This window comes from uncultured Umboniibacter sp. (assembly GCF_947497555.1).
Lineage (GTDB): Bacteria > Pseudomonadota > Gammaproteobacteria > Pseudomonadales > DSM-25080 > Umboniibacter.
In genome coordinates this window covers 57672-115342 of record NZ_CANMGY010000007.1, presented here as the reverse complement: position 1 = coordinate 115342, position 57671 = coordinate 57672, and the positions used below count along the sequence as shown (strand labels likewise).

Annotated in this window: 51 protein-coding genes and 3 tRNA genes (2 of these 54 cut by a window edge); 23 read left to right on the top strand and 31 right to left on the bottom strand. The window is 48.9% G+C overall.

Going from position 1 to position 57671, the window contains the following annotated elements; translation table 11 throughout:
• From Q0698_RS09545 to Q0698_RS09530, 4 genes are all read right to left on the bottom strand, one after another.
• Positions 1–362, bottom strand: the start of a protein-coding gene (locus tag Q0698_RS09545; RefSeq protein WP_298636168.1) for an acetyl-CoA C-acyltransferase. 811 nt of this gene lie to the left of the window's left edge; the window shows 362 of its 1173 coding nt (coding positions 1–362); the start codon lies at positions 360–362; the stop codon falls past the left edge of the window.
• A gap of 220 nt (positions 363–582) precedes the next feature.
• The gene (locus Q0698_RS09540) at positions 583–2463 is read right to left on the bottom strand and encodes an ATP-binding cassette domain-containing protein (protein WP_298636165.1); all 1881 of its coding nucleotides are present in this window, start codon (positions 2461–2463) and stop codon (positions 583–585) included.
• 20 nt (positions 2464–2483) lie between these two features.
• A complete protein-coding gene (locus Q0698_RS09535; protein ID WP_298636163.1) occupies positions 2484–3149 on the bottom strand; it encodes a dienelactone hydrolase family protein in 666 nt (221 codons plus the stop codon).
• Positions 3150–3274: 125 nt separating this feature from the next.
• Positions 3275–3883 carry a riboflavin synthase subunit alpha gene (locus Q0698_RS09530; protein WP_298636162.1) on the bottom strand — a complete coding sequence of 203 codons (609 nt, stop codon included), beginning with the start codon at positions 3881–3883 and terminating at the stop codon, positions 3275–3277.
• Between the two features lie 232 nt (positions 3884–4115).
• Between Q0698_RS09530 and Q0698_RS09525 the strand changes: the two genes are divergently transcribed.
• Positions 4116–5507 carry an outer membrane protein transport protein gene (locus Q0698_RS09525; protein ID WP_298636160.1) on the top strand — a complete coding sequence of 464 codons (1392 nt, stop codon included), beginning with the start codon at positions 4116–4118 and terminating at the stop codon, positions 5505–5507.
• Between the two features lie 444 nt (positions 5508–5951).
• On the opposite strand, the gene Q0698_RS09520 is transcribed toward Q0698_RS09525, so the two are convergent.
• The 4 genes from Q0698_RS09520 to Q0698_RS09505 form a co-directional block, all read right to left on the bottom strand.
• The gene (locus Q0698_RS09520) at positions 5952–6815 is read right to left on the bottom strand and encodes a hypothetical protein (RefSeq protein ID WP_298636158.1); all 864 of its coding nucleotides are present in this window, start codon (positions 6813–6815) and stop codon (positions 5952–5954) included.
• Between the two features lie 92 nt (positions 6816–6907).
• Positions 6908–8245 carry a glutamine synthetase family protein gene (locus Q0698_RS09515; RefSeq protein ID WP_298636156.1) on the bottom strand — a complete coding sequence of 446 codons (1338 nt, stop codon included), beginning with the start codon at positions 8243–8245 and terminating at the stop codon, positions 6908–6910.
• A gap of 9 nt (positions 8246–8254) precedes the next feature.
• Complete coding sequence (locus Q0698_RS09510) at positions 8255–9013, bottom strand: gamma-glutamyl-gamma-aminobutyrate hydrolase family protein (RefSeq protein WP_298636153.1); 759 nt, start codon at positions 9011–9013, stop codon at positions 8255–8257.
• A gap of 148 nt (positions 9014–9161) precedes the next feature.
• Positions 9162–9899 (bottom strand): DUF599 domain-containing protein, encoded by a 738-nt coding sequence (locus tag Q0698_RS09505; RefSeq protein ID WP_298636152.1) that lies wholly within the window; start codon positions 9897–9899, stop codon positions 9162–9164.
• Between the two features lie 286 nt (positions 9900–10185).
• On the opposite strand from Q0698_RS09505, the gene Q0698_RS09500 reads away from it, so the two are divergent.
• The 3 genes from Q0698_RS09500 (at position 10186) to Q0698_RS09490 (ending at position 15319) form a co-directional block, all read left to right on the top strand.
• Positions 10186–11502: an aspartate aminotransferase family protein gene (locus Q0698_RS09500; protein ID WP_298636151.1), complete on the top strand. Its 1317-nt coding sequence runs from the start codon at positions 10186–10188 to the stop codon at positions 11500–11502.
• 41 nt (positions 11503–11543) lie between these two features.
• Positions 11544–13034: a CoA-acylating methylmalonate-semialdehyde dehydrogenase gene (locus Q0698_RS09495; protein WP_298636148.1), complete on the top strand. Its 1491-nt coding sequence runs from the start codon at positions 11544–11546 to the stop codon at positions 13032–13034.
• Between the two features lie 152 nt (positions 13035–13186).
• Positions 13187–15319 carry a DNA topoisomerase 3 gene (locus Q0698_RS09490; RefSeq protein ID WP_298636146.1) on the top strand — a complete coding sequence of 711 codons (2133 nt, stop codon included), beginning with the start codon at positions 13187–13189 and terminating at the stop codon, positions 15317–15319.
• Positions 15320–15462: 143 nt separating this feature from the next.
• Here Q0698_RS09490 and Q0698_RS09485 read toward each other — a convergent pair whose 3' ends face one another.
• The 4 genes from Q0698_RS09485 to Q0698_RS09470 all read right to left on the bottom strand — a co-directional run bounded on the left by Q0698_RS09485 (position 15463) and on the right by Q0698_RS09470 (position 19288).
• Positions 15463–15771, bottom strand: a complete 309-nt coding sequence (locus tag Q0698_RS09485) for a BolA/IbaG family iron-sulfur metabolism protein (RefSeq protein ID WP_298636143.1) — start codon at positions 15769–15771, stop codon at positions 15463–15465.
• Between the two features lie 153 nt (positions 15772–15924).
• Positions 15925–17226 (bottom strand): sodium ion-translocating decarboxylase subunit beta, encoded by a 1302-nt coding sequence (locus tag Q0698_RS09480; protein WP_298636141.1) that lies wholly within the window; start codon positions 17224–17226, stop codon positions 15925–15927.
• A 12-nt stretch (positions 17227–17238) separates the two neighbouring features.
• Positions 17239–19017: a sodium-extruding oxaloacetate decarboxylase subunit alpha gene (oadA, locus tag Q0698_RS09475; RefSeq protein WP_298636139.1), complete on the bottom strand. Its 1779-nt coding sequence runs from the start codon at positions 19015–19017 to the stop codon at positions 17239–17241.
• A gap of 10 nt (positions 19018–19027) precedes the next feature.
• Positions 19028–19288, bottom strand: a complete 261-nt coding sequence (locus Q0698_RS09470; protein WP_298636136.1) for an OadG family transporter subunit — start codon at positions 19286–19288, stop codon at positions 19028–19030.
• Between the two features lie 916 nt (positions 19289–20204).
• Between Q0698_RS09470 and Q0698_RS09465 the strand changes: the two genes are divergently transcribed.
• Positions 20205–20729, top strand: coding sequence for a hypothetical protein (locus Q0698_RS09465; protein WP_298636134.1), 525 nt, complete (start codon positions 20205–20207; stop codon positions 20727–20729).
• Between the two features lie 136 nt (positions 20730–20865).
• A complete protein-coding gene (locus Q0698_RS09460) occupies positions 20866–21387 on the top strand; it encodes a hypothetical protein (protein ID WP_298636132.1) in 522 nt (173 codons plus the stop codon).
• 262 nt (positions 21388–21649) lie between these two features.
• Here the strand turns inward: Q0698_RS09460 and Q0698_RS09455 are convergent, their stop codons facing one another.
• From Q0698_RS09455 to Q0698_RS09440, 4 genes are all read right to left on the bottom strand, one after another.
• Entirely contained in the window at positions 21650–24352 is a 2703-nt protein-coding gene (locus Q0698_RS09455) for a TcfC E-set like domain-containing protein (protein WP_298636131.1), read from the bottom strand.
• Positions 24353–24427: 75 nt separating this feature from the next.
• Positions 24428–25105: a fimbria/pilus periplasmic chaperone gene (locus Q0698_RS09450; RefSeq protein WP_298636128.1), complete on the bottom strand. Its 678-nt coding sequence runs from the start codon at positions 25103–25105 to the stop codon at positions 24428–24430.
• Positions 25106–25127: 22 nt separating this feature from the next.
• Positions 25128–25658, bottom strand: a complete 531-nt coding sequence (locus Q0698_RS09445) for a hypothetical protein (RefSeq protein ID WP_298636126.1) — start codon at positions 25656–25658, stop codon at positions 25128–25130.
• Between the two features lie 92 nt (positions 25659–25750).
• Positions 25751–26251, bottom strand: coding sequence for a hypothetical protein (locus tag Q0698_RS09440; RefSeq protein WP_298636123.1), 501 nt, complete (start codon positions 26249–26251; stop codon positions 25751–25753).
• A 59-nt stretch (positions 26252–26310) separates the two neighbouring features.
• On the opposite strand from Q0698_RS09440, the gene Q0698_RS09435 reads away from it, so the two are divergent.
• Entirely contained in the window at positions 26311–27300 is a 990-nt protein-coding gene (locus Q0698_RS09435) for a tRNA-dihydrouridine synthase (protein WP_298636121.1), read from the top strand.
• Between the two features lie 272 nt (positions 27301–27572).
• Here Q0698_RS09435 and Q0698_RS09430 read toward each other — a convergent pair.
• From Q0698_RS09430 to Q0698_RS09395, 8 genes are all read right to left on the bottom strand, one after another.
• Positions 27573–27649, bottom strand: a tRNA-Arg gene (locus Q0698_RS09430).
• 315 nt (positions 27650–27964) lie between these two features.
• Positions 27965–28041: transfer RNA gene (locus Q0698_RS09425), tRNA-Arg, on the bottom strand.
• Between the two features lie 29 nt (positions 28042–28070).
• Positions 28071–28160 (bottom strand) — tRNA-Ser (locus tag Q0698_RS09420).
• A 170-nt stretch (positions 28161–28330) separates the two neighbouring features.
• Entirely contained in the window at positions 28331–29557 is a 1227-nt protein-coding gene (locus Q0698_RS09415; RefSeq protein WP_298636118.1) for an aspartate kinase, read from the bottom strand.
• A 46-nt stretch (positions 29558–29603) separates the two neighbouring features.
• Entirely contained in the window at positions 29604–32204 is a 2601-nt protein-coding gene (gene alaS, locus Q0698_RS09410) for an alanine--tRNA ligase (protein WP_298636116.1), read from the bottom strand.
• A 100-nt stretch (positions 32205–32304) separates the two neighbouring features.
• Positions 32305–32646: a histidine triad nucleotide-binding protein gene (locus Q0698_RS09405; RefSeq protein WP_298636114.1), complete on the bottom strand. Its 342-nt coding sequence runs from the start codon at positions 32644–32646 to the stop codon at positions 32305–32307.
• Positions 32646–32837 (bottom strand): Trm112 family protein, encoded by a 192-nt coding sequence (locus Q0698_RS09400; protein ID WP_366140320.1) that lies wholly within the window; start codon positions 32835–32837, stop codon positions 32646–32648. The genes Q0698_RS09405 and Q0698_RS09400 overlap by 1 nt, the downstream gene beginning before the upstream one ends.
• Before the next feature lie 8 nt (positions 32838–32845).
• Positions 32846–33688: a M23 family metallopeptidase gene (locus tag Q0698_RS09395; RefSeq protein ID WP_298636112.1), complete on the bottom strand. Its 843-nt coding sequence runs from the start codon at positions 33686–33688 to the stop codon at positions 32846–32848.
• A 78-nt stretch (positions 33689–33766) separates the two neighbouring features.
• Here Q0698_RS09395 and trmL point away from each other — a divergent pair, with 78 nt between their 5' ends.
• The 7 genes from trmL to Q0698_RS09360 all read left to right on the top strand — a co-directional run bounded on the left by trmL (position 33767) and on the right by Q0698_RS09360 (position 41536).
• Positions 33767–34231: a tRNA (uridine(34)/cytosine(34)/5-carboxymethylaminomethyluridine(34)-2'-O)-methyltransferase TrmL gene (gene trmL, locus Q0698_RS09390; protein WP_298636110.1), complete on the top strand. Its 465-nt coding sequence runs from the start codon at positions 33767–33769 to the stop codon at positions 34229–34231.
• Between the two features lie 3 nt (positions 34232–34234).
• Positions 34235–34678, top strand: coding sequence for a flavodoxin domain-containing protein (locus Q0698_RS09385; RefSeq protein WP_298636108.1), 444 nt, complete (start codon positions 34235–34237; stop codon positions 34676–34678).
• The gene (fldB, locus tag Q0698_RS09380; protein ID WP_298636105.1) at positions 34668–35186 is read left to right on the top strand and encodes a flavodoxin FldB; all 519 of its coding nucleotides are present in this window, start codon (positions 34668–34670) and stop codon (positions 35184–35186) included. The genes Q0698_RS09385 and fldB (Q0698_RS09380) overlap by 11 nt, the downstream gene beginning before the upstream one ends.
• A 34-nt stretch (positions 35187–35220) precedes the next feature.
• A complete protein-coding gene (gene mnmC, locus Q0698_RS09375) occupies positions 35221–37221 on the top strand; it encodes a bifunctional tRNA (5-methylaminomethyl-2-thiouridine)(34)-methyltransferase MnmD/FAD-dependent 5-carboxymethylaminomethyl-2-thiouridine(34) oxidoreductase MnmC (protein ID WP_298636103.1) in 2001 nt (666 codons plus the stop codon).
• Entirely contained in the window at positions 37218–38006 is a 789-nt protein-coding gene (locus Q0698_RS09370; protein WP_298636101.1) for a glutaminyl-peptide cyclotransferase, read from the top strand. The genes mnmC and Q0698_RS09370 overlap by 4 nt, the downstream gene beginning before the upstream one ends.
• Positions 38003–38569, top strand: coding sequence for a tRNA-uridine aminocarboxypropyltransferase (locus Q0698_RS09365; protein WP_298636098.1), 567 nt, complete (start codon positions 38003–38005; stop codon positions 38567–38569). The genes Q0698_RS09370 and Q0698_RS09365 overlap by 4 nt, the downstream gene beginning before the upstream one ends.
• Before the next feature lie 66 nt (positions 38570–38635).
• Complete coding sequence (locus Q0698_RS09360) at positions 38636–41536, top strand: insulinase family protein (protein WP_298636096.1); 2901 nt, start codon at positions 38636–38638, stop codon at positions 41534–41536.
• A gap of 214 nt (positions 41537–41750) precedes the next feature.
• Here Q0698_RS09360 and Q0698_RS09355 read toward each other — a convergent pair whose 3' ends face one another.
• The 4 genes from Q0698_RS09355 to Q0698_RS09340 all read right to left on the bottom strand — a co-directional run bounded on the left by Q0698_RS09355 (position 41751) and on the right by Q0698_RS09340 (position 44448).
• Positions 41751–42641, bottom strand: a complete 891-nt coding sequence (locus Q0698_RS09355; RefSeq protein ID WP_298636093.1) for an alpha/beta hydrolase — start codon at positions 42639–42641, stop codon at positions 41751–41753.
• Between the two features lie 95 nt (positions 42642–42736).
• Positions 42737–43195, bottom strand: a complete 459-nt coding sequence (locus tag Q0698_RS09350; protein WP_298636090.1) for a hypothetical protein — start codon at positions 43193–43195, stop codon at positions 42737–42739.
• Positions 43196–43348: 153 nt separating this feature from the next.
• Positions 43349–43891 (bottom strand): flavodoxin FldB, encoded by a 543-nt coding sequence (fldB, locus tag Q0698_RS09345; protein WP_298636087.1) that lies wholly within the window; start codon positions 43889–43891, stop codon positions 43349–43351.
• Between the two features lie 107 nt (positions 43892–43998).
• Positions 43999–44448, bottom strand: a complete 450-nt coding sequence (locus Q0698_RS09340) for a Spy/CpxP family protein refolding chaperone (RefSeq protein WP_298636085.1) — start codon at positions 44446–44448, stop codon at positions 43999–44001.
• A 178-nt stretch (positions 44449–44626) separates the two neighbouring features.
• On the opposite strand from Q0698_RS09340, the gene Q0698_RS09335 reads away from it, so the two are divergent.
• The gene (locus Q0698_RS09335; RefSeq protein ID WP_298636083.1) at positions 44627–45346 is read left to right on the top strand and encodes a response regulator transcription factor; all 720 of its coding nucleotides are present in this window, start codon (positions 44627–44629) and stop codon (positions 45344–45346) included.
• Positions 45343–46716: a HAMP domain-containing sensor histidine kinase gene (locus Q0698_RS09330; protein WP_298636080.1), complete on the top strand. Its 1374-nt coding sequence runs from the start codon at positions 45343–45345 to the stop codon at positions 46714–46716. Before Q0698_RS09335 ends, Q0698_RS09330 begins: the two co-directional genes overlap by 4 nt.
• 20 nt (positions 46717–46736) lie before the next feature.
• Here Q0698_RS09330 and hda read toward each other — a convergent pair whose 3' ends face one another.
• Both hda and Q0698_RS09320 read right to left on the bottom strand, forming a co-directional pair.
• Positions 46737–47447 carry a DnaA regulatory inactivator Hda gene (gene hda / locus Q0698_RS09325; protein ID WP_298636078.1) on the bottom strand — a complete coding sequence of 237 codons (711 nt, stop codon included), beginning with the start codon at positions 47445–47447 and terminating at the stop codon, positions 46737–46739.
• A complete protein-coding gene (locus Q0698_RS09320) occupies positions 47437–48453 on the bottom strand; it encodes a DUF2066 domain-containing protein (RefSeq protein WP_298636075.1) in 1017 nt (338 codons plus the stop codon). Before Q0698_RS09320 ends, hda begins: the two co-directional genes overlap by 11 nt.
• A 223-nt stretch (positions 48454–48676) precedes the next feature.
• On the opposite strand from Q0698_RS09320, the gene purM reads away from it, so the two are divergent.
• The 3 genes from purM to Q0698_RS09305 are packed head-to-tail and all read left to right on the top strand — an operon-like array spanning position 48677 to position 51068.
• Positions 48677–49714 carry a phosphoribosylformylglycinamidine cyclo-ligase gene (gene purM / locus Q0698_RS09315; protein WP_298636073.1) on the top strand — a complete coding sequence of 346 codons (1038 nt, stop codon included), beginning with the start codon at positions 48677–48679 and terminating at the stop codon, positions 49712–49714.
• Positions 49714–50370, top strand: a complete 657-nt coding sequence (gene purN, locus Q0698_RS09310; protein WP_298636070.1) for a phosphoribosylglycinamide formyltransferase — start codon at positions 49714–49716, stop codon at positions 50368–50370. The genes purM and purN overlap by 1 nt, the downstream gene beginning before the upstream one ends.
• The gene (locus tag Q0698_RS09305; protein ID WP_298636067.1) at positions 50346–51068 is read left to right on the top strand and encodes a DUF3108 domain-containing protein; all 723 of its coding nucleotides are present in this window, start codon (positions 50346–50348) and stop codon (positions 51066–51068) included. Before purN ends, Q0698_RS09305 begins: the two co-directional genes overlap by 25 nt.
• A 131-nt stretch (positions 51069–51199) precedes the next feature.
• Here Q0698_RS09305 and apbC read toward each other — a convergent pair whose 3' ends face one another.
• Positions 51200–52270 carry an iron-sulfur cluster carrier protein ApbC gene (apbC, locus tag Q0698_RS09300; RefSeq protein WP_298636066.1) on the bottom strand — a complete coding sequence of 357 codons (1071 nt, stop codon included), beginning with the start codon at positions 52268–52270 and terminating at the stop codon, positions 51200–51202.
• A gap of 162 nt (positions 52271–52432) precedes the next feature.
• On the opposite strand from apbC, the gene metG reads away from it, so the two are divergent.
• From metG to rsxC, 4 genes are all read left to right on the top strand, one after another.
• The gene (metG, locus tag Q0698_RS09295) at positions 52433–54481 is read left to right on the top strand and encodes a methionine--tRNA ligase (protein ID WP_298636063.1); all 2049 of its coding nucleotides are present in this window, start codon (positions 52433–52435) and stop codon (positions 54479–54481) included.
• Positions 54482–54587: 106 nt separating this feature from the next.
• Positions 54588–55163 (top strand): electron transport complex subunit RsxA, encoded by a 576-nt coding sequence (gene rsxA, locus Q0698_RS09290; RefSeq protein ID WP_298636061.1) that lies wholly within the window; start codon positions 54588–54590, stop codon positions 55161–55163.
• A 2-nt stretch (positions 55164–55165) separates the two neighbouring features.
• Entirely contained in the window at positions 55166–55756 is a 591-nt protein-coding gene (gene rsxB, locus Q0698_RS09285; protein WP_298636059.1) for an electron transport complex subunit RsxB, read from the top strand.
• Positions 55756–57671, top strand: partial view of an electron transport complex subunit RsxC gene (gene rsxC, locus Q0698_RS09280; protein ID WP_298636057.1) — the 5' portion only. It continues 451 nt past the right edge of the window; the window shows 1916 of its 2367 coding nt (coding positions 1–1916); its start codon is at positions 55756–55758; the stop codon falls past the right edge of the window. Before rsxB ends, rsxC begins: the two co-directional genes overlap by 1 nt.

The window sequence follows — 57671 nt, the reverse complement described above, 5'->3', positions numbered from 1 at the left end:
GACATTGATTCAACACCGCCAGCGATAACGATATCTTGAGTACCGGACATAACCGCCTGAGCCGCAAAATGCAGAGCCTGCTGAGATGAGCCACATTGACGATCTACCGTAACAGCGGGAACACTCTGAGGGATTAGCTTACTGGCTAGTACGGCGTTTCGCGCTAGGTTATTCGCCTGAGCGCCAACTTGCGTGACACAGCCAAAAATCACATCATCGATGGCTTCGGCATCAAGTTTGTTGCGTTCAACTAACGCATCCAGCACATAGGCACCTAAATCAACCGGGTGGACTACTGAGAGCGAGCCATTGCGCTTTCCGCCAGGGGTACGAATAGCATCGACTATATAAGCCTTAGACATAAAAAATACCTTGTTGTTTTTATTTAAGCATATTTTAGCTTTCTAATTGCCTTTCAGTGTAATTCCTAAATGTTGTTCCGTAAAGAAGTTAGCCGCTGAAAGTTCTTTTAATACCTTCTTTACGGCTACAAAAATGCCGCTTCAGAGAGCGGCATTGTGTTAACGGCAACAGCTAACAGCGGTCAAATCGCAAACCAGCTACTAGTGACCGAACTCAACTTTAGTCGGCGTCCAATTCCATCCAGCGTTCTAGGGCTTCATCAAGCTTAGCCTGAACCACGCTGATTTTTTCGAACAGTTCTGTTTGCTCTGCGACGTCACGATCATAGAACTTAGGGTCAGCGACAACACCTTCTAATTCCGCAATCTCAGCTTCCAGCGCCTCAATAATACCCGGCAGTTGCTCTAACTCGCGTTGTACTTTGTAGCTTAGCTTCTTAGCAGGTTTTGCCTTCGGCTTGGTTTCCGCTGGTGTCTTAGTAGCAGCCGACTTGGCGGGACGTTGCTTCGCTACGCTCAAGGTACCGCCTTGACGGATCCAATCATCGTATCCACCAACGTACTCTCTAACTTTGCCACTACCATCCAACGATATCGTTGAGGTGATCACGTTGTTCATAAAGGCACGATCGTGTGAGACCAGTAACAAGGTACCTTCAAAGTTCAGTAAAATTTCCTCTAACAGTTCGAGTGTTTCTAGATCCAAGTCGTTGGTTGGCTCATCGAGGACCAGTAAGTTAGCAGGCTTTGAGAATAACTTAGCGAGGATTGCACGATTCTGTTCACCACCACTCAGTGCACCAACCGGAATGCGGAGACGTTCAGGAGAAAAAAGGAAATCCGAAAGATAGCTAATACCATGACGCTTATGTCCATTTATCTCAATAAAATCTCGACCTTCACAGACGTTTTCTACTAGGTTCTTAGTCGGATCTAAGCTCTCACGAAGCTGATCAAAGTAGGCAACCTCAATCTTCGTGCCCAATTTTACGGAGCCCGAGTTCGGCTGAATTTTGCCTAATAACAATTTAATGAGCGTTGATTTCCCCGCGCCATTAGCACCAATGATACCAATTTTGTCGCCACGCATGATGACGGTACTGAAGTTGTCGATAATGGTACGGCCATCGTACGCAAGGCTAACGCTTTCAAGCTCGCTTACAATCTTACCGGACCGATCAGCTCCTTCCACTGAGAAGGTGGCCGATCCCTGTCTTTCTCGACGTTGCATACGCTCATCGCGCATAGCCTTCAGTGCGCGAACACGACCTTCATTACGTGTACGACGGGCTTTGATGCCCTGACGAATCCAGACTTCTTCTTGCGCCAACTTCTTATCAAACAAATCATTAGCACGTTCTTCTGCCGCAAGTTCAGCTTCTTTATGGTTCAAGAACCCCTGATAACTGCCTTCCCAGGCAATCAGGCTACCGCGGTCTAATTCAATAATGTTATTGGCAATTTGCTGGAGAAACTCACGATCGTGAGTGACGAATAACATTGCCCCACGAAAATTCTGTAACTGCTCCTCAAGCCACTTGATTGCTTCGATGTCTAGATGGTTAGTCGGCTCATCAAGAATGAGAATATCTGGCTCTACAACCAGTGCCTGCCCCAAAGCCACTCGCCTACGCCAGCCACCTGACAATTCTTTCATCAAACTGTCAGCGTTCAGTTCTAGCTGCGATAACACAGTACTCACTCGATTTTCAACAGACCAACCGTCTAAACTATCGATCTGCGCCTGAACCTTTGCAAGCTCATCAAAATCAATATCATCCTGCGCGGTTAAACGATGAAACTGTGCGAGCAAGTCCCCTACCGGATGAAGTCCTTCCGCGACAACCTCATAAACGGTCTTATCGTCCGCGTCAGGTAATTCCTGAGAAAGCGTGGCAATTTTAGTTCCTGGACGAACCCAATAATCGCCCGAATCAATAGTGTTGGTACCATTGATTATCTTTAGCAAACTCGACTTACCGGCGCCGTTGCGCCCTAGGAGACCAATCTTTTGGCCGCGGAATAGCTGAAGATCAACTTGATCAAGAAGAACGTGGGTACCGTACGCAAGCGAAGCTTGGTCGAGGCGAAGTAATGGCATAGTGACCTACAAAAACGAAATTAGTTGAGGCGCGACGCAAGAAAACTCAGTGTGCGATTCCAAGAATCAGCGGCGTATTCACTATTATAGTGGTTACTCCAGCCCAGAGTGTCTTTAACGTCGAAGCCGTGTGCGGCGCCTGCATATGGGACTATGTCGATAAACTGGGCGCTCGAGTGCGCCTGTAACAGATCATAGCAAGGTTCGATGGCGGTGATTGTATCAGACTCTGCTAAGAACACGAGCAAATCACTCTGCTTCTGCCAATCGCTGCGAGCACGGTTAGGAAATTCACAAAATGGGTAATAAGCTACTACCGCTGACGGCGTGCGGTGATCAGGCCAATAGCCGGTATAGGTCTCCAATGCCGCCCACGCACCGTGAGAAAAACCGATCACCGCGAATTGACTTAGATCGGCACGCGGGTCCTCAGCAACAATATCCATCGCTGCAGCGAGGTCATTCAATCGCTCTCCCGCCCAAAGCTCACGGCCACTGCATACCTTGGACACATCTACGTCACGAGCACCAAAACTGTCTATTGCAACCGCGTAATAGCCTGCCTCGCTCAACAATATTAAACGTTCTTCGCGAAGCCAGTCCCTCTCTCCGCCACAACCGTGCATCAAGAAGACTACCGGAGCTGACACCTCATCGGGGCTCTCTACATAGATATGCGGCCGCATAGACTCTAGCCACGTAGCGGAGTCATATTTAGGCGGGAACAACGCTGAATGTAAATACGATACTGCTAGCAAGCTCGGGATAATGAGTACTAATGATAGAATGATGATAAGGCGTTTTAACATAACTAAGACAAATTCCGTGAGGCGAGCACTCGCTCAACTGTGTTGACGATAGCCTGAGTCTGGCGATCAATCTCTACATTCGTTAGCCGCCCAACCTTCAAGATCCCATGGGTAGTCTTCTTGAGGGTATCTGGAATGTACGCCACGCTGAAGCGATCTGCCTCCACGTCCACAATAGTCAAACTGCAACCATCTAGCGCAACAAAGCCCTTAACAAACAAATATTTACGAAGCGTCTCCGGCAGTGCATACCAGACTTTTACTGCATTCTGTTGCTGATCAATGCTAAGGATCTTTACTGAAGCATCGATATGTCCTGAGACAACATGGCCGCCAAGCTCTTGCCCCATCTTAAAACTACGCTCGGTATTGACACAGTCGCCAACCGAGAGTTCTCCAAGGTTCGTTAGGCGCAAGGTCTCCTCGATGGCATCGAAGACTACCCCTTGATCACTCCAAGAAACAACACTTAAACACACGCCGTTAATCGCAACGGAAGCACCTTGCTCTAATCCCGAGCGATTACTCAGCGCCACCGTATATCGGTAGATCCGATCGATTATTTCGATGTCTATAACCTTATCGTAGCCTGAGACAATTCCACTAAACACTTCTTTTCACCTAAATTGCTAACATCTTAGTGCTTAGCTTATCGTCATTTGCCATCAAATTAAATGTCATTCAGAGCAAAAAGCGCCACCTTCAGGGATTTTTAGACTAAACTGATGAATGACCAATTATGGACGTGAGGTCACAAATAAAGTTGACCGTTGACGACAAAACCTTAGACTGCGCAAGCAATTTACAGCACCACCCTAGTGGTACAAAGGGAGAATCACAAATATGAACATGAAGAAAATTTCAACTGCTATAGCACTTACTACCTTAAGCTCAGGTTCCTTAGCTGCAGGCTTCCAACTAGCCGAACACTCCGCCGCAGGCCTAGGTCGCGCCTTCGCTGGTGAAGGCGCAGTTGCAGATAGCGCGGCAGTAATTGCTCGTAACCCGGCAGCTATGTCTTTGTTCAAAACAGTTTCGTTAAGCGGCGGTATTTCCTATGTTGATCCAAACGTTAACATTGAAGGCACAAATACTTTCATCACCACATCAGGCCTGCAATCCATTGAGGCAAACGCTGATGATGTAGCGCCTGCAGCAATTATCCCTAATGCTTATATCATTGTTCCCCTCAATGACAAATGGGCGTTCGGTCTAGCCCTAAACTCGCATTTTGGTCTTAAGACTGATTACCCTACTGATTTCGAAGCATCGGAATCAGCCGGTGTTGCAGATATCGCAACGTATAACATTAATCCTCAAGTGTCTTACCGTATCAACGACATGATCACGTTAGGCGCCGGCGTTAGCGTTATCTACGGACACGCTGAGTTCGGCGTAACTAACTCTCAGGCGTCTCAAGCTAACATTAGCGCCAGTATCTACCAGAGCACCTACGCTGCCGGTATCGCACAGGGACTAAACCCGATTCAGGCAGCTGCACAGGCAGCAGCAGTAACCGGTGCGGCCACTCCAGAAGTGGGTACCGAGCTTGCGCATGTTGAAGGTGATGGTTGGACTTGGGGGTATAACCTAGGGGTAATGCTCGAGCTTACTGAGAACACTCGCCTCGGCTTAACATACCGCTCCGAGATCGATATGGAATTTGAAGGCGATCTCGACGGCTGGTCTCCTGACAAGCTCAACCCGCCGACTAGCTATGATGGCTCATACACCTCCTCAGGCACAGCTCAGATTGATCTTCCCAGCATGATAGAGTTGTCTTTACACACTTATCTAACCGATTCGATTAGCATGCAGGCAAGCTGGCAGCAAATTGGCTGGAGTAGTTTTGAGACGCTAGAAGTTGAACTCGACAACGGTGACCCAAACCTAGTACTTGCCAAAAACTACTGGGATGATACCAACCGTTACGCAGTTGGCTTCGGTTACGACATGAATAGTGCACTCACCTTCCGTGTCGGCTACGCGCTTGATGAAAGTCCAGTCGGCGATACCTACCGGAATCTTGCAATTCCTGACTCTGAACGAACCTGGATTACTGCGGGTATGACTTGGAACCTTTCAAATAATTCATCGATGGATTTTGGTTTCGCTCGCGTTACCGGTGCGGACGCAACCATCGATTACACAAGCTCTACAGCAACCGTATATAACGGCGAAATTGCGAAAGGTGACGCTAACATCGCTTCAGTATCCTACAACTATAGCTTCTAATTTAGCACATAGTTAACACTAGAAGGCGGCTCTCGGGTCGCCTTTTTTTTGTCCCTAAATCAATCTAAAAACCAAAGTTTGCTCCAACCTTGCAGAGCAAAAAAATTCTTTCAATATATCGATTGTCCGTAATTTGACGACAGTCTGCTTCCTAGAGGATTGAAAGTCATCTGAATTCCCACCCAGGCCAAGGAATCGAGATGTCCGCATCATCCCAATTCGATTACAAAACGACACTATCTTCCTTCTTGAGCTAGCCCAGCAGTTTTCAACTGCACTCACGCGTTAATGAAACCGGTATCAAGGCTCCATCTAAGACTTGGTCAACACTAATTTTAAGTGAGAGCACGTAAAAAAATCGTTGATCGTAAAGCGTGAGTTCGAGACAAAAAAATACCCCGCTAAACAGCGAGGCATTTTCGATTAGCTTTAAAAAAAGAGGAGTTAGCTAGCGGCTAACGCTTCCTTTTCTTCCTTAACTTCTTCGTGCCACTTAAAGATATTCAACTCAATCATGAAGAAACCAAGCAGCCATAGGAATGAATCCCAGAAATCTAAGAAATCACCGTAGAAGCCCCAGTACGCTGCGCACGCAAACAGAGTTGCATAAAGTACGCCTTTGATTACATAACCAACGCGCATGCCATGGTCGGTAAGTTTGTTAGCCAACTGAAGACGAACATCCACTTCCAGTGCGATAACGATCACTACCCACGTCGCAGCATTGATAACATCAATCGCCGCTAACTTGATTGCGTCCGCGAACGTTAGCTCGGGAGCAATGATGGAGGTACCGTTAATTTGCAGAAGGTTACTATTCGCAATAGCTCCACAGCTTTCCGCGGTCAGAGTCGTGTATTCATCCAAGTCCGTCATGATTGAGAAATTTTGACCAATCAATGAACAAGTATTCGCGATTTCGAACGGCGAAGTGTTTAATAGATAAAGCGCCTTTGAAATGTAACCCCAACATGAATAGACGATAAAGGCGTAACATACTGCTTTAACTGCGATGAGAATAACCTTATATCGCTTAACGCGCGCATCACTCATCAAGAAAGTTTCGGCTTCGAATAAATATAGCAATAGCACCCAAGCCGCCGTGTCAATGGTAGCAGTAAACGCTTCAATTAATTGAGAAGCGCTTGTTAGCTCACCGCCGAATGTATGGTGGAACGCGGCCCACTCTTCCACGAAGAATGCGTAAACGTTATAGGTTAATGCTGCATAAATAAGATATTTGAAACACTGGTAGAGTAATCTTCCAGTACTCATTGTGGACTTCGTTGACATCATTTGCTCACTCATAGTATTTCGCAATTATATTGCGCCTCTCAAACAGTTGTTACTTTATTATTTAAAAATAAAGCCCGAGCTGTAACTTGGCCCGGGCTTTAGCATTAAACGCTCAATAGAAGGTATTCACGCTCCCATGAACTAATTACTTGCTGGAATGCCTCAAACTCAGTCATCTTAACGGAATGATAGGCTTTACAGAATGACTCACCGAATACACCTTTAACTTCGTCACATTCGTCGAGTAAACGAAGCGCTGCTTCCAAGCTGCGCGGCAAACCAATTGGCTCGTCATAGGCATTGCCCACGTATGCGTCAGTAGGTTTAAGCTTCTCTTCCATACCTAATAAGCCAGCGGTTAAGGTCGCGGCAATGGCTAGGTAAGGGTTGGCATCAGCCCCTGGGAAGCGGTTCTCGATACGACGCGCTTCGGGACCCGAAAGTGGCACACGAAGTCCTACGGTACGATTATCGTAACCCCAGTGAAGGCTCGTAGGCGCAGCGATTTCTGGCGCGATACGACGATAGCTGTTCACGTTTGGCGCAAAGAAAGGCATCAACGCTGGGCTGTACTTCTGCAGCCCCGCAATGTAGTGGTGGAAGAGCTCTGTTTCTTCACCGTTCTCATCAGAGAAAACATTCTCTCCGGTTTCAACGCTCAAAAGACTCTGGTGGAAGTGTAATGCTGAACCTGGCTCGTTTTTCATCGGTTTAGCCATGAAAGTGGCATAGATGTCATGACGCATTGCCGCTTCGCGCATAATACGCTTGAACATGAATACCTGATCCGCCGCACGTAGCGCATCCCCGTGGAGGAAGTTAATCTCCATTTGCGCTGCACCGCTTTCGTGAATAAGCGCGTCAACATCAATACCCTGAGCCTCACAGTAGTCGTACATTAGTTCAAATACTGGATCAAACTCGTTAACCGCATCAATACTGTAGCTCTGACGAGCTGTTTCTGGGCGACCTGAGCGACCAATGGGTGCCTTAAGTTCGAAGTCAGGATTACTTTCTTTCGCCACCAGATAGAACTCAACCTCTGGTGCAACAACCGGACGAAGTCCAAGCTCTTCATAACGCTTTAGTACGCGACGAAGCACTGAGCGAACGGCCAACGGATGTAACTCGCCTTCTGGAGTGTAAGCGTCATGGATAACCTGAGCCGTAGGTTCCTGATCCCACCAAGGAACAAGACAGAGAGTATCTGGATCCGGGCGCATGATCATATCGCGATCCGTTGGATCAACGAGCTCCCAGTAGTCATCACTCCACTCACCATGCACCGCTTGAATAAGGATGCCTTCGGGTAGTTTCATTTCTTCGCGTTCAAACTTCGACGCGGGCATTACCTTACCGCGAGCGTTACCCGTAATGTCAGGCATTAAACACTCAACTTCGGTAATACGGTATTCTTCAATCCACTTAGTAATTGATGTCATGGGAACTTCTCACTTATTGCTTGTCTGGTATGAACGAACGGCTTCGCTAAACGCACTAAATATTGCCGTATAGAATTCGTTCTCTTTAACTCGGTATTCTGGGTGAAATTGCAGCGCCAAACAGAACTGATCATCGCTATCTAAACGAATAGCTTCAATAAGTCCGTCAGGCGCTCGTCCCTCGATGAGTAGACCCTGCCCTAAGTCTTTGATTCCCTGTTCGTGAATCGAATTAACTTGGACCGTATTGCCAAGCTCAAAGCTTGCCAATAAACCACCTTGGGTTAACTCTAGATCATGAACGGGAGCGTATTGCTCTGCGAACGTCAGCGACTTATCGTCACGGTGATCGAGCATACCCGCTTCATTGTGGACAGCTTGATAAAGCGTGCCGCCATACACAACATTTAATTCTTGAAAACCTCGACAGATACAAAGAATTGGCATCTTTCTCGCTATCGCTCCCTTAATAAGCGCCATACTCATAGCGTCACGTGCGGGATCGATAAGGGTACCAGCCGGAAGTGCTGGGCCGTCATAGTGATGTGGCTCTAGCATTGAATAAGAGCCGGTAATCATTACTCCGTCGAGACGATCGAGGAGTTTTTCGACATCGATTTCGTTTGGTAGAGCCGGAATAATCACCGGTAAACCATTAGCGCCATCGACTATAGATTTGACATATTTTTCACCAACTTGGTGAAGGTGGTGAGGAGCCTCAATACTTCGATCTGAGGTTACACCAATTAATGGTAAAGCATCACGCATAAAATCCTTACGCTGGTCCAACATTCATTGAAGGCCAACTGATAATGGCTAATTATTATTACTGCGTTTTCGAAGTTACTACTGCCGTAAATTTTTTTCAACACTTTCCGTTGAATATTTAGCGATTTTTAACTTAACAAGTACGAGACTAGTCAAGTTTGTCACTCAAACCCTCACAGTATAGCTTGTCTCTCTTCAGCGACTGCACCATGGAGTGCAATGATTTCGATCTAAACTCACGTCTATAGAGTACCAAGACGACAATGATCGCCCCCACCAACATGGCGTAGGGTGAAATAAACCAACCACAAAATGCTAGCGCAAAGTACCATGCTCGGAGTCCGAAATTGAAAGCATGGCCTGCTCGATCAGCAAGTCGTGCAAGGTCGTCCGCGACGTCTTCTATTTCCTCCGCAGTATAATCTGGAAGCTCTTCAGGCATTGGCGCACTACCTAACATCACAGAGAAAAAACTATATTGCCTAACCGCCCAAGTGAACTGGAAAAATGCGTGAATAAAGATGAGTAACACACCGATCATTTTGAGCTCTCGTGGGACTCCGACCCACCCAGCAATGGCATGAATATTCATGACTTCGACGTCTACGATTCCTTTGCCAAATAGCATGGTCAGCATAGCACCAATAACTAACACCGTAGAGGAAGCGAAGAATATCACACTATGCTCTATCCCTCTGAGCACCCCTACATCTGCAACACGATTGTCCCGTTTTAAGAGGCGCTTAATCCAGTATAGTCGTTGGGTATGAAGCGCGCGTGATACGCTAAAGCTTGTCCGAGCCCGAAGCCTCGCAAAGCGGGCATAACCAATCCATAACATCAGTACGAAGACTGCAGAAGTAATATCTAATACGGTTGCACTCATGGGAGCCTCCAGAAAACAGAACCTTAAATTTCTGATCTCTATCATACCCGCTAGAGATGAACAAAACATGACGGTCATCGGTAAATATGTACATTAACGAGGCGCTATACCGCGGCAACTTTGAGATCATCGTTGACCGGTAAAAAATTCAAAATCAAGTGTAAAAGATATTGAACACCAATAGAAAAATGATTATGGTATCTGTCAAATAAATCAAACACTTGAATCAACATTATGAACACCGTAGCGATTTGTGACCGTGTTTATGTGTACCGTGGAGAGACCTATGGCGATTAACCTAAGCCGCGAGGAAATGGAATCCTTCTGGATGCCGTTCACAGCTAACACTACATTTAAAGCGGACCCTCGCTTACTTACCCATGCTGATGGGATGCACTATACGACTCATGATGACCGTCAAATTATTGATGGCACTGCTGGCTTATGGTGCTGTAACGCGGGTCACAACCGCAGCAAGATCACTGAAGCGGTCACTAAGCAGCTAAGCACACTGGACTTCGCACCGACTTTCCAAATGGGCCATCCTATTGGCTTCGAACTTGCTAACCGCCTTACTGAGATTAGTCCAAAAGGTCTCGATAGCGTTTTCTTCACCAATTCCGGTTCTGAATCAGTCGAAACAGCCTTGAAGATCGCTCGTGCATACTGGCGCCTCAAGGGTAAGCCAGGTAAAGCGAAACTCGTTGGCCGTATTAAAGGCTACCACGGCGTAAACTTCGGTGGCATTTCAGTTGGCGGCCTCGTAATGAACCGCAAGCACTTCGGCCAAACGCTTGATGTTGACCATCTTCCGCATACGTTGCTTGAGAAGAACCGTTTTAGTAAAGGTCTTCCAGACCACGGTACTGAGCTTGCTAACAACCTTGAAGACCTTGTTGGCCTTCACGACGCTGAAAACATTGCCGCGGTAATTGTTGAGCCAATTTCAGGCTCTGCGGGTGTAATCCTGCCACCAAAGGGCTACTTAAAGCGTTTACGTGAGTTGTGTGACAAGCACGATATCCTATTGATCTTTGACGAAGTAATTACCGGTTACGGGCGTGTTGGTGCAGCATTTGCGGCCGACGAGTTTGAAGTAACGCCCGATCTAATTACTACCGCTAAAGGCCTAACCAACGGTGTAATCCCGATGGGAGCAGTATTTGTTCGCAAGGATATCAACGAAACCTTCCTCGCAGCAGGTAACGGCGCTATTGAGTTATTCCACGGTTACACTTACTCTGCGCACCCAGTAGCCTGTGCTGCCGCAATCGCGACCTTAGATGTCTACAAAGAAGACGATCTATTCGCTCGCGCTAAGTCACTGCATCACTATTTCGAAGACGCGGTACACAGCCTTAAAGGCCACAACAATGTGATCGATATCCGTAACTACGGTCTGGTTGGTGCTGTTGAACTTCAGCCGCGCGAAGGCAAGCCTGGCGCTCGTGCTTACGAGGTATTTAAGAAAGTCTATGAAACCGGTGCCCTAGTTCGTCAAACCGGTGACATCATTGCAATCTCTCCTCCGCTTATCATTGAGAAAGAGCAGATTGACCGAATTATCAACTTACTTGGCGACGCGATTAACGCCGTTGACTAACACAAACAGTAGCGGCTTCGGCCGCTAGACTTGAGGTAATTATGTCTACTATTGGTCACTTTATTAACGGCGAACACGTCGCCGACAACAACCAGCCTAAGCCGGTAACCAACCCAGCAACTGGACAGCTTATTCACGAGGTTGCCATGGCAACGGTGGAAACAGTTGAAACTGCAATCAACGTCGCCTACGACGCCTTCCCAGCGTGGCGCGACACAACGCCACTTAATCGCGCACGCATTATGTTCAACTTCAAGACGCTTATTGAGCGTGATGCTGACAAGATTGTCGCCCTCATCACAGAAGAACACGGTAAGGTTAAGTCGGATGCGGCTGGTGAATTGACGCGTGGTCTTGAGATTGTTGAGTTCGCAACCGGTATCCCACACCTGCAAAAAGGTGAGCATTCTAGCCAAGTTGGTCGTGGTATCGACAGCTGGAGCGAAATGCAGCCACTTGGTGTGGTGGCGGGCATCACTCCATTCAACTTCCCTGCAATGGTTCCAATGTGGATGTTCCCTATCGCGATTGCGTCGGGCAACACCTTCGTCCTTAAGCCATCTGAGAAGAACCCTTCCGTTGCGCTTAAGCTTGCTGAACTATTGAAAGAAGCTGGTCTTCCTGATGGCGTATTCAACGTAGTCAATGGCGACAAGGTTGCAGTTGATACACTCCTCACGCACCAGAAAATCGAAGCAGTGAGCTTCGTGGGCTCAACCCCTATTGCAGAATACATCTACGCAACAGCGAGCGCACACGGTAAGCGTGTTCAGGCTCTCGGCGGCGCGAAGAACCACATGGTTATCATGCCAGACGCAGACGTTGACTCAGCCGCTAACGCGCTAATGGGTGCAGCCTACGGTTCAGCGGGAGAGCGCTGCATGGCAATTTCGGTTGCGGTATGTGTCGGTGATGAGGCTGCTGAAGAATTAAAAGCTAAATTGCTTCCTAAGATTGAAGCCATGACCGTTGGTAATGGTGTTAACGATCCTGACATGGGTCCACTTGTCTCAGCAGATCACTACGCGAAGGTTCGCTCATACGTTGATCTAGGTGTTGAGGAAGGTGCTGATCTAGTTGTTGATGGTCGCGATCTAAGCATCGAAGGCTACGAAGAGGGTTTCTTCTTGGGCGCTTGCTTGTTCGATAACGTTACTGACGAAATGCGTATCTACAAAGAAGAGATCTTTGGTCCAGTTCTTTGTATTGTTCGTGTTCCTGACTTCGAGACGGCGTGTCGTCTAATCAACGATCACGAGTACGGTAACGGAACGACTATCTTTACCCGTAACGGTGACGCTGCACGTAAGTTCACTCACTACATCCAAGTTGGTATGGTTGGTGTTAACGTCCCCATCCCAGTGCCTATGGCTTTCCACAGCTTCGGTGGCTGGAAGCGTTCATTGTTCGGCCCATTGCACATGCATGGCAAGGACGGCGTTCGTTTCTACACTAAGATGAAGACCATCACTCAGCGCTGGCCTTCAGACATGCCAAGCGTTGCTGAATTCTCAATGCCTACATTGAAGTAATTCAAAGCGTTTAATAGAGGGCCGCAATCGTCTGATTCGCGGCCCTTTTTATTTCCCCGCTTAATCGTCAGCTTTTGATCTGCGCGCTTGACCCGCCAACCACGAAATGGCTATATTCCCCTATCAATCCCGAACCAAGCTGCCTAATAACTATGAAGCTAATCATCGCCGAAAAGCCCAGCCTAGCCCGCGCTATTGCCGATGCACTTCCCGGCAAGAGCAGCAAGCAAAAGGGCTATATTGAAGTCGGCGACACCACTGTTAGCTGGTGTATTGGTCATCTGCTGGAACAGGCGCCACCTGATCACTACGACGATAGCTTTAAACGCTGGAGCCGAGACACACTTCCAATTGTCCCCAATCCGTGGGCCTATGTACCAAAGGCAAGCGCTCGAGGCCAGCTCAGCATCCTTCGAAGTCTACTCAAGAAAGCCTCGCTTGTTATTCACGCTGGAGACCCAGATCGTGAAGGACAGTTGTTGGTCGACGAAGTCCTCCACCATCTTAAATGGAAGGGTCCTACACAACGGCTTTTGATCGCCGATATGAACCTTAAAGCCGTACGCAGATCACTAGATAAATTGGAAGATAATAGGGACTATGCTCCACTTAGTACCTCCGCGCTAGCTCGTGCCAGAGCTGACTGGCTTTATGGAATGAATCTAACACGAGCTTGGACACTAATTGGTCGTAAGCAGGGCTTGCAGTCAGTGCTGTCGATAGGACGGGTTCAGACACCGATTCTGGGTTTGATTGTGAAGCGTGATAACGAGATCAAGGAGTTTGAATCACACGAATACTTCGATTTGACGGCACGCATTACGGATCGGCTCAATGATCAGGTTGAGGCGCAATGGATCCATCACCAACACAGCAAACTTAGTGTGGATAATCATGGTCATGCTATTGATAAGCTTCAGGTTGATAAGTTCGTTAACGAGGCGGCCGCTCAAGCGGTACAGCTGCTTAAAAACGATTCGCAGAAACAGGCAAAGAGCGCCCCATTACCCTTTAATTTATCTCGGCTCCAGGTTTACGCCGGATCCCGCTTTAAACTCAGCGCCAAAGCCGTACTAGATACTTGTCAGTCCTTGTATGAAAAGCATCGTTTGCTCACCTACCCGCGCTCGGACTGCCAATATCTGCCCGTTGATCAGCATCAGCAGGCACCCGACACTTTGGTCGCAATTCAACGGTCCTTAGGCGCAAGAGAATGGTTCGCTCAGTTGGATACATCAATAAAGAGCAAGGCCTTTAATGACAAAAAGATTAGTGCTCACCACGCCATCATACCCACTGAGAAGCCAGCTAACTTTGACCTACTAACCTCCACAGAGCGAAGTATCTATACCGTGGTGGCTGAGCACTACGCCGCTCAATTCCTTGGCGCCTATGAGTACACCGATAACATCCAGCTATTCAACTGCCTAGACGAACACTTCCAAGCGAAAGCCCGTGCTGTTCATAACATAGGCTGGCGTGCAGCATTACCCGCGAAGGATGATGTCTCTACAACACTCGCAAACTGGCAGCCTGATACTCCCCTTTGGGTTAATCGGATTATGAGCGAAGCTAAGCGCACCAGACCGCCCAATCACTACACCGATGCAACCCTTATTCAGGCGATGTCGAACATCGCTCGTTTCGTTGAGGATAAAGCGTTAGCTAAAGTGCTCCGCGACACCGATGGAATTGGCACCGAGGCAACGCGAGCAAGTATGATTGAGACCTTGGAGAAGCGCGGGTATATCATTCGCAGCCAGCGGCTGCTGTTGCCCACTGAACTTGGACACTGTCTAATTAAGAGTTTACCCGAACGTGCTGTGGCGGCCGATTTAACTGCGCAGTGGGAACGCCAACTCGACGATATTGTGAACGAGAAAGGCGGCTATCAAACCTTTATGGACACCCTATTACGCGGTGTTAATGACTTACTTATCGATAGCGATCACCGCAATTTACTAGACCTACCCGCCAAGTATCAGGCGCCAAAGTGCCCAAAATGCGACAATTCGTTAAGGCGAGGTAAAAGCAAGCGTGGTTGGTTTTGGAGCTGTACCAATAAAGCCTGCGATTATACCGCAACAGACCGCAACGGCATGCCCGGTGGGCCGCGTCGTTCAGCCGCTAAGAGCACAGCAAAGAAAACTCAGGTTAAATGCGCTGACTGCGACGGCTTTATGATACTGCGAAAGAGCAAGCGCGGCGAATTTCTTGGCTGTGAGAACTACCCTAAATGTAAGAGCACGCAAAAACTGACACCCGCTACAAAAATCACGAGTTAACAACGCTTCGAGAACGAGCGTAAAAGAACCAGCTCAAAGGGGCAGCTAACTCATAGAGATGACAGTGCCGACATCGATCAGGACCTCTGCAACTCCTGCGCGCCTTTCATTGATCTTCAATGCCCTTCAAGCCCACCAAGTTATTAATGCCTATTCGCGCAGTCAGGCGTCTCCGGGCTTACACCCTGTTTCTTCCATTCATCGGGGGTATAGGTATAGAGTGCTAACGCGTGCACTTGCCCGGCTAATTCTTCGCTAAGAACGGCGTAAATGGCTCGGTGACGGGCCACCTTCATCTTTCCCACAAACTCAGCGGTCACTAAGGTCACCTTAAAGTGCATCTCGGCAGCCGCTCCGGCACTATGCTTATCACCTTCGTTTTCTACCTCAAGATGATCATAGCTAAACGCTGATTTAAGCTTATCGATAATCGTTTTTTGCATTGGCCCCATGAGCAACTCCCCTATTCACTAGTCTCGCTATTGTACGATATCTTGATGCACTTGGCAGTGACTAAGATACGCTAGCTAGGCGCTAGTAAAGACAGAAAAAGTACAGGCGAAAAAAAGGGCAGCTAATGCTGCCCAAATGTTTCAGCGTATTCTTTACAGGCCGAAGGCTTTAACCACGGCAATCATCACACCGGCCGCAACGGCGGAACCAATCACCCCCGCCACATTCGGGCCCATTGCATGCATTAGCAAGAAGTTGTGCGGGTTGGATTCTAGGCCAACCTTATTCGCGACACGTGCTGCCATAGGTACCGCGGAGACCCCCGCCGCACCAATCAGTGGATTCACTTTCTGCTTCGCGAAGACGTTCATCAGTTTGGCCATTAGAACGCCGGCAGCGGTACCAATAGCAAAAGCGACAATACCTAACGCCAAGATACCTAGCGTCTTAGGGTCAAGGAACTTATCGGCGGCTAGTTTTGAACCTACCGACAAACCAAGGAAGATAGTAGTAATGTTGATCAACGCATTCTGTGCCGTATCGGACAGGCGATCTACCACACCACATTCCTTCATGAGGTTACCAAGACAGAACATCCCTAGCAGCGGTGCTGCATCGGGAATGAAGAAACCAACAAGAATCAGGACAATCACTGGGAAGGCAATTTTTTCTCGCTTTGATACCGTGCGAAGCTGCGTCATCACAATCTGACGTTCGGCTTCGGTAGTCAGTGCGCGCATAATAGGCGGTTGAATTAATGGTACAAGCGCCATGTAGCTGTATGCTGCCACCGCGATAGCGCCCAATAAATCCGGTGCTAACATGCTAGCTACATAGATCGCCGTTGGACCATCGGCACCGCCGATAATACCAATGGCAGCAGCCTCAGCGATGCTGAAGTCCATGATACCGAAGTAGGTCATCCCCACCGCACCAAGCACGGTAGCGAAAATACCGAACTGAGCCGCTGCACCTAACAGTAGGGTCTTAGGGTTTGCTAGCAGCGGGCCAAAATCTGTCATCGCGCCTACACCTAGGAAAATCACTAACGGTGCAACACCCGACGCAATCGCCACCGAGTAGAAGTTGTAAAGCGCACCATTGTTATAACCGGCGTCCTTAGCAACCGCTGCAAGCTGAGATTGAGCAGAATAAGCGCTGTTCTCAATAGCGTGAAGTACCGCATCGATATGCGCTAAGGGCATTTCGAATAGCTCTCTCGCCTTCGCGATCACCATTGGATCCTGCGCATAAATAGCCAATTCTAGTCCCGAGCTCGCTAGTCCTGCTCCTGGGATATTGGCCATAATGCCGCCAAAGCCAATCGGTACCAACAGTAGCGGCTCGAACTTCTTACGAATTGCTAAAAATAGTAATACTAAGCCTACGAGAATCATGATGGCCTGATTCATCTGAATCTGGGCTAATCCCGAGGCTAACCATAAATTTTCCATGTTAACTCCCGCTTAAGCCAGTTCGAGCAGGCTATTGCCAACCGCTACTGAATCGCCTTCTTTAACCTGAACAGAAACGACCTGTCCGGCACTTGTAGCACGAACCTCGGTTTCCATCTTCATCGCTTCGAGGACTAACACTAAGTCACCAGCAGCTACCTGATCACCAGGCTTTACCAGCACCTTAACAATATTACCTGCGAGTGGTGCCGGTAGTGGCACACCCGAAGTCGCGGCCATTGGGGCCGCGGATGCGTCCGAGTGGCGAACATTTAGATCCGCAATACCAGTGATGTCGCCACCATCGTTTACGGCAACGGTGTAGCTTTCGCCGTTTAAGCTAACGGTATAAACTTCATCACCCTGCTCATTCGTTACCGCAGGTTCCTTCCCTGGTGCAGGTTCAAAGGCAGTCGCGTCACCACGATTCTTCAGGAACTTTGCGCCTACCTGAGGGAATAATGCGTAAATAAGTGCGTCATCAACGCCCTGATCGCCATCTCGAAGACTAAAGCCCTCATCGGAGGCTAGCTTCACAACATCGCTAACTAGCTGGTCCAGCTCCGGCGCTAACAAATCAGCTGGGCGAACGGTGACTTCTTCATCTCCATTAAGTGCCCGAACCATCAGTTCTGGATCCTTAGCCGCTGGCGTTGCACCGTACTCGCCACGAAGCACACCCTGCGCTTCCTTTGAGAGGACTTTGTAGCGCTCACCGGCAATCACGTTTAATACCGCCTGAGTGCCCACAATTTGGCTAGTTGGAGTCACTAACGGCAACATACCTAAATCAGCACGAACCTTAGGAATCTCGGTAAGTACTTCATCAAATTTGTCCGCCGCGCCCTGCTCTTTCAACTGGCTTTCCATGTTGGTCAACATGCCGCCTGGCACTTGCGCTACTAAAATTCGCGCGTCGACGCCTCTTAACGAGCCTTCGAACTTGGCGTACTTCTTACGTACGTCACGGAAGTAAGCTGCGATGGAATCTAACTGTTCGATATCTAAGCCCGTGTCCCACTCTGTGCCTTGCAGCATAGCAACCACTGACTCGGTTGCACTGTGCCCATAAGTCATCGACATAGAGGAAATAGAGGTATCGACATTATCAATACCCGCTTCGATACATTTCAAAATAGTACTCGTAGAAAGACCAGTGGTTGCGTGAGCATGAAGCTGAAGCGGGATATCAACGGCGGACTTAAGTGCTTTAACTAGTTCATAACCCTCGAACGGACGAAGTAAACCAGCCATATCCTTAATGACAATGGAGTTTGCTCCCATATCCTCAAGACGGCGCGCTAGGTCCACCCAGGTCTTGGTATTGTGCACCGGGCTTGTGGTGTAGCTTAAGGTACCCTGAGCATGCTTGCCCATCTGGTTAACCGCTTTGAGTGCCGTCTCGAGGTTGCGAACATCGTTCATTGCATCAAAGACACGGAATACATCTATACCATTAATCGCGGCGCGCTCAACAAACTTCGTTACCACATCATCCGCATAGTGGCGGTAGCCTAAAATATTCTGGCCACGGAATAACATCTGCTGCGGCGTGTTCGGCATCGCCTTCTTTAGCTCACGAATCCGATCCCAGGGATCTTCGCCGAGAAAGCGAATACAGGAATCAAAGGTCGCTCCACCCCAACTCTCAAGTGACCAGTAGCCAACTTTATCCAGCTCGGCTGCAATCGGCAGCATATCGTCAATACGCATACGCGTAGCGAATAGTGACTGGTGGGCATCTCTTAGGACAACGTCGGTAATACCAACGGCTTTCTTAACTGTAGTCATAGTTATCTCTCTACTCCGCTGCGGCGCGGCCTTTGGCCACACGATGCTGAGCAATAGCTTGCTCAATAATCGACAAGGTTTTTGAATTAATTTCGGTTGATGGCACCGGTTTACGAGTCAAAACTTCTGGCTCAGCTTCTGGCAGCCAACGGTTGATAAACCACGACATTACTGTTGTCGCTACCACCAAAACGCTTAAAAAAACGAACACCGAACCCATGCCAAGCATGAGTAAATCAGCGCCCTGTTGAAGAATGTCATTTGATGACATAGCACCCCCTATTGCTATAACCACTACTCTAGAGACAACCTATACCTGCTCTAACACAGTATTGGCATGCCTAATACTGTACGTAGACACACGTAGCGAATTAGCCACTATCCGCATTATATGAAGAGGAATTCAAGAAAGATAATTCATTCGCGGAATAGTACCAATTACATAAAAGACACGTGAAATATAGCTGTAACCCTCGTGACATCTAGTTTCCAGTGAAATCATTGAAGCAATACAACCCTAACAACGACTATAAAGCGCTGCTTTATATAAGGGAGAGACATCGTTTAAGTACTGAAAAAACTCTTATGTTGGACGCTAAAGCAGTCACTCATATTTAATGAAATAAATTCGTTTGATAGCGGAACAAATCGGCTCGTGTTAAGCATGGCATGGAGTTTAGGCAGCATTAACTGTCAAGCTCGGTATTCGATCAGCACCCAATGGAGCTCTACTATCTGAGCGATGTCCACCCAAGCTCGAATCATTGACGATACCTCCCCTCCTTATTGTAGACACCCATTGGCTATAGCACGTCATCGAGAATAGTGCTCTCAGCTCACTACTCGCTAGCAACTTTCTCGCACTGAAAGACGCCCATGATCGGAAACTATCTACGGCGAAAAAGTAGTACTAGACTACCGATTTAAGCGATCTAGTAATCGAAGAACTCCCGAGCACCGCAGCTAGAATGACCATTCAGTCGAAGAAAAACTACCCTTTATCTGCTATTCATGACTTCGAAGTGGAAAATTCACTTGCTTTCTACTCATTGACTCATTAATCTGAGACTAATTAAATGATGAAAGATCCGTATGTAGGTTGAAAATCTGTGAGATCGGTCACAATTGCAAAACCTTTAGGACAGAGAGTTTTAAATTATCGGAGCAGTCGCTCTAAGGGGAAATAAATGATTTTACGTAAACTTGCCGCAGTAACAATTGCTTCTTCGGTTATGGCTTCGGGCGCATTTGCAGCTTCTGATACGGCCGATACATCAGTAACGCTCACGCTCAATGAAGCAGTTGAAGTCGTTACAGCTACAACATTAGCATTTCCAACAGACTCAGATAGTGGCGCTAGCGTTGTAGAAGCTAACGGCCTTTGCACTTGGTCTAGTACTGGCAACTTTAACCTTACCGTAGCAAGCGCGAATAGCTTTAACCTTGTTAATAGTGTTATTACCGGTGGTGCTACTGCAGGCCTTGATGCCAGTGAATCAATAGGCTATTCACTTGAAACAACATCAGGCTCACTAGATTTAACCGACGGATCGACTTACACCGTAGCGTCTGGGCCATTGACAAATTCTGCTGCTCGCTGTACATCCACCCCTGATTGGGTTTCAGTGACAGCTACTTTGGACGAAACAACTGGCTCTAAGGAAACGGGTAGCTACTCAGATACCGTCACCTTCACTATCGAGTCTGTGTAATCTAGCGAAGCTAAAAAAGAGCCGTCAGAACTAATGACGGCTTTTTTATCAATACCCTTATAAGATTGTTAGCGCCATAAGCTTTAACAGAAATAAAATTAATCTATTGGCACTTCCTCGTCGTGGAGCACTAGAAATGAAAATTTTTACCGCTGTATCAACTTTGATGCTTGGCATTGCAGCATCAGGTCAGCTAAATGCTGATACCGCAACCGGTGATGTCACTGTCACATTAGATCTTCCTACCACTGCGGAACTTCGCCTGGGAGGAAGCCCTACATCGTCGTCCGCAGCAATTGAACTCTTGTGGAATGGAACAGCTACTGGTAACACCACAGACTCCGTAGATGTGTGTATTTTTAGCGGCAGCCTTCCTTATACCCTAACTATCACCGGCGATGAACGTTTAGAATACGCAAGCAGTGAAATTGCATATGACGTATGGTTCGATGATGAAGACGAGAACCAGAACTTCAATGTTGATGGTGGCGTAGTAGCTATTGATGAAGCCGATGTGATCTCTGAAACATCACGCTGTTCATTAGCGCCAGGGCAAGTTAGTGGAGCGTTAGTATTCCGTGTTCAAAACGCAGCCATTGCAGCCGCTCCAGGTGGTGTTTATTCAGACACGGTTAACCTTTTACTATCTGTCGATTGATCAATACCCTATCACCGAGCAGCAGATGAAAACACCTCTTTATCGAGGTGTTTTTTTTCGACAATAACGCCTCACTGAATCTATTAATCAACTAGCTAGACCACTATCAATCCGTTTACAACTCGCTTAGAGTCCAACTTGAGCGACAATAGTTAGTTGCGATAGCGATTCAAATGATATGTTTAGCTGAAGTTTATCTCGGACAAATAACTAACGTTATAGAACGGCCAGTGTTTAGCCGTGGTCTCGTTGACTAAGCGAGTTACTCACACTGCAAACTACCAATAGATGCTACACCGGATCGACTTTTATATTCAGGCACCGCAGCAGTACAGCTAAACTCTCTCGTTTGAAACGTTAAAACGGTAGTATCTTGCGTCATCTCGGCCTGAAACAGGCCAAATTCATCAGTGACCGAAAAGCCTGGAATCCCCCCGACAACCGCGTTAGCAACTGGTTCCCCGTTCGGTAAAAACACTTGGCCAAATACCACATCTACCATAGCGACGTCCCAACTTAGATCAACTACGTTACCTGGGTAAAGTGTCACTGATCTCACATCACCTTGAACATCTGCAAAGCCATTACCTCGGGCTCTCAGTTCAACTTCATAGGTTTCAAATGGACGCAAAGTTACTACCGTTGCTGTACCTGCAATGGCATAGGCCACAGGGCGCTTATCAACCAGGACATCAAACCAAACCCCATCTAGCTCGCCAGCTAGATTAATAACAACAGCTGACTGACTCTGCTGCTGTCCGCCCACCGCAAGATTTTCGTCGGTAATGATGAACGAGGTTGATGCGTTAAGATTAAAAGTGTCGGCCTTCTGGCCGTTACGATCAATCCGCTCAACTTGAGAGCGAATACGTCCATAACGAAAAGCGTGATCGTAACCCAATGAAACACCAGAAATATCTGACTGACTATATGCATTAGCGCTCAATCGCAGATCTGATAGGAACTGGTCACCGTCATTCCAGTCAGCGTTGACTTCAAGACTTCGCTCATCTTCATAGGAGTCAGTAGCCGCTATATAGTCTTGTCGATAACCAGGCTCTACTCTGTAACTGAAGTTACCATCATCGATACGTAACGTCAGAGTAAAGAGTGCGAGCCAGTCATCATTCTCCTTACTAAGCTCCACCCGGCCATATAAATCTGAGCCAAAAACGTCATAGGCAGGAGCAGTATAGCGGAAGGTATAGGTCTTCAACTCGTCCTGAGCAAAACGTTCATTGTATCGCGCTTGTAAGGCGAAGTAGCCGAAATCCGTCGAACGCTGAATGGATAAACTACCCTGAGTCAGCGAGTTACCAAGCAATGACCTAGTAAGGTTTGGATTGATATTATCGTCAAAGTGCGGATTCTCGATATATCGTATATTCGCAGCCATCGACCAACGATTGAGATTAAAGTTTGAGTTGACATTGACACCGTAAGCATCGTTATCCGAATACGCTATCGAGGTCTGTAATTCATGGTAACGTCCGATGTTAAATAAATCGAACTCCGCCATAGTTTCGTAATTATGAGCTGCTAAACCACCACCAACACCAATGGTGTCAGTTATTCGTCTGGAGTAACCAGCCCGAACAATCCAATCTTCATCCGGCTGTCGTAACACCCTGTCCTCGGTAATTTCGGTGGCTTCCCCCAACTCAAAATACCATTCGGCTTCATCCTTCGGGGGTAATCGTGAAGACTTTACATAGAATCGAGTTTCAATCGTCGAGCGGCCCGATGAATCCGTGATTTCAATATCGATATCATAACTACCACCCGGTAACGCAGTGGTATCAACAATTTGGTTACCTGCATCGTAGTTTTGCGCTGAAATTAATCTACCATCTTTATAAATGGCAACGCGAGAACGGGATGAGAGAAACACCGTGACCTCATTACCCGCCGACTGCCTTAAATCAGTACGAGTATCGATACTCGTACCCATACTGACACCACGCATGCTTCCACCATAACCGAAACTAAGTAGTGAGCTATCCGTATTAAAGTAGCCCGCACGATAACTTAGGCCTTCGTAGTCTCGCTGCAATGCGAACTCATCGATGTTTAATTCGTCGTTGGCGTAGTTGAAATCAGTCACTAAACGGTTCTCGCGCCAAGCAGCAGTGTTAGTTCCCGCCACCGAGTAAACCGCCGCTGGATCATCAATATTACCGGACGTCGCCAAATAGAGACTTTGCATCATAGAGCCTTTAGCTGAACTTGGTGGTAAATATTTTTGTACACCAGCCGACCTAACGGCTAATTGTTCGGGATTAATAAAGACGTCAACACGAAATCGCGACTCATCGAAAATTACCCCAGCGACCAGTGGCGTTGCTTTTAACTCCCCACAGCCAATTGTGCTTCGAGAACCACAAGCGAAAACCGAATTCGGGTCTAACGCTCCCGTTAATGACTGCGTCACTCGCGCGGGTTCAAGCAAATCAGGTAGTCGCTCAACAATTAAAGACGGGTCTTGAAATTCAACTCGATCCGGGGTGAATATGATCATATAGGCGCCTATCCGCCTACCACCAAAGAATACATCGGCACGAGTTATCTGAGGCTCTAGAAGTGACTCAAAACCTGGTGGGACCCAAGCCGTGGCCTGAATAGGGGCGCTATCGGAATCCTGACTAAGAATTTCAGCATCGTCGAAACCAAAGCGACGCGCTCGCTCCAACCAGTTATAGGCAATAGTCGATGGCGCGGCCGCGGTCCGTAAACAGCGAAGTGGAGACTCGCTCGCGATATCCAAATGCCAACCGTAGCGCTCAGCCATGTTATCACGCTGTACTTCAACAACTTCTCGTTGTAACGAGCAAAAAAACTGTACACGAGAAGTCTGTTCATTAACGTAGTCACCAGAAGGAGAACTAGTAATATAATCATCGCCGCTCTGAGCAAATAAATTAATACACAGAAGGCTACAGCACGCAAGAATAATGGCGCGAGACACAGGTTACTCCAAGGTTTACGATCCACAAATTTATGGTGATTCGATAGTTATAATCTTATTCTTATCTAGGTAAATCTACCAGCTAACCGTACGGCTACCTGCGAAGGTAGTAAGCCGATACGTGGCTAACATCTCTTCACTCTCAAGTTCAACTTCCCATGTATTTCCTGCATAGAGGCGAGTTGTTGGGAGGTTAGAACAATTCTCCGCTAAACACTGCTTACCATCTGCTAACAGAACGTAGCTATTACCGCGGTTCTCGAACTTCAACGTATTTGCATCGCGCGTGACAACTAACTCTTCGCGAGGATTCTCGGGTAATACCAAAACAAGTAGTTGGTAGGCTACAACGACACGAACTACGGATGATTCAGATTCTGCTAATGGTGGCAGAATTGGAGTAACGTTTACTCGATAGACTTTATCAACCTGACCTGGCTCCGCCAGTGCCACTAACCTGACTGCTCTCTCACTCTGAGGAGGAAGAACAAATTGCTTTGGCGTGGCTAGGAGTGTCATATCAGACAAACTAGTAACTATTTCACGAACTTCCTGTTGAGTGCCCGGCTGAAGCACGTCAAGGACTTCAACTTGAACATACATTTGATCATCACCGCGATTACTGACGCGAATATCTTGCTGCGGCGCCTGCCCGGCAACAAACTCGACAATAGAACGATCAACAAACATGTTGGCGTGCGCAAAATCCGCGAAAAAGAAAGCGATTAATACTGACGAAACCAGCTTCATCATATGCAAAATTCCTCAAAAATATCTACTGTGTTGCTACCGTAAGTGAAACGGCGCCACTAAACAAACCCGCTTGCGACAAAACCAAATCTTCACTGAGAAATGTAATTGAAAAACGAGCATTCGGCGCTCCGTTACAATCCAAGCCCACAGTTTCTAATTCATACGGTGCAGATTCAATACCCGCCGCTAATTGAACGTCTACAGGTTGCGCTAAATCGCCATTGAAACTGAATGTATACGGTAAAATTGACCCATCTTCCCCAATCAACTCGAAAGGCGAACCATCACCCGCGGCTCCAGAAGCTGTCAATACATAATCAGAGTTCGTATTTCCGACAACACAAAACTCCTGAATAAAGACTACATCTTGAGTACGATCACTAATATCTAAAACGATATCGGTAACATCGGTGATTAAAATATTCGGTAAAATACTAATTTGAATAGTGGTGTACGCCGTCGATGTTTCCCCCCACTCGCCTTGTTCTGCAGCAAACACATTTGCCACTACTAAGAATGAGAGTAAAAAATAGTTTACAGATAAACGCGGCACAGCATTCCCCTCAAAAATTAGAAAATAAACATTATGTGAAGTGTGCCACAGAACAAAAATAAATAGTAGTGGATAGGACAACCAAGGCTGGCTTAAATGATACTGATCGTTACCTGAGTTTTGGCTTTCAGTTCATCAATGAAGAGGTTATTCGCTTGCGCAATGGATAACGCTGATCGCGGCTGAAGACTAAGAAGGCTCATGAGCAAATTAGCTCGTTGAGCGGGCTCATTAACAAATGCCTCCTCTCTGAACTGAGCTAAAGCACCGGCGAATGTTGAGTTCGATTGCTCATCAACCTCCGGACTTTGCGTACCCGATGAGCCAAGTAGCCCTAATGTCGACTCACGCACCAAATCTAAGCTTTTTAAATTTGCTGAGCGAGTGAGTGCGCTATTGACAGAGAGTTCTTGACAGATGGCTCGATCACGATACTTAACTTGCTTACAAAGTACAGTCCGTAAAGCCCTTACCTCACCATTAGCTTCTGCAAGATTTACTGTTATCTGAACGGTTTTTGTTGCACTTTCCTGCCCATGAGCAAGGGAAACACTAAGAAAACATGCTAAGATTAAAAAGAACTTATATTTCACTGAACCGCCTCCATCTAAAACTGAGGATAGTTCAATTTCAAACAAAATCGAGATTTTCTTTGACCGCTCATCTAGATCAAATCGCTCAAAAATACCCAAAAATACGATTTAGCCTCGCACCAATGGAAGGCGTTGTTGACGCTACAATGCGTCATATTTTGACGCGCGTTGCTAAGGTAGATCTTTGCGTCACCGAATTTCTGAGAGTTACTACGCAGCTATACCCAAACAAAGTTTTCTATAAGAATTGTCCCGAGTTACTTACTGACAGCCATACGGCGAGCGGTGTACCTGTCGTACTTCAGCTTCTTGGCGGACAGCCCACCCCAATGGCTGAAAACGCTGCCCGTGCGGTCGAGCTAGGCGCGATAGGCATCGATCTAAATTTCGGTTGCCCGGCTAAAACCGTCAACAACTCCGATGGCGGTGCTGCCCTATTACAATATACCGACCGTCTTTACGATATTGTTGCGGCCGTTCGTCGTTCTGTGCCCGATAAGATTCCTGTTACTGCGAAGATGAGACTTGGATTCAATGATCGCGAGCTTATGTTCGAAAATGCTCGAGCTATTGAAGCTGGCGGTGCCGAAAAGCTAACCATCCATGGACGAACTAAGAAGGATGGCTATAAGCCACCTGCTGACTGGGAAGCCATTAAGCAAATTAGCGATACTATCTCGATTCCGGTTGTTCCTAATGGTGATATCGGGTCGGTGGCCGCCTTTGAGGCGTGTCATGCTATTCATGGCGCTACCGAGTACATGCTGGGGCGTGGACTTCTTGCTAACCCGGGACTTATTAGAGAGCTCCGGAGCGACAACGGGAAATTCAGCTGGAGCGAACTCCTCCCGTTCATTCTTGAATTTCAATATGCCGAGATGACAATTGGCCTCCGAAAGCATCAGGGACACCGCCTCAAGCAGTGGCTTGCCTACTTAAAGACACACTACGCTGAAGCCGCTGTATTTTTTGAACAGATCAAGCGCTTAAAGGAACCCGAATTACTCGAAGCTGCGCTGCTGGCTGAAATAAATAAATATCCTTCTTAGCCTAACCATGACCGAGCCTAACGCACTGGCATCCTAACGACTGATCTTCCTGATTTCGTTGCAACGATCAATTCCACTCCTCGACTTCAGATAACGGTATAAATAATAGCAGTAATTAGATGGCGTTGGTAAACCCAAAAAGACGATCGCAAACGCATGACGAACTGAAACATTCAAAGGCCGAAGTAAGCTAAAAACGTTTTGGTTGGGGATGTTCGTGCAGGTTTGGTAGAAACAAAAAAGGCTTACCAATTGGTAAGCCTTTTTTTATATGGCGCGCTCGGGAGGATTCGAACCTCCGACCGCCTGGTTCGTAGCCAGGTACTCTATCCAGCTGAGCTACGAGCGCGTAGATCTCAAGTGGGGCGAACTATACGGTTTCAACGGTCTGTCGTCAACACTAAAAATGAAAAAAACATGAAAAAACAACAACCTATGCATAACCCCGTACGCCACAGATACAAAACAACCCTCAGGTGCTCAATAGGTTTCCATGATCGTCAACCTGCATTAATCTCTGATCTGTTTGATGAATTTATCAACAGCCGCCGATCTATAAGACCGCCATTAGTATGAGATGATGAGAAGTGATAGCTTGCTCGTTAACGGGCTATTCAAAGGACGAAAAAAAAGGCCTACCGTCGGTAAGCCTTTTTCTTCAATATGGCGCGCTCGGGAGGATTCGAACCTCCGACCGCCTGGTTCGTAGCCAGGTACTCTATCCAGCTGAGCTACGAGCGCGCAATTGCGTTTCATCTTTAAAGTAAAGATGGCGGAGAGAGAGGGATTCGAACCCTCGATCCAGTTTCCCAGATATACCCTTAGCAGGGGCACGCCTTCAGCCACTCGGCCACCTCTCCAACGCGGAAAGAATAATACCATAACGTTTTTAAAATCAAAGCCCCGAACGTTAAAAAAATGAAAATATTTAATAAAAACAACGAATTAAGTTACTTGACAAAATTAAAGCGCATAAAAAAAGCGACCGCAGCCGCTTTTTACCAATAATATCAGTGAGTTAGCTTGAGGATTACTCTTTAGTGCCACTCAATTCAAAGGCTGAATGGAGAGCGCGAACAGCCAACTCCATGTATCGCTCTTCAATGACTACACTGGTTTTGATCTCAGAGGTCGTAATAAGCTCAATATTAATATTATCATCCGCCAACGCACTGAACATCGTTGCCGCTACACCAGCGTGAGAACGCATACCAACACCAACAATAGAAACCTTAGCAATACGATCATCGGTTTCAACCTGTTTGGCACCTAAACGCTCAACAACTGCCTCGAGAACTTCTAAGGTACGCGCTAAATCGCCTCGCGATACCGTAAACGTTAAATCCGTAGTGTTATCAACGCCAGAGTTCTGCACAATCACGTCAACTTCGATATTCGCTTCACTCACGGGAACTAATACTCGTGCAGCCACACCAGGCTGATCCGGCACTCCACGAACTACTACCTTTGCCTCATCACGTGTGAACGCAATGCCTGAAACTATCGCTCTTTCCATATCTTCCTCTTGATCTAGCGTAATCAGTGTACCGGGCCCATCCTTAAAGGATGACAGCACGCGCAGCGGGACGTTGTATTTTCCCGCAAACTCCACTGATCGAATCTGGAGTACCTTCGAACCCTGACTTGCTAATTCCAGCATCTCTTCGAAGGTAATCTTCTCTAAACGTCGTGCCCCTTCACAGATACGAGGGTCGGTCGTATAAACTCCGTCCACATCGGTGTAGATTTGACATTCGTCGGCTCGCAATGCGGCCGCCAATGCCACGGCAGTTGTATCCGAACCACCTCGGCCAAGGGTTGTAATATTCCCCTTTGCATCAGCGCCCTGGAACCCTGCGACTACAACTACCCTTCCCTGAGACAACTCACCACTAATTCGTTCTTCATCAATTTTCTCAATACGAGCTTTGGAGTGTGATTCGTCAGTTAAGATCCGCACCTGAGAACCGGTAAATGAAATAGCCGGCACACCACGCTTATGTAACGCAATGGATAGCAATGCAATGGTCACCTGCTCGCCGGTTGACAGCAGGACATCCATTTCACGTGTTGATGGTCGATCCGACAATTCGTTGGCCAAGCCTAACAGACGATTAGTTTCGCCACTCATGGCTGAAACAACCACTACGACGTCATTGCCCGCCTGCTGTGTTGCCGCAACACGGTCCGCCACCGCTTCAATACGCTCTATAGTGCCTACTGAAGTTCCACCGTACTTTTGTACCAATAAACTCATTAACTTATATTTCCACGTCTTCGCTCTAAATGAGTCGATCAGTTATTTACGAGGTCTGTTCCTCAACCCAATTTGGCACGGCCGCGAGAACCTGTGGGAGCTTCGCGAGTCCAGTACCGCCGCCCTGAGCCATGTCAGGTCGACCGCCGCCCTTACCATCAAGTTGAGGGGCTACGAATCTCATCAAGTCACCCGCTTTTAGCTGACCGGTAAGATCCTTGGTTACACCTGCAATGAGGGCAATTTTGTCGCCATCATTCGCAGCAAGTAGCAGAACACCACTACCTAATTTATCCTTTAACTTATCACTTAAATCCCGCAGTGCATCGGCCGGAGTGCCTTCTAAATGAATTGCCAACACCTTAATACCGCCCACTTCAACCGCGCGATTCACGAGATCACCACTGGAGGCGGCCGCTAACTTTGCCTTAGCCGCCGAGAGTTCTTTCTCGGCGCGCTTGGCGCCCTGCAATACCTGATCCAACTTATCTGCTAGGTTCGCTGGCTGAGATTTAAGTTGCTCTGCCAACTGTGCCAAGAGTGCTTCCTGGCTCGCCACGATATCGTAAGCCGCTTTTCCCGTTACCGCTTCGATACGGCGGATGCCTGAGGCAACACCCTGTTCGTTAACGATCTTGAACAGCGCTATATCCCCAGTTCGATCAACGTGCGTACCACCACAAAGCTCAACGGAGAAACTGTCGACGCCCATCGAAAGCACGCGAACCTCATCGCCGTACTTTTCACCGAAGAGCGCCATCGCGCCCTCGGCCTTGGCTTCATCCATCGACATAGTCTGCGAGCGAACTAAGGTATTAGCGCGAATATGTTGGTTAACAATAGCCTCGACCTTGCGCAATATCTCACTTGAAAGCGCCTCATTGTGCGAGAAGTCGAAACGCAAGCGATCCGGGTTCACCATTGAACCCTTCTGCATCACGTGGTCACCCAACTCAGCACGTAAGGTAGCGTGTAAAAGGTGCGTAGCCGAATGATTCAATGCGGTGGCTCTGCGATTAATTGAGTCAACTTCAGCTGTTAACTCGTCACCCACCTTAACACTGCCGGTTTTCACTGTAATGTGATGTAGCTGATTTCCCGAGGCCAAGGTTGTGTTGTTCACAACGAGCTCGGCGGTATCGGAGAATAGCACTCCAGTATCGCCTACTTGGCCACCCGATTCACCGTAGAAAGGCGTAACGTCCAGCACTACAATGCCTTCATCACCGATGGATAAGGATTCAACTTGCTCACCTGCGCTCAGAACGGCAACGACCTTGGTCGTCGATGCCAAGGCATCGTAACCACAGAATTCCGTCTCACTATCGAGTTTGATGGCATCGGTGTAATCAACCTTGAAAGAACCAGCTGCACGAGCGCGTTCACGCTGTGCATTCATCGCCTGCTCATAGCCTTCAAGATCAAGGGTTAAACCGCGTTCTCGCGCTAAATCATTGGTGAGATCAGTGGGGAAACCATAGGTGTCGTACAACTGGAAAATTACCTCACCGGGAATCACGGTTCCATCTAACTTCGCTAGCGCCGCATCTAGCACTGACAATCCTTTTTCAAGGGTACGCGCAAACTGTTCTTCTTCTGCCTTAAGGGCCGCCGCGATTTTGTCGTGCTGTTCAACGAGTTCCGGGTAAGCGTTGCCCATCTGTTCCGCCAAGGCGTCAATTAATGTGTAAAAGAAAGGCTTTGACTGACCTAACTGATAACCGTGACGAACAGCCCGACGAATAATACGACGCAGCACATAGCCGCGACCTTCATTCGATGGCATCACACCATCACAGATTAGGAAGCTACAGGACCGAATATGATCTGCGATCACCCGTAATGACTTATTCTCAAGGTCTACACCGCCGGTTGCTTTAGCCGCAGCCTTCAACAGGCCCTGAAAAATATCGATATCGTAATTGTTGTGAACGCCCTGCATCACCGCAGCGATGCGCTCTAGGCCCATACCGGTGTCAATTGAGGGGTTTGGTAACTCTACCAATTCGCCTGACGCTTGACGTTCGTATTGCATGAAGACTAAGTTCCAGATTTCGATATAACGATCCAAATCATCGTTTTCACTGCCTGGTGGTCCACCTGGTACATCTTCGCCGTGATCGTAAAAGATCTCCGAGCTTGGACCACAGGGCCCCGTGTCACCCATCTGCCAAAAGTTATCTTCATCTAAGCGGGAGAAACGTGACTTATCGATACCAATCTCGTTGAACCAGATATCAGCCGCTTCGTCGTCGGAGACATGAACTGTCACCCACAGTTTTTCCTCGGGAAGACCTAACTCTTTTGTGAGGAAGTCCCAGGCAAAGCGAATCGCATCTTGCTTGAAGTAGTCACCAAAACTGAAGTTACCCAGCATTTCGAAAAAGGTATGGTGGCGAGCGGTATAGCCCACGTTTTCCAGGTCGTTATGCTTACCACCGGCACGGACACAGCGTTGCGAACTAGTCGCTCGATTGTAACCACGCTGTTCGTCACCTAAAAAAACATCCTTGAACGGAACCATTCCTGCATTCGTAAACAACAACGTTGGATCGTTACCAGGAATCAGCGAGCTACTTGGCACCACTTGGTGAGATTTAGCTGCGAAATAATCTAAGAAAGCTTGACGAATATCGGCACTTTTCATTTTGAGAAAAACCACTCTTTTCTATATCGATGGAGTATAGCGACCTGTAAGTCACCAAACTATTGCTATTGCGAATAGCAATCATAAGTTTTGAGCTTGATTAAAGCCCCTGCTCGGTAAGCGTTTGGCCACCTAGCACATGAATATGGAGGTGGAAGACAGTCTGTCCACCTGCTTCGCCGTTATTAACGATAAAACGACAACCCTCGGCAATACCGAGTTCCTTGGCCTGCTGACGAGCAACTAATAGCAGATGCCCCAACAGCGACTGATCACTAGATTCAGCATCGGTCAGCATTTTAATGGGTCGTTTTGGGATAACCAAAACGTGCACCGGTGCCTGAGGCGAAATGTCATTGATCACAATACAGTGTTCATCCTCAAATATTTTCGGCGCGGGTATCTCGCCACTAATGATCTTTCCGAAAATCGTATCACTCATTAGGCGTCTGCACTCATCTCACTCGCGTCAATGCGACGAGCTTCCGCTTCTAGCATAACCGGGATGCCATCGCGAATGGGATAGGCCAAACCGGCGGCTTTGGAGATCAACTCTGCTCTATCACGATCATAAACCAACGACGTTTTGGTAACGGGACACACTAAAATACTCAACAATTTCTCATCAATCATAATTTTCTTCACTCTGCTAATGAACGATTGCCGGTATTCGGCCAACTCGCTTCTAGTAATAATTGTGTATCTACGCGCTGGTTCATCCAGTTCATTCGCCAATCGAGATGTGGCCCGGTTGCACGGCCACTAGCTCCAATGAGACCAATCACTTCACCCACTTCAACCACGTCACCTACCTCAACATTGACGGCTGAGAGGTGTAAAAAACTGGAGGTAAGATTTGCCCCATGGGCTATAATAATCGTCCCGCCCGAATAGAACAAATCGGATTCCGCTAAAACCACTTCTCCGGCGATAGGCGCTTTGACAGCGGTACCCGTAGGCGCGGCAATATCAAGTCCGTAGTGGGGCCTACCAGGCGTGCCATTATAGACACGTTGGCTACCATATACACCCGAGATCCGACCCTCTGCAGGGATTATCGCGTCTGCCTTCCAGTAATCAGCCGAAACCGGCTTAGCCTTCGCTGCAACCACCAGCGCGCTCTCTGCACGAATACGGGCTAAATCATCGTCACTCGGCGTAACCGTTCGCTGCGGCACGCCCTCGATAATCGATACGTTGTACTCTCGCGGTTGGACTAGAATGGCCGCTACCGCCTCTTTCCCCAATGGGGTTTTGCGCCATAGGGTATGTTCGCCAACGATATCACGTCCAAAACCAATGACGAATTGCCCGTTGTCATCCGCGCTAAAGCTTTGCTCCAGGAAAATAAGCTGATCACCAGGGCACGTCTCCCCAGACAATAACGCCCCGGAAATGGTCTCTTCAGCAATTTGAACTGATTGTTCACAGGCGAATGCCACAGAGTTCAACGAAACTGCTGCGATGAGTACGAATTTTAACATCCTATTCCTCGTGCTTTACCTAGAGATAGTTAATTAATTACTGATACAATAACACCACTCCAACGGAAGCGCGAAACGATGTTAAATATTGTACTCTTTGAACCGGAAATACCGCCTAACACGGGCAATATTATCCGCTTGGCGGCCAATACCGGCTGTCGACTTCACCTCGTACAGCCGCTTGGCTTTGAGTTAGACGATAAGCGTCTGCGTAGAGCAGGATTAGACTATCACGAGTTTAGCGAAGTTCAGATTCATGCTAACTGGGATGAATGCCTCGCAGCCCTTGGCGACAGCCGACTCTTCATGCTTACCACTAAGGGTACGCGCCAACCCGACCAAGTGGGCTTTATTGCCGGTGATACCTTGGTTTTTGGTCCCGAATCACGAGGTTTACCTGATGAGGTGAGAAATTCAGTGCCTGAGGATCAGCGCCTACGTCTGCCGATGATGCCAAATAGCCGCAGCTTAAACCTCTCTAACGCCACCGCAATCATGGTTTATGAAGCATGGCGCCAATTAAATTTTCAAGGAGCTGAGTAAACCATGGCCCAAGTACTCGTCGCCGTAGCCAGCGTTACTGGTACCGCTCGCGATATCGCCAATGAAATCATTGCCACCAGCGAACACATTATCGAAGTTGAAGCCGCTGAGCTTATCCGTAAATGGAACGATGACGCTGAAAATATTCTGCTCATTATCACTTCAACCACGGGCGCGGGCGACATTCCCCCGCCACTGAACGGTTTCCATCAAACGCTCACCACCGAGTTCCCTCGAATTGCAGGGCAACGCTTCGCGCTCATTGCGCTAGGCGATAGCAGCTATAGCACCTTCGCTGAAGCGGGTAATGCGCTTGAACACGCGCTCGAAGACATCGGCGCAGTGCAGCTTTGTCAGCGCTTAACCTTGGATGCCACCGAGCACTTCGAACCGAATAGTGATGCCCTAGCGTGGTTTAATACGGAGCTCTCTCAGTATGTCGGTTGATAAGGTGGGGCTGTTCTACGGTTCGAGTACCTGCTATACGGAAATGACCGCAGAAAAGATTCAGCAGGCTTGGGGAGACAAGATTACCCTACATAATGTTGGCGAAGACCCCGTTCAACTCATGGAAGACTACCAATTCCTTATCGTTGGCATTCCAACTTGGGACTATGGTGAACTTCAGGAAGATTGGGAAAATATCTGGGACGAACTCAGCGAGCTAGACCTAAGTCATTGTCGTATAGCCTGCTTCGGCCAGGGTGACCAAATTGGTTATCCGCAGTGGTATCAGGATGCCTTGGGTTATCTACACGATAAACTCACGCTTGCGGGGGCTACCATGGTTGGTTACACCCCCACCAGCGGCCATACCTTCGAGGAATCCCAGGGTCTCACCGACGATGGTACTCAGTTCCTCGGCTTGGCGCTGGACGATGAAAACCAATTCGAGTTGAGTGAGGCGCGCTTGGCAAGCTGGTTGCAACAACTCGACACTGAATTCAATGGTTAATGCCTCGGCCAGCACCGCGGGAGCACTGAGCTAAATGGAATGGCGTGATGGTGCCCCGTTTAATCGTCAGTTTGATGACGTTTACTTCAATACGGAAGGCGGTTGTGAAGAGTCCGATTACGTCTTTATTCAGGGTAACGACCTCCCTAGTCGCTTCAGTGAACACCAATACGGTAGTTTTAGCATCCTGGAAACGGGCTTTGGTACTGGTCTTAACTTCCTGGGTTCGGCCCATCAATTCTTGGCAAATAACACGAGTGGACACCTCAACTTCATTAGTATTGAAGCCTTTCCGCTTACTCGTGACGAACTTCGCGCCGCCCACCAGTCCCTAAATCGCTACCAGCAAGAAGCCGGGTGGCTGCAACAGGCTTGGCCTAGCGCCTGCGACGATACCCAAACCATGATCATCCATCCGCGTATCAGCTTAACGGTGATCTTCCTACCCGTTGGCGAAGCCCTGAGCCAGTTAATTGTGTGCGAACAATCGCAGACTCAAGCCTGGGTACAACCCTGTTTTGACGCCATCATGCTCGATGGCTTTAGCCCTGCGAAGAACCCAGACATGTGGTCAGCCTCGGTGATGCAGCAACTTGCCGTACTGAGCCACTCAAATACCACCCTAGCCACCTTTAGCTGTGCGCGCATGGTGCGTGATAATTTGCAGGACGCCGGCTTTTCGCTGCAAAAACGCCGCGGCATCAATAGTAAACGAGAAGTACTTAGTGCCAACGCCGCCACCAGGGAGAAGCCAGCTATCCCCTGCGCCACAACACGCAGCTCAAAGCACGAGGCACCCTGGTGGAGCTACCCTGCTCTCCCACCCGCTCAACGCGTAGCCGTTATAGGGGCGGGCTTGGCAGGTTGTCAAACCGCCGCTCGACTTGCGGCAAGAGGTCTATCGGTAAGCCTGTTCGATCGCCATTCAGCACCGGGACTCGCTGCATCCGGCAATCCTCAGGGAGTGCTCTATACCAAGTTCTCACACCGTAGAGAACCCCTGAGTGATCTAGCACTGCAGTGCTATCAGTTGGCGCAGCCGTATTATCGCCACCAGCTTAAGGTTGATGCGCCCTGGAGTGGTGTCTTACAACTCCCTAAAAACCAGAAAGACGCCAATTTGCAGGCGTTGGTAGCGGAACGCTTCGCCGAACAGCCGGAGCTCATCAGCCTGTTAGATCCACAGCAAGCCAGTGACATAGCCGGTATTGATATTCAATCCAGTGCGCTCTGGTTCCCCAGCGGCACTTGGATGAGACCTCCACAGACCTGTCAGCAGCTAATTGATGATAATCCGCTCATAACGTCCCACTTTAATTCCCCGGTAGAACGGTTGAGCTATTGCTCGGTTGATCAGCAGTGGACGGTCCACTGTCAAGCGGCACTTAACGAACACACGTTCGATCAAGTTGTTTTATGTAATGCCTATGAGGCCCAAGCGCTCCTAAATCCCGAGTTACCGCTAAAAACTCGTACCATTCGGGGTCAGATAGACCGAGTCCAAGGCCAAATTCTTAACCAGCTCAATACCACCTTAACGGGTGAAGGTTATATCGCTACCGATAGTGATTCCCAGGGAACCATCGGCGCAAGTTTCATCGTCGACGATGTGGATGCGAGTATTCGCGCCCAGGAATCCGAGCAGAACCTAGCGCTCGTGGGGCAACTTTCACCGCAACTCCAGTCTGAGCACTCGGGTTTACAGCTAACGGCTAGTCGAGTCGCATTTCGCTGTGCCTCGGCCGATTACATGCCAATTGCCGGCCCCGTTCCCCAGTACCGTAAAATGGTTGAAACCTTCGCGCCGCTGCGCAAGAATCGACGCATGGATATTCGCAACTATGGGCACTACCACCCGGGACTTTGGCTTAACATCGCTCACGGCTCTAAGGGTTTGAACAGCACGCCGTTGATCGCTGAGACGATCAGCGCAATGGTCTGCGGAGCCCCCGCGCCATTGAGTCAGCGTTTGCAACGCGCAGTTCATCCAGCACGATTCCTGATGCGCGATATTTTTCGTAGGGTCGCAGAATGATCGTTAGTCATTCCGTCCGCATATTCTTTTTAGTCTGCTGGCTACTTATCGGTAGCACTGTTCGCGCTCAGGTCACTGAAAGCCCTAACTGGGAAGTTACTGCTCAATACCCGCACCCTAGCCATGCCTTTACGCAAGGCTTGAACTATGTCAATGGCGCACTCATTGAAACCACCGGTAAACGTGGCTTATCCCGAGTCCTTCGCTACGTCCCAGGACAACTCCCCGATGGCGCTATCGCCACCCTTCCACGACAGTACTTCGGCGAAGGATCGGTGGTCATTGACGACCAACTCCTGTGGTTAAGTTGGCAGCGCGGCCAAGCATTTTGGATAGATCTAAGCACTGGATCTCGCTCTAACGCGTTCCGCTATGATCACGAAGGCTGGGGACTCGCATTGAGTCCCAACAAAACCGAACTCGCCGTCTCCGATGGTACAGACGTCATCCGTATTTGGAATCAGAAGGGCGAAGTACTGCGAACGATTTTGGTCCGCCAAGGCGAGTACAGCTGGCATTACCTCAACGAATTAGAATGGATTGGCAACACCATCTTTGCTTTTGTGTGGATGAACGAGAAGTTACTTGCCATCGACGCAGACAGTGGTGAGGTGAAGCAAATTTATGACTTAGCCCCGCTCAGAGACATCCAAAGTGAACAACAGCGTATCACTCGCCATCACACCCTTAACGGCATTGCCTATGATCCCGAGGATGGTCAGTTCTTTGTCACGGGAAAAAACTGGTCCACGCTCTACAAGATAGAATTTGAGGGTTGGGAGTGAAGCAGTGGTGTAAGCAATGCCGAGGCTTCCGCTGTATCTGTCACCTGGCGACGACTACCAGTTCGGCGCTGCAATGGATCATTCTGCAACACCCCTCTGAAGCCAAACATGCCAAAAACACGGGACGTCTACTGGCGCTAAGCCTTGGAATAACGCCCTGTATCGGTGAAGAGTTTAGCGACAACACGGCGCTTCAGCAGATGATTGGCGATAATATCCCGCAAGCGTTACTGTTTGTTGAGCACCCGCTTCTTAGCAACCCGACTATCGATCTCAATGATGACTCAGCTGCAACACTGCAACGCATTTGGGTTATCGATGCTACCTGGCGAAAAGCCCTCAAGATGATCCTGGCGAATCCGTTTTTACGGCAGTTGCCTATCATCACCGTTAACAGCACCACCCAGTGGTCCGTTCGTTCAGCGCCTAGCGAACAACACCTAGCCACTATTGAAGCCGCCGCTGCGCTGTGCCAGCACTTTGGCGAGCACGCGGTGGCGCAAACGCTGAGCCAAAACTTCCTCCATTGGCAGGACGAAATATCCCGTTTCCGCCCTGATTGAGCGTATCTTTTGCGCTGAAGCTTAACTACAATGTGTGTTAAATCTAAACCATTCCAATAGGTATCTATGAACCATCATCCGGCGTTTGAACTTGTTCGCGAACAGCACCTTGATTCGCTCAACATTACCGTCCAAGAATATAGTCATCTGCAGACTGGGGCTCAGCACATCCATATTCAGGCGGATAGTGACGAGAATGTCTTCCTAGTGGCGTTGCGTACCGTGCCAACGGATTCAACCGGTGTTGCGCACATACTGGAGCACACGGCATTGTGTGGCAGCGAGAAGTACCCAGTGCGCGACCCGTTCTTCATGATGATTCGCCGCTCACTTAATACCTTTATGAATGCTTTTACGTCATCAGATTGGACCGCCTACCCGTTTGCCAGCACCAACACGAAAGACTTCAGCAATTTGCTTGACGTCTACCTGGACGCTGTCTTTTTCTCACGTCTGGACGAGTTAGATTTTCTTCAGGAAGGTCATCGTTTAGAATTTGAAAAGTGGGACGATCCGAGTACGCCGCTACAATTCAAAGGCGTGGTCTACAACGAGATGAAGGGCGCTATGAGCTCCGTGCCTTCGCAGCTATGGCAGTCGCTATGTAAACATCTTCACCCTAGCAATACCTACCACTACAATAGTGGTGGCGACCCGGTAGAGATCCCGAATTTAAGCTATGAGCAGTTAAAGCAGTTCTACCATACCCATTATCACCCCAGCAACGCCATCTTCATGACCTTTGGCTCTATTGCCGTAACCGAGCTACAGCAACGCTTTGAAGATCAAGCACTCAGCCGCTTCGATAGGCTAACAGAGACCATCCAGGTGGAAAGTGAAAAGCCGTTTTCGGCGCCGCTTCGTGTTACCGATCACTACACCGCCGAAGGCGATGATGACAAAAGTCATGTGGTAGTTTCGTGGTTGCTAGGAGAATCCACCGATCCCGTTGAGGCGCTCCGTGCACAGCTTATGGCCAGCCTACTCTACGAGAACAGTGCGAGCCCGCTGCAGCAATTGCTAGAAACCTCAGAATTAGGCAAGTCTCCGTCGCCATTAAACGGCATTGAGGATAGTCAGAAGCAAATTATCTTCGTCGCGGGTATGGAGGGCTGTGAAGCGGCAGATACGGATGCCATTGAAGCGGAAATTCTTGCCACGATACAAACCGCGATTGACGAGGGCTTTGCTCCTGAGCGTATCGACGCGTGTCTGGATCAACTCGAGCTTCAGCAGCGAGAAGTTGGCGGTGACGGATATCCCTATGGCCTACAGCTCATTCTCACTTCGCTTGGCAGTGCCACGCATCGAGGTGACCCCGTCGCGGTGCTCGATTTGGACCGCTCCCTGAATCAGCTTCGTGACGATCTCAGGGATCCAAACTTCGTCAGTGCAACGCTGAAGCGCTTATTTATTGACAATCCGCATCGATTGACACTCTGCGTTGAGCCCGACACCCAACTCGCCGAGGCGCAAAACATCGCCGAGCAAGCCCGCCTAGACAAGCTTGCAGCAGACCTGACTGAACAGGATGTCGCGGCGATTGTTGAGCAATCGAGACAGCTTCAGGCACGCCAGAACGCTGAGGATGATCCAGGCACATTGCCCAAGGTAGGTATTGCAGATGTTCCGGCGAGTGTTCATGAACCGGCGCGTCACGATTTCCAGGGGAAGACTGTTGCGGCCTACGAGTACGAAGCCGGAACCAATGGCCTGGTGTACTTGCAGGCTATTATTGCGCTTCCTGAATTGAGCGAAGCAGAACGCCAAATCCTCCCCTTCCTGTGTAATATCCTCTCGGAACTAGGCTTGGGTGATGACGACTATCTCCATGTGCAAAACCTGCACACCGCCTGCAGCGGTGGCTTGCACGCCTTCACGAGTATTCGTAACAACGCCTTTGATGAACAAGCTTCATCGGCTTACCTCGTCCTCTCAGGAAAGGGGTTGCGTCGTTATGTCAACGATCTCTCGATCCTCATGCAACGCACCCTAACTGAGGTACGCTTCGACGAACAAGAGCGCGTTCGTGACCTGCTGTCACAGACTCGCTCACGTAAAGAGTCCAGTGTTGCCGGTAATGGCCATGCGTATGCCATGGGTGCTGCGACGGCAACTGCTAATAGTTTGGCAGCAATGCAATTTGCCACTTCTGGCCTAGCGGGAATCCAAGCAACGAAACTGCTGGACGAGCGCTTGAAAGATCCAGCTGAATTGGCAGCCTTCTGCGTCGAACTCGAGCAACTTTACCGCAAGCTCACTGTTGTCACACCCGTTGTCGCCGTGGTGGGCGAACAACAATACTTATCTGCCTACCGTGATGCGCTGGAGAACTTTGAAGTCACCCAGCAACAACAACACACCAGCAATTGGTCACTACCGAGTATCAGAACAACCAATGCAAGCTTCTGGGCCGTTAATGCCCAGGTAAACTTCTGTGCCTTGGCATTCCCCACGGTCACCTCTGCCCATGACGATGCAGCGGCCTTAACTGTTCTAGGTGGCGTACTTCGCAATGGCTTCCTTCATCGCGCACTCCGTGAGCAAGGCGGTGCCTATGGCGGCGGTGCGAGTCAAGATAACGCCAATGCGGCATTTAAGTTCTTCAGCTATCGAGATCCGCGAACTCAAGAGACCTTAGATGATTTCTACGCCTCAATTAACTGGCTAATCGATACGGAGCTGAGTTTCGACAAGGTGGAAGAGTCTATCTTAGGTGTTATTAGCTCGCTGGATAAACCCGCTTCCCCTGCCGGTGAGGCGAAACAGGCGCTATCGCAGTATCTTCATGGTCGCTCGCCCGAGCACCGTGAGGCCTTTAGAACCAATGTACTGAACGTAACGGCAAGTGAGCTTAAGCGTGTTGCCACCAAGTACCTTAAAGACGTTACGCCATCAGTTGCCATCGTTGGCCCCAAATCCAGCTATGCAGGCTTCGAAGATTCACTCGAATTCTTTAGTCTCTAACTATCCCGCAGCGTGAAGCCGTAAACCGAGTAAGTTCGTCAGTGTAATTAGTGCGCTGGCGAACATTAGCTGTCATACAACACACTCAGTACTGAGTACTCAGTAAACTGACTCAATGAGCAGACTAGTGGTTTAGGAAGTTAACGCTTTCAAAACTAAGATGTTAAGAAAGAGTATCTATGTAACGTCACAGTTAAAAAACTTTCTTCAACCATTAGTCTGTTCTATTGTCTTCTGCTTGGAATGCATGAGTAGTCATTAATTCTGCAAAACGATCGAGTAACTGCATCGGTAAATCATGCCCCATCCCTTTAATCACAATGGGCTTTACGCCTAACGCTTTGGCGGTTCTCAGTCCGCCTTTTAGCGGCACAAGTAAATCACAATCACCATGAATGACTAGTCCAGGCACGCTCGTTTGCTGTAAGCCCTTGTAACGAGGTGGGCTAGCTATGATAGCAGCCAACTGGCGCATGGTGCCCTCGGGATAGAATCCGCGATCATAATTCGCCACGAGGCGTTGTCGAAGCAGCGCATCGTCTGTAGGAAAAGCCGGCGAGCCGATAACCTGCCAAAACTTCAATGCCTGTTCGATACGCCCTTCCCGATCTTTAGGTTGAGGCGCAATGACTGCTTTACGGACAGCCGATTTGGGAACACTATAGCGACGCTCGCCAGTCGTTGACATGATTGAACAAAGCGACAATACACGTTGTGGGTAATTGATGGCGACCGTCTGAGCAATCATCCCCCCCATAGAAACGCCAGCCACATGAAATTGTTTGATGCCGTGAACATCACAGCAACGTACCACGTCATCTGCCATATCAGCTAAGGTATAGCTGCTTGATCCCGCGCTCAAACCGAAGAGCTTACGCATGATCATTTTCGCTACATTTGGGGATCCATGGTGATGAAGAATGGTAGAGAGACCGCAGTCCCGATTATCCAGCAGAAGTACCGAAAACCCCGCCGCGATAATAGAATCTACTAACTCTCGATGCCAAGATAGCGAGGGCAAGCCAAGCCCCTGTACTAACACCATGACTGGCTTTGCGGGATCGCCGATGAGTTCATGAAACAAAGTTATATCATTATTGGTCATATGTTCTCCTTGAAGCGATTACTTTAAGGCATTCAATCAGACAGCTCCAGTCTGAGAAGAGATAAATTGACGAGGATTGAGAAAGCGTGTTTTAACTAGGCTAGTTGTGCGTAGCGGGCACGAATTCGACGGCTTGATTGCTCGAGTTCAGCCAGCCCGATTTGACTAGTCTTACCCTGGCTAACACGACGGCTAAACCTGATAGCTTTATAACCTGCTATCAACTGGAAATGGGTAATCATGCGAAAGCCGCTCGCCAACAATGCGCGAATTTCATCACTGCGAGGACTAAGTTGCAAATAGATATGTTGCGGAAGCGCCAAGGTGAGATTGGCATTATCTTCGAGATTCTCCTGAGCAGACGCCAGACGAATCGCTAAATCATCTAATGATGCGGAAAAACAAAGGACACTGCTAACTGTTTGTTTACCCTTGGCAAGCCTAACACCTTTAGGTAGGTCTTGAGCATCAATCGTCAGGCCTGAAGGTACATAAAGTGCTCTTAATAGACCACCTTTTGGTACTCGCAGTTTCTGTATCACCTCACTATTCATGACAACACACCCAATGTTGGAATCAACCTAAGAAGATAATTTATGTAACTACCTTAATAGACTCGTTTACATTGAGCGACCCATGACTGGAAATTTCATGATCAAAAATTTAATTTTGTGAACTAGTCGATAGTTTGCAATTTGAAGAAACAGTTAATCCTCAATGGCTTCGACGAGGAAGAGTTCACTAAATTGGAGTGAAATCATCTCACACCATTGGTTAATGCGCTGACAAGTCATCTCTTCCTGTTGATCTTCATCCAAAGCAAGGCCTACAAACGACTGACCATCTTCGGTTAAAGCCTTTGAAGCCTCAAAGTCATAGCCTGAGATGGGCCAGTGACCAATAATAATAGCCCCGTTGGTCACGACGACGTCATGTAACATTCCCATCGCATCGAGAAAATAATCGCCATAGCCAAACTGATCTCCCAGTCCGAATAGCGCGACCTCCTTCCCCTTGAAATCGACATTGCTAATGTCGTCCCAGAATTCTTCCCAGTCCGATTGAATTTGACCGAAATCCCAGGTTGGGATACCCAAGATTATGGTCTCGTAACTAGCGAACTCAACTTGAGACACATCGGCAATATCAAATATATCAACCACATCATCTTCAAAACGCGCTGCGATACGCGTGGCAACCGCCTCGGTATTACCTTCGTCACTTCCGAAAAACAAGCCAATCTTGGACACGAAACACCTTCATATAAAACAGAGAGTGCCTAATTATCTCAGACACCCTCTATTGAGCCAAGTAAATCCTGTGGCGTGATCGCTAATTCTACCCTGAAGAGTGCAACTTAACGCCCCCGACGCGCCGCTAACTCAGCGCGTTGTTCTTCGTTAAGCACTTGCTTTACCTCGTGAAGCAAAGTTATTCGCGCCACTCGCTGTCGTGCTTCAATCATTGCTAACTCATTAGCCGCATTAACTAGTGCACTTTGATCCAACGCTTCGGACTGCGCTAATTGCCTTAAGTTGTCCCGAGCCGCCTTTACTTCGTCTCGTTCTGTTTTATGTTGATCTCGATGGAGTTCCATCATGCCTTTGATTTGTTCCCGTTGCTCCTCACTCAATTCGAGTCCGCGCAAAGTACGTTGGTCGAAGTTTGCATCGTATTCGCAGCGAGGCCCATCAGCCCGATGCCCTCTCTCACCGCGATCACCTCGTTCACTATGAGCCATTACTCCCTGGCTGAGTGTTAGCCCGGTAATGAGTGCAGCGATTCCTAGTCTCAATTTATTCATCATCTACTCCAAACGTCTAAAAATAGTAGCGCCTATAACAGACACCTTTTTCTGTTACTTTCAGTGCTACCTTAACGAGACCCTCAGTAAAGGTCTGTTAGGTCGTGTTAACTGAGGTTAAGAAAGGTAAAGAGTAGATTAGCGGCTTGGCAAACAACCCCTTAAGTCGCATTATAGAGACATGAGTGACACAACATCCAAGCAAAACATTCTTCTCGCCGAAGACGATCTAGAGCTCGCAGAATTACTCTGTGAGTATCTAACGCAACAGAACTTCAATGTGGTTCACGCTGCTGATGGAAACCAAGCTTGGAACGAGATTAACCATACGTCCAACTACGACCTCATCCTACTCGATGTCATGATGCCGGGGCTCGATGGTATCGAAATTTTAAAACGTATTAGGCAGCAACATCTAGCTGTCAGCGTCATTATGCTTACGGCCAAAGGCGATGATGTCGATCGTATCATTGGGCTTGAGTTAGGCGCCGACGATTACCTCGCTAAACCTTGTAACCCCCGAGAACTTGTAGCCCGAATTCGCGCTGTGCTCCGACGCTTCTACACCGAGCCATCAACTGCCGATAGATTGGTATTACACGGATTAACGGTAAACGCTGTTCAATTAAAAGCTTCTCTACACGATATTGATCTTAAGGTGACGATCGCTGAAATGAAGCTACTAGCTGTCCTAATAGAACATCAAGGGCGTGCTGTGTCTAAGGACGAGCTCAGCCAGGTAGGGCTCAATCGTGAACGCCTACCCTTTGATCGCTCGGTTGACGTGCATATCAGTCATCTAAGAAAGAAACTTGCGCGGGTAGATCGAAGCTATCAAATTACTGCGCTTCGGGGCGTTGGCTATCAATTAGTCATCGCTCCCAACGAGGACGAAGAATGAGCCTCTTTCTTCGCTGCTTCGTGATTAGTTGGGGCAGCAGTTTGCTTCTAATTGCCGCCGTAGCAACCTTTTACCAACTCGCTCTGCCTGATCGCGACCAGCAAGTCACCCCACGCTTTAGCGAACGGCAAGATAGTATTCGGCTTTATAGTCGCGGGCTTCGTATCGCAGCCGTTCGCGGCGAACGCGCGGTGGCAGAGTGGGCTCATCGACTTCGTCGACCCGATCGTGAAAGGGTTTATTTGATTAACCAAGATAACGAAGATTTGCTATCGCGCGACCTCCCCAAAAGCATTAGCGCTACGGCCGCATTGATTAACGATGCAAACCCCGCGGTGGCTATCATCCACAATGGGGTACCCGTTCAGGGACGACTCATCTACACCCGAGAGGGAGCCGCACTGCGTTTTTTAATCCTAGGGAAATTTAGTCAACGGGCACAATTCGTAGCCCTTGTTCAGCGTTCGGTCGTATTTCTCTTGTTGCTCTCCCTCGTTCTCTCAGCCTGTGTTTCGTGGTGGATAAGCCGACTAATTGTCAAGCCCGTTAAGGTCCTTGCTAGGGCAACTCGCAATACCGCGGCGGGACGTTTTCACGAAGAAGAACTGCAGCAACTCGCCACCGGCAACGACGAGTTAGCGCATTTGGCCGCTGATTTTAGCAACATGAATATTCAAATTGAGACACTGCTTGATAAGCAAAGGCGCCTTATCAGCAATGTTGCCCATGAAATTCGCACACCGCTTGCCCGCCTTCAGTTAGCAGCCGAACTGCTGGCCACGGCAAAGGACGCTTCGCTGAATGCCAAGCACGTGCAAAGTATTCAACGGCAAATAACCCAGCTCATTAAAATGGTTAATGAATTACTTGAGTTGGAACGCCTTAGCAATGGGGAAACCCCATTAGCTGAACGAGTTAGCGTGAAAGCGGTACTCGATTCCAGCCTACAACAGTTCGATCAAACTCAGCAAGAACGGCTAAGCATAGCAATGCCGGACCGATCTATTAGCTTTATCTCCCATGGAGATTTGCTCTCCCATGCAGTGGGAAATATTATTGCTAACGCGCTTCGCCACCAACCAACCGGACAGATAGACGTAACAGTCACCCGCAACAAACATCTGGTCAATGTTGATATTCTGGACCGTGGTCCTGGTGTGCCCGAGGCGATTCTCAAGGACATTTTCGCTCCCTTTGTTCGCGCTGATAGCGTTAGAGGACGCACCGACGGTGGCGTCGGCCTAGGTCTTGCGCTGAGTAAAACGATTGTTGAGTTACACGGTGGTGAAATTACTGCGAGTAACCGAGACAGCGGTGGCTTACGGGTAAGGTTGGTATTGCCGATAGCTAAGGTAGCTAAAGGTAGCTAAAGGTAGCTAAAGGTAGCGACTTACCACCCCATGACTTCACGAACAAATGGAATCGTTAGCAGCCGCTTTTGTTCTAGTGTAAGTGAATCAAGTCGCTCTAGTACCGCAAAGATTACATTCGCGTCTCGCGGAGCTCGGTGAATGATATAGGTGGCAAGTTCATCACTGAGTTTCATGCCGCGGTTATTACAACGCAGCTGGAGCGCAGTAATCAACTCGTCGTCCGCCAGTTTTTCGAGGTGAAAGATACCACCCCACGTCAGCCTTGATTTTAAATCGCGCAATACGGTAATCAAATGGCGTGGTGACGACTCGGCGGTAACTAATAATCTGCGGCCGCTATCACGAAGCCAATTATAAATTTCAAACAGTGCGGTTTCGATGAGCTTGGAACCTAGATAGTTTTCTAAGTTATCGATAATCACCAACTCATGAGACTGCTGCTCGATAGAGGCGGCGAAGGCTACAAGGTCTTCCGAGGAGCGGATAAAGGCTGCGGATAGCCCATCTTGGGCAAACTGGTGAGCAGCGGCTTTTGCTAGATGGGTCTTGCCGACACCTGCAGGCCCCCAAAGATAAATAAGAAAGTCGCCAATGGCCGAAGGCTGCTGACGCACACTTTGCACAGCAATACCGCGAGTTTGATTGGCTCCGATAAAAAAATTATCGAGAGTAGGTTCATCATTGAGATTCACATTCAGCGCGAGTTGCTGAGGACGTTCACTCCACATTCACAGCAACCCAATAGTAGTGTTCGTCGTCAATGCGTTGCAGCAGCCCATCACGATTCAACCGTTGGTGGAACTTAGCAATATCGTCCACTAAATTAAGTTCTAGTTGCAGCCCTGTCGCGCTAATCGATTGGATATTGTAACGCTTAATGTGAAGCAATTCGTCTAAATAATTACGCAACGAAACGACTGAGGAATAGGCCTCAAGCCCAGCCACCTCCATCAGAACTGTGTTCACCGATCCGCTTAGATCGACTGCTTGCTGAGCGACTAACTGACTAACCACCAAATTGCGCCCCTGATTGGCAGCACCTTCGATATCTAGCGCGCCCAGCTGACTCCGAGCCAATTCTCCGGCACAATCTAACGTCCAGTTGATCCGGTAACGAGCACGCGAATCAAGATACGCCGCTCCAGTAAGCACACAGCTAGCGCCATATTTATCTGCCAACTCTACCGCCCGCTCTCGATCGTGCTCCCAAATCTGCTGCGGACTAGCAATGAGGCGGTCGTCCAAGTCCCAGATCGGCGTTATCATACTGAGATCGTACTGCTCAAACGCCTTATCCATCGAAGCGATCAGCGCGTCGTCAGCTTCAGTAATATAATGAGGAGAGCGATTCATCGTGGTGATCTGAGCCAACAATACCAGTGTCTTCGGTCGCTGATCAGGCCAATAGGGAACTTGAGCGGTCATAATCGCTTGGCGAAGTTTCAACTCCTGGAAGCTGACATCGAGTTGGGTTAGTCCCGCCTCATTGGTCGAATAGGCATAGTTATCTACGAATTGATCACTATCTGCCAACAGCGCTGCTAAGGGCTCCGCTAGCACACTGGTACTGCCGGTTCGTGAACGAATCACTTGCTCGAATGCCTGTGTGACCGCTACCAGACGAACCCGCTGGCTTCGATCCTCTACGATCACACTAGCGTCCAAGACTGCAGCCTGAACCACGAATGCGTAACCCAACGAGATCACAATAATCGTATTAATGAATGCTTTCACAGCAGATATTCCTTAGTTATCGTGCAGGTAGTTTAGCAAGCTTTAAATCAACGCAACAGCTTATAAAGCGCCCAAAGCCAGACTTTTCTCTCAGTTTAAGCTGCGCCTCACGCATCTCGGTAGTATTACCCAATCACTTCAATCTTAGCTATCTCACGGTAAACTTTGCGCCATTAATCATATTTTGCTGCGCTAATGCTGCGCAAACAACACGGAAAGAGCTATGTCAAACAAGACCCCTTTAAGTTATCGCGATGCCGGCGTAGACATTGATGCAGGTAATCAGTTAGTCGATCGTATCAAGGCTACCTGTGCCGCCACATCTCGCCCAGAGGTGCTTGGAGGCCTTGGGGGATTTGGGGGTGCATTTGCACTTCCTGAGGGCTACCGAAAACCTGTTTTAATCTCCGGCACAGATGGTGTTGGAACGAAACTTCGTCTTGCTATTGATGCGAAGCGTTACGACGGAATCGGTATCGATTTGGTAGCAATGTGTGTGAATGATGTCGTGGTGGCAGGCGCAGAGCCACTTTACTTCCTCGACTACTATGCCACAGCAAAACTTGACCTCGATGTGGCGGAGCAAGTGGTCAAAAGCATCGCTGAAGGGTGCATTCAAGCTGGATGTGCGCTAATCGGCGGCGAAACGGCAGAAATGCCAGGAATGTACGAGGGCGATGATTTTGACCTAGCAGGCTTTACCACCGGAATCGTAGAGCACGATGAAGTGATTGATGGAAGTCGCGTAGCGGCGGGCGATGTCATTATCGGGCTCAAGTCATCTGGTCCGCACTCTAACGGTTACTCGTTAATTCGCAAAGTACTAGAACGAAGCGCGATGACCTTAGATTCTGCCTTCGATGACGGAACGCTCGCCGATGCGCTCCTTGCACCAACACGTATCTATGTTAAAGCGTTACTCCAAGCACACCGAGAGCAGCCATTCAAAGCACTCGCTCACATCACTGGCGGCGGATTACTAGAAAACATTCCGCGCGTCCTGCCTGAAGGTACACAGGCTGTTATCGACTGCAGGAGCTGGACACTCCCACCGGTATTCGAGTGGCTTCAACGTGAAGGTAATATTGAGGCCAACGAACTTTACCGCACCTTTAACTGCGGCATTGGCATGACCGTTGTAGTGGCTGAAAACGAAGCAGATAAGGCCCTTGAGCTGCTAGCCGCTGCGGGTGAACCGGGAATCATTATCGGTCGAATTACTACCGATGCAGCTAGCGAAGTGGTGCTGGAGAACGCTTGATGAAACGTATCATCGTGCTGGCTTCGGGCAGCGGAACCAATTTACAAGCCATTATTGATGCAGATAAGCGTAAAGCGTTTGCGGGCAATGTTGTGGGGGTGATTTCGAATATCCCCAATGCAAAGTGTTTAAATCGAGCCGATGATCACGGTATCAAAGGCATTGCGATTGACCATACGCAATTTGCTTCTCGCGAAGAATTCGAAGCCGAACTAGCTATAGCGGTTGATTCATTTTCCCCAGATTTAATCATTCTGGCTGGATTCATGCGCATTTTGACCCCGGTATTCGTTGACAAATATCTTGGTAAGTTGATCAACATCCATCCTAGCCTGTTACCTAAATACCCGGGGTTAAACACGCATCAGCGCGCCATCGACGCAGATGATGATTATGCAGGAGCAACGGTTCATTACGTCACCGCAGAACTAGATGGCGGGCCGCCAATCATTCAAGGCAAAACACCGATTGAAGCGGGCATGACTGCGCCGATGCTTGCCGAGCGAATCCTATTCAATGTTGAACATCTCATTTTCCCCGTCGCGGTTTCTTGGTTCTGCGACAATCGCTTGCGTTATGACAACGGTCGCGCTTTACTCGATGATAAGGTCATCGATAATTCGGGAATTTTATGGGAAAGCAAAGAAATCACTTAGTTCTGTCATGTAAGCTTTTGCTACTCAGCGGCTTGCTCGTTTCCGCGCCAGGCATCAATGCCGCCGTACCGCAATCTTATGAAGCGACCTATACAGGGCGCTACTCGGGCCTCGACATTACTGCTACTCGGCGTTTTTCCTGCGAGTTAGATGAGGCCGCCACGTCAACTCGAAGTTGTAAACTCTCTACGATTCTCGAAGCGGCGCTCGGTACAATTTCCGAAGAATCTTTATTCCACCTTGAAGATGGCACAATAACAGCCCATAGCTATCACTATGATCAACGTTTTTTCCTCTCGAAACGAAGCCGATCTATCGATTTTACCACCCCAGGAACAGTGCTGTACGAAGATCGCCATGGCGTAAACAACATCCCAATTGATGAGCCATATCTCGATAATTTATCCTATCAATACGCACTAAGCGCAGCGTCGATTAATGGTGATGAGGTGGTCGAAATCCCTATTATTCGCCGGGGTAAGTCGGACCTGCTCCGCTTTGTTCGTGAAGGCACTAGCGAACAGCAAATCAACGACGAGACCATCACAACCGTACTTTTCGTCCAGCGCCGAGAGGATAAGGATAAGACCATTGAAGTTTGGCTAGCGCCCTCTCTAGCGGGTGTGATGACTGGTATTCGTTATACCGAAGATGGTAGTAGCTATTCGCTTAACCTCAGCTCACTCAAGTTTGACTAACGAACAGGCATTCTACGAAGCGCTGGTGGCGAGCTCGCCAAAGGATGAAGAACTTTCAGGCGGTTAAATCCCTGGCACTAGCGCAGAGGGCCGTGCACCCTGCACGCCGCAAACAGCACGCAGCGTAAAGATTAGTCATCCAGCGAGACAAACTCAGGCATTGAAGCAGCGGGCATCATCGCGATACGCTCCCCGCAGCGCAGCGCCAACTGCTGGTAGGCCAATTGTTCAGGACCACTCTCAGCGAAGAAACTCTCCCCGGCATCGCCAGACTGCCGAATTGTCAGCGATAGCGGCAGCTTAGCCAATAGTTCTGCATCATAGGTAGACGCTAAGCGTTCGCCGCCGTTGCTGCCGAAAATTGCTTCCTGATGACCGCATGCCGAACAGGTGTGCATACTCATGTTCTCAACTAGACCAACAATAGGAATAGTGACTTTGCTAAACATTTCAATCGCCTTCTTGGCATCTAAGAGTGCTATATCCTGGGGCGTGGTCACAATTAGCGCCCCCGACACGGCGATCTTCTGCGCCACGGTTAGCTGTATATCACCGGTACCCGGTGGCATATCAACCACCAAATAATCTAGATCATCCCACAGCGTCTGCTCTAAAATCTGCATTAGCGCGCCACTCGCCATCGGACCGCGCCACACTGCCGGCGTCTTATCGGTGGTGAGGTAGCCCAAGCTCATGGTTTGCAGGCCACGGGCGATCACGGGCTCAAAGTGCTTTGACGCCTGAACATGTGGTCTAGTCCCCTCAGCTACGCCCAACATCATAGGAATGCTCGGCCCGTAGATGTCCGCATCTAATATACCTACGCGAGCGCCCTCAGCTTGCAGTGCCAAAGCAAGGTTAACGGTCGTAGTGGATTTTCCTACCCCGCCCTTTCCCGACGCTACCAGCAGAATATTCTTAACCCCAGCTACCAAGGGACGCTCAGACTTAATAGCTAATTGGGGAATAGCAATCGTAAACTCAATGGAGAGATCTCGAGACCCAATAACGTCGTCAAGCGCTACGGCAATCCGCTGGCTTAAGTCCTCCCACTGGGACTTACACGGCCACGGAAAAGCAAACACTAAGCGACACGACGACTCGCCAATATCAACGTCCGAAAGCCAATTGGATAGCGGTTGTTGACTGTTACCGAATAGGAGTTGTGACAGGGGCTCAGTGAGTTTTTCGCGGCTAATCATAGGTCGCTCCGTGGAAAATTTGTTAAGACTCTCGCCATAATGGCGTCGCACCGCAAAATTTCAACCTTTAAAACCGTTAGTTTTGTTTCAAGCAAGGCGCAATTAGGCTAAAATCTCGCTTAAATTGTCCTGCCCTTTTATCGAATGGAGTTACCCGAACGCATGTCAACGTCACCCCGTAAAATACTTGTCACGAGTGCCCTTCCCTATGCCAATGGTTCAATTCACCTTGGTCACTTGGTTGAGTACATTCAAACGGACATCTGGGTGCGTTTTCAAAAAATGCGAGGCCACGAATGTACCTACGTCTGTGCCGACGATGCACACGGTACAGCCATCATGCTTAAGGCCGAACAGCTAGGTCGGAGCGCGGAGGAGCAAATTGCCGCAGTAAAGGCAGAGCATGAGCAGGATTTCGCCGATTTTCATATCGCCTTCGACAATTTTCACTCTACCCACTCTAGTGAGAATAAGTCGCTTTCGGAGAGTATTTATTTATCGCTCGAGGCTAACGGGCATATCACGCGCAAAACCATTACTCAGGCCTTTGATCCGGAGCGCAACATCTTCCTAGCGGATCGCTATATCAAAGGAACTTGCCCCAGTTGTAAAACCGAAGATCAGTACGGTGACAATTGTGAGAGTTGCGGTGCAACCTATTCACCAACGGATTTGATCAACCCGGTTTCAACGCTCTCTGGCGCTACCCCCGTTGAAAAAGAATCTGAACATTTTTTCTTTGATTTGCCTCAGTTCAGCGATTTTCTTAAAACTTGGACTCGATCCGGCACACTTCAGAACGAAGTCGCTAATAAGCTATCCGAGTGGCTCGACGGCGGCTTACAAGCGTGGGATATTTCTCGTGATGCGCCGTATTTCGGGTTTGAAATCCCAGGAGCTCCTGGCAAGTTTTTTTACGTTTGGCTGGATGCCCCTATCGGCTACATGGCAAGCTTTAAAAACCTCTGTGACCAACGTAGCGACTTATCCTTTGATGAGTACTGGTCTGCTGATTCCAAGACTGAGCTCTACCATTTCATCGGCAAGGATATTGTCAATTTCCACGCGCTGTTTTGGCCGGCAATGTTACATTCGGCTAACTACCGTCTACCAACGGGCGTTAACGTGCACGGCTTCCTCACCGTTAACGGTAAAAAGATGTCGAAGTCTCGTGGCACGTTTATCAATGCCCGTAGCTATCTCAATCATATGAACCCTGAGTACCTTCGCTATTACTTTGCAGCAAAGCTCTCCGCGGGCGTTGATGATATCGATCTAAATCTTGAGGACTTTATGCAGCGGGTGAACTCTGACCTGGTGGGTAAAGTCGTTAACATCGCCAGTCGAACGGCCAAGTTCGTTCATAAGTTAGGTGCAGGGAAATTAAGCGGCACACCACATGACATAGCGCTGTGGGAGCAATTCATCGCCGCTGACAGCAGCATTGCAGGTTATTACGAAGCACGGGAATACGGCAAGGCAATGCGCGAGATTATGGCGTTGGCAGATCTCGCCAATCAGTACATCGCCCAGCACCAACCATGGTCTTTAGCGAAGAGCGAAGACACCCAAGCTGACGCGTTAGCAGTGTGCGTTCAGTCGCTTAACATGTTTGCGGCACTTTCCACTTGGTTGTCGCCGGTATTACCTGTCACAGCAACCAAGATTTCAGAGTTCCTTCAACTACCGCTCTCATGGACAAGCGCTCCAGCCTGGCTGGGTGAGCATGAAATCGCTACGTTTAGCCCGCTATTGAAGCGTTTAGAGCAACCCGCTATCGATGGCATGATGGACGATGCTAAAGCCGCCTTGGAGGCACTACAGCCCGCTGCGGAAGTTGAGACGCTAGCAAACAATGGTCAGCTTGAGGCAGACCCCCTCGCAGCGGAAATCAGTTTTGACGATTTCGCCAAGGTTGATCTGCGTGTAGCCAAGATTGTTGCCGCTGAATCCGTTAAGGGTGCGGATAAACTTCTGCAGTTGACCTTAGACTTAGGGGGCGAGCAGCGTAACGTCTTCGCCGGTATTAAATCTGCCTATAACGCCGAAGATCTAGTCGGTCGCCTGACCGTGATGGTAGCCAACTTAGCGCCGCGCAAAATGCGCTTTGGTCTATCGGAGGGTATGGTTGCTGCAGCAGGTCCGGGCGGCGATGAAATCTATCTCTTGAGTCCCGATAGCGGTGCCATTCCAGGCATGCGAATTAAGTGATTCGTCGAGTTTAAATGGTTATAAGGCAATAGCTTTTCTATTATTGCTAGGTATAAGGCTAGGCGCTAAACTTAGCGCTATACATCACGGATTCTAACAGGGACTCATGGCAGATTTTTTCGTCATCTTAATTGGTGCCATCTTAGTTAATAATTTCGTACTGGTGCAGTTCCTAGGACTTTGCCCGTTTATGGGCGTGTCGAATAAACTAGAGACGGCTATCGGTATGGGTGGTGCAACAACGTTTGTACTGACACTGGCGGCGATCTGCTCCTACGCCGTCAACACTTGGCTATTGATTCCACTAGAGCTCGAATACCTGCAAACGATTGCTTTTATCGTCGTGATTGCTGGCGTGGTGCAATTTACCAAGCTATTCGTCGAAAAAACTTCCCCTCTGCTCTACCGAGTGCTTGGTGTATTTCTTCCCCTTATTACGTCGAATTGCGCCGTGCTTGGAGTGGCGCTCCAAAATACTCAGAAAGCGCACACCTTCTTGGAATCAACGCTATATGGATTTGGCGCCGCGGTTGGCTTTTCGTTAGTGTTAGTGTTGTTTAGCGCTATGCGTGAGCGTCTAGCCGTGGCCGATGTTCCTGTGCCCTTCCAAGGCGCCGCAATCGGCATGATAACCGCAGGTTTGATGTCACTCGCCTTTATGGGCTTTGCGGGCATGGTATAACGATGTTCGATTTCCTCAGCCAATCAATCCTATCCAGCTCGCTCTTTGCGTTGTCGCTACTAGCTATTCTGTTTGGCCTCGTGCTGGGCTACGCGGTGGTGAAGTTTAAGGTTGATGGCGATCCTATTGTGGATCAAATTGACAACCTGTTACCGCAAACCCAGTGTGGGCAATGCGGGTTCCCGGGTTGTAAGCCCTATGCGGAATCCATCGCGAATGGCGATGCGATTAACAAATGTCCTCCGGGCGGACAAACAACCGTTAATCAGCTGGCAGAGCTGCTAGGTGTTGAAGCTCCGGAACTCGACGAGAGTCACGGTGAAGAGAAGGACAAGCGGATCATCGCCTATATCCGTGAAGATGAGTGCATCGGCTGTACGAAGTGTATCCAAGCGTGTCCCGTAGACGCCATCTTAGGCGCCGCCAAACAGATGCACACGGTAATTGTTGACGAATGTACCGGTTGCGACCTCTGCGTTGAACCCTGCCCCGTGGACTGCATAGACTTATTAGAGATTGACGAAGATATCAATTCTTGGAGCTGGAAGCAGCCTGAACTCATTGCCACCGATAAACGGGGAGTCATTAGCTAATGCGAATTATCCATGACATCCCTGGGGGCGTGTTTCCGCCGGAACAAAAGTCACTCTCAAACCAGCAGCAGATAGATACTTTGCCGCTGTTTGCCGAATACATCATCCCGTTGAAGCAACATATTGGGGTGGCGGCTACGCCATGTGTTAATGTCGGTGACCGTGTACTGAAAGGCCAGCAGATTGGCGTCTCAACGGGGTTCATGTCCACCGCAGTGCATGCCCCAACCTCAGGTACCGTTAAGGCTATCGATTACCATCTCGTCAGCCATCCGAGTGGCCTCAAGGATATTGCCATCACGCTCACCGCCGATGGTCAAGACACTCCCATTGATAGCCACCCGCGAGCAGATTGGCAAGCATTAGGAAAGCGACAACTTCTCGATATCATCCGTAGTGCGGGTGTTGCCGGTCTTGGGGGCGCAAGCTTTCCTACCGCGGTCAAACTTGATGGGCAACGACCTATCGATACGCTGATCATTAACGGTACCGAGTGCGAGCCTTATATCACCGCTGACGACATGCTCATGCGTGAACACGCTGACGAGATTAGAACCGGCGTAGAAATCCTTGCGCATTTACTTGGTAATCCACCAACGGTTGTTATCGGCATTGAAGATAATAAGCCTGAGGCCATTGCCCTCATGAAGATCGCCTGTGCCGGCACGAAGATTGAGATCGCAAGTTTCCCGACTAAATACCCCTCTGGTGGCGAAAAACAACTCATTCAAATTCTTACCGCTAAGGAAGTCCCCAGTGGTGACATCCCCGCCGCGCTGGGAATCGTTATGCAGAACGTGGGTACCGCCAGAGCTATTAAGCAGGCCGTGGTGGACGATAAGCCGTTGATAGAACGCATCACCACAGTCACCGGCGAAGGCATTGAGCAACGAGGCAATTTCCATACTCGGATTGGCACTAGAGTCGAAGACCTGTTGCAACATCTCAACTTTGACGCCTCGAATGCGAAGGTGGTGATGGGCGGACCTATGATGGGCTTTGAGTTGCCCTCGCTGGATGTTCCCGTGGTGAAAGCGACGAATTGCCTGTTAATTCCGGGTTACGATACTTCCGCTGCCACTGCGGAGTGCATTCGCTGTGGTCTATGCGCAGAAGCGTGCCCCGCCCAGCTATTACCGCAACAGTTGTATTGGTATAGCAAGGCGGACGATCACGACAAACTTAATGCTTACCATCTCAATGATTGCATTGAGTGCGGTGCCTGTGCCTATGTATGCCCCAGCAAGCTGCCACTCGTTCAGCATTATCGCGCGGCAAAGGCTTCAATTAAGCAAGCTGCCGAAGATCAACTTCGCTCCGACCGAGCTCGCGCACGCTTTGAGTTTAGAAAGCAGCGTATGGATGCAGCCGAGGCCGAGAAGGAAGCTAAACGCTTGGCAAGAAAGGCCGCTACCGAGCAAGCCAAGCTGGCAAAACAAGCTGCCGCAAACTCACCATTAGCTAACGAGAAAGCCAACAAGCCCGATGACGTCGCAGACCCGCTTGCCGTCGCTCGAGCCAAGCTTAAACAAACACAAGCGGGCGAGGCAGACCAGCAGTCGGAGCGACTTCAAAAACAACTGAAAAGCATTGCTCAGCGCATTGAGTTCATTGATCAACAAATCGCTGACACTCTCTCCGAACATGGCGAGGAAGCTAGTCTGATCCCGCAACTGCAATCAAAGCGTGCAGCGAGTGTCCTTAAGCAAGAGCAGTTACAGGCTAAATTAGCCGAGTACTCAGCAGCTAGCAGGTCAGCTGAGTCCAATGGGCCAGCCGATAAAGCGTCCCTAGAAGCAACACACGGCAACGCTTCATCATCAGCAGCACCATCATCAGCAGCACCAGCACCATCATCAACATCAGCGCCAACCGATATTGAACGAGCGGAGAACGCCATTGACTCGCTCACCGC

Coding starts and splice junctions, on each gene's coding strand:
- Q0698_RS09490 (WP_298636146.1), top strand. CDS start 13,187: ATGAAGCTAATCATCGCCGAAAAGCCCAGCCTAGCCCGCGCTATTGCC.
- Q0698_RS09500 (WP_298636151.1), top strand. CDS start 10,186: ATGGCGATTAACCTAAGCCGCGAGGAAATGGAATCCTTCTGGATGCCG.
- Q0698_RS09385 (WP_298636108.1), top strand. CDS start 34,235: ATGGCCCAAGTACTCGTCGCCGTAGCCAGCGTTACTGGTACCGCTCGC.
- Q0698_RS09330 (WP_298636080.1), top strand. CDS start 45,343: ATGAGCCTCTTTCTTCGCTGCTTCGTGATTAGTTGGGGCAGCAGTTTG.
- Q0698_RS09495 (WP_298636148.1), top strand. CDS start 11,544: ATGTCTACTATTGGTCACTTTATTAACGGCGAACACGTCGCCGACAAC.
- Q0698_RS09405 (WP_298636114.1), bottom strand. CDS start 32,646: ATGAGTGATACGATTTTCGGAAAGATCATTAGTGGCGAGATACCCGCG.
- Q0698_RS09400 (WP_366140320.1), bottom strand. CDS start 32,837: ATGATTGATGAGAAATTGTTGAGTATTTTAGTGTGTCCCGTTACCAAA.
- Q0698_RS09525 (WP_298636160.1), top strand. CDS start 4,116: ATGAACATGAAGAAAATTTCAACTGCTATAGCACTTACTACCTTAAGC.
- Q0698_RS09360 (WP_298636096.1), top strand. CDS start 38,636: ATGAACCATCATCCGGCGTTTGAACTTGTTCGCGAACAGCACCTTGAT.
- Q0698_RS09450 (WP_298636128.1), bottom strand. CDS start 25,105: ATGATGAAGCTGGTTTCGTCAGTATTAATCGCTTTCTTTTTCGCGGAT.
- oadA (WP_298636139.1), bottom strand. CDS start 19,017: ATGACTACAGTTAAGAAAGCCGTTGGTATTACCGACGTTGTCCTAAGA.
- Q0698_RS09540 (WP_298636165.1), bottom strand. CDS start 2,463: ATGCCATTACTTCGCCTCGACCAAGCTTCGCTTGCGTACGGTACCCAC.
- Q0698_RS09505 (WP_298636152.1), bottom strand. CDS start 9,899: ATGAGTGCAACCGTATTAGATATTACTTCTGCAGTCTTCGTACTGATG.
- hda (WP_298636078.1), bottom strand. CDS start 47,447: ATGTGGAGTGAACGTCCTCAGCAACTCGCGCTGAATGTGAATCTCAAT.
- Q0698_RS09515 (WP_298636156.1), bottom strand. CDS start 8,245: ATGACATCAATTACTAAGTGGATTGAAGAATACCGTATTACCGAAGTT.
- Q0698_RS09355 (WP_298636093.1), bottom strand. CDS start 42,641: ATGACCAATAATGATATAACTTTGTTTCATGAACTCATCGGCGATCCC.
- Q0698_RS09305 (WP_298636067.1), top strand. CDS start 50,346: ATGGGAAAGCAAAGAAATCACTTAGTTCTGTCATGTAAGCTTTTGCTA.
- mnmC (WP_298636103.1), top strand. CDS start 35,221: ATGGAATGGCGTGATGGTGCCCCGTTTAATCGTCAGTTTGATGACGTT.
- trmL (WP_298636110.1), top strand. CDS start 33,767: ATGTTAAATATTGTACTCTTTGAACCGGAAATACCGCCTAACACGGGC.
- metG (WP_298636063.1), top strand. CDS start 52,433: ATGTCAACGTCACCCCGTAAAATACTTGTCACGAGTGCCCTTCCCTAT.
- Q0698_RS09460 (WP_298636132.1), top strand. CDS start 20,866: ATGAAAATTTTTACCGCTGTATCAACTTTGATGCTTGGCATTGCAGCA.
- rsxA (WP_298636061.1), top strand. CDS start 54,588: ATGGCAGATTTTTTCGTCATCTTAATTGGTGCCATCTTAGTTAATAAT.
- purN (WP_298636070.1), top strand. CDS start 49,714: ATGAAACGTATCATCGTGCTGGCTTCGGGCAGCGGAACCAATTTACAA.
- apbC (WP_298636066.1), bottom strand. CDS start 52,270: ATGATTAGCCGCGAAAAACTCACTGAGCCCCTGTCACAACTCCTATTC.
- Q0698_RS09415 (WP_298636118.1), bottom strand. CDS start 29,557: ATGAGTTTATTGGTACAAAAGTACGGTGGAACTTCAGTAGGCACTATA.
- purM (WP_298636073.1), top strand. CDS start 48,677: ATGTCAAACAAGACCCCTTTAAGTTATCGCGATGCCGGCGTAGACATT.
- Q0698_RS09485 (WP_298636143.1), bottom strand. CDS start 15,771: ATGGGGCCAATGCAAAAAACGATTATCGATAAGCTTAAATCAGCGTTT.
- rsxB (WP_298636059.1), top strand. CDS start 55,166: ATGTTCGATTTCCTCAGCCAATCAATCCTATCCAGCTCGCTCTTTGCG.
- Q0698_RS09340 (WP_298636085.1), bottom strand. CDS start 44,448: ATGATGAATAAATTGAGACTAGGAATCGCTGCACTCATTACCGGGCTA.
- Q0698_RS09370 (WP_298636101.1), top strand. CDS start 37,218: ATGATCGTTAGTCATTCCGTCCGCATATTCTTTTTAGTCTGCTGGCTA.
- Q0698_RS09395 (WP_298636112.1), bottom strand. CDS start 33,688: ATGTTAAAATTCGTACTCATCGCAGCAGTTTCGTTGAACTCTGTGGCA.
- Q0698_RS09350 (WP_298636090.1), bottom strand. CDS start 43,195: ATGAATAGTGAGGTGATACAGAAACTGCGAGTACCAAAAGGTGGTCTA.
- Q0698_RS09335 (WP_298636083.1), top strand. CDS start 44,627: ATGAGTGACACAACATCCAAGCAAAACATTCTTCTCGCCGAAGACGAT.
- Q0698_RS09480 (WP_298636141.1), bottom strand. CDS start 17,226: ATGGAAAATTTATGGTTAGCCTCGGGATTAGCCCAGATTCAGATGAAT.
- Q0698_RS09465 (WP_298636134.1), top strand. CDS start 20,205: ATGATTTTACGTAAACTTGCCGCAGTAACAATTGCTTCTTCGGTTATG.
- Q0698_RS09535 (WP_298636163.1), bottom strand. CDS start 3,149: ATGCGGCCGCATATCTATGTAGAGAGCCCCGATGAGGTGTCAGCTCCG.
- Q0698_RS09510 (WP_298636153.1), bottom strand. CDS start 9,013: ATGCGTGATGCTTTACCATTAATTGGTGTAACCTCAGATCGAAGTATT.
- alaS (WP_298636116.1), bottom strand. CDS start 32,204: ATGAAAAGTGCCGATATTCGTCAAGCTTTCTTAGATTATTTCGCAGCT.
- Q0698_RS09520 (WP_298636158.1), bottom strand. CDS start 6,815: ATGAGTGAGCAAATGATGTCAACGAAGTCCACAATGAGTACTGGAAGA.
- fldB (WP_298636105.1), top strand. CDS start 34,668: ATGTCGGTTGATAAGGTGGGGCTGTTCTACGGTTCGAGTACCTGCTAT.
- Q0698_RS09470 (WP_298636136.1), bottom strand. CDS start 19,288: ATGTCATCAAATGACATTCTTCAACAGGGCGCTGATTTACTCATGCTT.